A 57671-nucleotide genomic window follows, 5' to 3' on the forward strand; every position below is an offset into this window, starting at 1 on the left:
CCCGAGGTGATGGCTGGCGTGTTGTCGTTGACGTCCACAACGGTCACCGCGATCGCCTGCGACGCCGTCAGGCTGCCGTCGCTGACCTGCACGGTCACGTCGTAGACGTTGTCGGCGCCTGCGTCGGTCGGGGCTTCGTAGTCGGGTGCCGACACGAAACTCAGCGCGCCCGTGCTGGCGTCGATCGTGAACCGGGCTGCATCGGCGCCGCCGGTGATGCTGAACGTCAGCACCTGCGCCGGGAGGTCGGCATCGCTCGCCGTCACGGTGGTCACCGCGGTCGCGTTCTCGGCCACGCTGAACGCGCCGCCCGAGGTGATGGCTGGCGTGTTGTCGTTGACGTCCACAACGGTCACCGCGATGGACTGCGACGCCGTCAGGCTGCCGTCGCTGACTTGCACGGTCACGTCGTAGACGTTGTCGGCGCCTGCGTCGGTCGGGGCTTCGTAGTCGGGCGCTGTTCGGAAGCGCAGCACGCCCGTGGCGCTGTCGATGATGAACCGGGTCGCGTCGGCGCCGCCGGTGATGCTGAACGTCAGCGCCTGCGCGGGCTGGTCAACATCGGTGGCGGTGAGGGTCGTGACCGTGGCGGTGTTTTCGGCCAGGGTGCGTGCGGCGGAAGCACCGCCGCCATCGCTCGTGAGGACGGGCGCCGCGTTGTCGACGACCACCTGGTGCGCCTGCGACGGGTCCTGCGCGTGCGTGCCGTCCTCGTCGACCACAGCAGCCAGCACGCTGAACGCGGAGCCGCTGCGGGTGTAGGTGTGGACAACGCTGGCCGGGTTGCCGGCATAGGCCACGACCGTGCCATCACCCCAGTCGATGCTCCAGGCGGTGATGGTGTCTGCGCCAGCGTCGCTGGCGGACAGGTTCAGCGTGTAGGGCTGGCCCGCCGTGACGCGGCCGGTGCCACCCACGGTCAGGGTGGGCGCGCGGTCGGTGACGAGCAGCGTGGTGGTGGCAACACGGCTGGTGCCCTGCGCATCGGTGACGCGCACCCCGACGGTGTAGCTGCCGCTGTCGTTCAACCCGAGCGCGGCGAGCGTCGCCCAGTCCACCGAGGCAGCGGCCGCAGTCGGCTCGCCGGTTTCGCCATAGACGCCGTTGCCGTTCAGATCCCAGGCGAAGCTCAGCACGGCGTCGTCCGGGTCCGTCGAACGGCTGGCGTCCAGCACCAGGCTGTCGCCCTCGCGGATCGTGTAGGCGGCGCCGGCATCCGGAATGGGTGCGTCGTTGACGGCGATCACGCGGACCGTGCCGGACGCCGTGTTGCTGGTGCCGCCACCGCCATCTTCCAGATGCCCGGCCACCGTGCGGACTGCGCCGGAGGGTTGATCGGAGACGTTCTCGTAGGTGATGTTGCGCAGCAGCGCCTGCGTGGCCGCCTGCGTCGCGGCCGCGTTCAGATCGACGACCAGCGGTGTCGCGCCATCCGTGCCGCCCGAGGCGGTGCCGATCACCACGCCGCCGTAGGTGACGCTGTTCCCCGACAGGCCGATCTGCCCGGCGCCGGTGCCCTGGTCGCGGAGGCCGATGCGGTCGGTGGCGTCGGCGTTGGCGAGGAACTCGACGACCAGCCGGCCGCCCGCGAAGTTCGACGAGTCGGCGTCCGTGACCGTCGCGCCCGGAGCGACAACCACCGGGCCGGCATTTTCGGAATAGTCGAGCGGCCCGGACAGGAAGGACAGCACCGGCGCCGCGCTGGCCGTGACCGCGCGGTTGCCCGAAAACTCCGAGGTGCGGCCGTAGGTGTTCGCACCAGTCCGGACCGTGGCGGTCGCCGTGACGAGATCGCCAACCGGGGTGCTCATGCCGGTCAGCGTCGCCGTGAAGCTGGCGTTGCCGCTGCTGTCGGTGCTGACATCCAGAGCGCCGAGCAGGACCCTGGCCTCGCCGTGGCCGCCCGCGTCGCCGGAGCCTGCCGGCAGCGAGAAGAACTCCAGCCGCAGCGCCGTGTTCGGCGTCGAGCTGACCGTGCCGCGGACCGTGGTGTTGCCCGCGCTGCTGTAGGCTTCGAGCAGGTCCGGATAGTTCTGGAAACCGTCGCGGTCGCCCGGGTCATTGGCATTGACCACGCCGTCCCAGGCGAGGTCGATGCCCAGCCCGCCGTTGCCGAAGATCCGGTTGCCCAGCACGCTGTTGCCGGTGCTGCCGGACCAGACATCGACCCCGGCCGTGGCGTTGTGGGCGATGAGATTGCCCTCCCCCGCGGCCGTGCCGCCGATGCGGGCGCCCGTCGTGCTGCCGAACAGCAGGATGCCGTCGCGGTTGCCCAGCGCGGTCACGCCGTCGCTGCCCACGCCGATGTAGTTGCCGATGACCGTGGCGCCGTTGGTGGCGTTGATGGCGATGCCGCCCTGCCCGGTGTTGGCGCCGATGATGTTGCGGTCCGCGGCCGTGGTGCCGCCGATCACGATGCCGGAGCCGGCCGTGACGACGTCGATGCCCCAGTTGCCATTGCCCTGCGCGACGAGGCCGGTGACATCGGTGCCGATGCGGTTGCCCGCCACCAGCACGCTGGCGGCGCCCGCGTCGATGAACACGCCGCGCGCCGTGAAGCGCGAGATCACCAGCCCGCGCACGGTCGTGTCGGAGGCGGAGACATGCAGGCCGATGTTGGCCACACCAGCCCCATCCAGCACGACGACCGGGCCGCTGCCGGCATCCGGCTCGGTGCTGCCGTCGATCACCACGGCGTCCGTGATGGTGGGCAGATCGGTCGGGCCGATCACGATGGTGTGGGCGCCACCGACCAGCGGATCGGCGATCGAAAACCCGATCTGGTCCGGCGTCGCGCCCCGGTTGGCGGTGTTGTTGGCCGCCAGCAGCGCCTCGCGCAGGCTGATGCGGCCGTCGGCGCCGGCGTTCGCATTGAGCGCCTCGATCGACGAGGTGTCGCCGTCGCTGGCATCCGATGTGGTGGTCACGCGCAGCGTGTTCGACACATCGGTGACCGTCACCACGATCGCCTGCGTGCTGGTCAGCGTACCGTCGCTGACCTGGACGAGCAGGTCGTAGACGTTGTCGGCACCGCTGTCGGTCGGCGCCTCGAAGTCGGGTGCGGCCACGAACCGCAGTGCGCCGGTCGTGCCGTTGACCGTGAAGCACCCCGCATCGGCGCCGCCGACGATGCTGAACGTCAGCGCCTGCGCGGGCTGGTCGGCGTCGCTGGCCGTCAGCGTCGCCACGGCTGTGGTGTTCTCGGCCACGCTGACCGCGTTGCCGGAGGTGATCTGCGGCACGTTGTCGTCGACGCCCGTCACCGTGACCGCGAGGGCTTGGGTATCCGTCCGGCTGCCGTCGCTGACCTGCACGGTCACGTCGTAGACGTTATCGGCGCCGGCATCGGTCGGCGCTTCGTAGTCTGGTGCGGACACGAAGCGCAGCGCGCCGGTGCTGGCGTCGATGGTGAACCGGGCCGCGTCCGCGCCGCCGCTGATGCTGTAGTTCAGCGCCGGCGTGGGCTGGTCGGCATCGGTGGCGGTCACGGTGGTCACGGCGGTCGCGTTCTCGGCCACGCTCACCGCGGCGCTGGCTCCGGCCCCGTTCGAGGTGATCACCGGTGCGGACTCGTTGACACCCGTCACCGTGACCGCAATGGCTTGGGCATCCGTCCGGCTGCCGTCGCTGACCTGCACGGTCACGTCGTAGACGTTGTCCGCGTTGGCGTCGGTCGGCGCTTCGTGGTCGGGCGCGGCCAGGAAGCGCAGCAGGCCGGTATTGACATCGATCGTGAAGCGGGCCGCATCCGCCCCGCCGACGATGCTGAAGCCCAGCGTCTGCGCAGGCGCATCGGCGTCGGTGGCCGCGACCGTCGTCACCGTGGTCGTGTTTTCCGCGACCAGGACCACGGCGCTGGTGCCTGCGCCATTCGAGGTGATCGCCGGCGTGTTGTCGTTCACCGGCGTGACCGTGACCGCGATCGCCTGGGTCCCGGTCTGGCTGCCGTCGCTCGCCTGCACCAGCACGTCGTAGACGTTGTCCGCGCCCACATCGGCGGGGGCCTCGAAGTCCGGCGCCGACACGAAACTCAGCGCCCCGGTGCTGGCGTCGATCGTGAAGCGCGCGGCGTCCGCGCCGCCGCTGATGCTGTAGGTCAGGGTCGGCGCGGGCTGGTCGGCGTCGGAGGCGGTCACCGTGGTCACGGCGCTCGTGTTTTCGGCGACGCTGACGGCCGCGGTGGCCATGGCGCCGTCCGAGGTGATCACCGGCGCGTTGTCGTTGACACCGGTCACCGTGACGGAGATCGCCTGCGTGTCGGTCAGCGTGCCGTCGCTGACCTGCACCGTCACGTCGTAGACGTTGTCCGCACCAGCATCGGCCGGCACCTCATGGTCGGGCGCTGCGGCGAAGGCCAGCGCGCCCGTCGCGCTGTCGATGGTGAACCGCGCCGCATCGGCCCCGCCCACGATGCTGTAGCGCAACACGCCGGGGGCGTCGTCGACGTCCGTCGCGGTGATGGTCGCCACGGCGGTGGTGTTCTCCGCGACGGACTGGGCCGCGCTGGCACCACCGCCCAGGCTGGTGATCACCGGCGCGTCATCGACGGCCGTGAGCGCCACCGTGACATGGCTGCCGGCCGCCAGCGCACCGCCCGCCCCCTGCGCGCCGGCATTGCCGTCGCTGAAGCTCCAGTCGATCTGCACGCTGGCCGGCGGCGTGTCGCTGCGGTTGGCATAGGCAATCTGCCGCATGGCCGCGTTGACCAGCGCGTTCGTGGCGCCGGCGTCAAAGCTCAGCACCAGCGACCCGGCCGAATTCGTGGTGACGGTGCCGATGGCTGTGCCGCCAACGACGAGGCTGCCGCCCTCGGTCAGTGCGGACAGGCTCCCGGTGGCCGAGAACTGGTCCTGGCTGTTGGCGCCGCCATTGCGCGACAGCGTGAGCGTGGCGCCGCTGAAGTTGTCGGCGGCACCCAGTTCAGCGTCGCTGATCTGCACGTTGGCGTCCAGCACGGCGGCCGGACCGCCCTCCGTGTACGCCGGTGTGCCGTCGAGTCCGGCGAACACGGGTGCATCGTTGACGCCGCTCACCACCACGGTCGTGTCGTAGGCATTGCTGGTGCCACCGTCGCCATCGGTGAGCATGAAGCGGATGGTGCGCGCGCCCGGCGTCGGCGCGGCCGTGTCCGTGTTGGCGTAGGTGGTCACGCGCATCAGCGATTCCACGGCGGCCCGGCTGGCACTGGTGTTGAAGCTGACGACCAGATCCGCGCCCGCACTGCCTCCGCTGAAGGTGCCGATGCCGACACCGCCGTAGGTGACCGTGGTGCCCGAGAGGCCGATCTGCGACGGCGCGCTGCCCTGGTCGAAGAAGCCCAGCACGTCCTGGCCCGGCACGCCGCCGGCTGCCAGCGAAACGGTGAGCGAGCCACCGCTGAAATCCGCGGAATCGAGGTCGCTCAGCGCCAGCCCGATGTCGGCCACGAAGGTGGGGCCACTCCCCTCGGCATAGGCGACACCGGCATCCGTGGCCGTGATCACCGGGGCGGAGTTGACGGCGGTGATGGCCACCGTCGTGCTGCCGCTGTCCGACAATGCCCCACCGGTGCCCTGGGCGCCCGTGTTGCCATCGCGGAAGGTCCAGTCGATCCGCACGCTGGCCGGTGGCGCCACACTGCTGTTCGCATAGGCGATCTGCTGCAGCGCGCTGTTCACCAGGGCATTGGTCGCGCTGGCGTTGAAGGTCAGCACCAGCGTGCCGGCCGCATTCGCCGTGACGGTGCCGATGGCCGTGGCGCCCACCACCAGATTGCCGCCCTCCGTCAGCGCACCCAGCGTGCCGGTGGCGCCGAACAGATCCTGCGCACTGGCGCCACCATTGCGCACCAGGGTCAGCGTCGCACCGCCGAAGTTGTTGTTCGCTGTCAGCTCGGCATCACTGACCGTCACGTTCGCGTCGAGCACCACCGCCGCAGCGCCCTCGGTATAGGCAGGCGTGCCATTCAGGCTGCCGAACACCGGCGCGTCGTTCACCGCCAGCAGGTTGACCTGGGCGGTGGCGGTGTTGCTGGTGCCGCCCACACCATCGTTGAGCACGACCGAGACCGTGCGCAGGCCCGAGGTCGGGGTATTCGACGTGGTGCGCAGGCCCATGGCTTCGTAGACGGCCTGCACCCGGGACACCGTGGCGTTGGCATTGAAGCTCACGACCAGCGGCGTCCCACCGGTGCCGCCCGACCGGGTGCCGACGGTCACGCCGTTCACCCGCACATTGCCGTCGGAGGTCGAGACGGTCGAGACATTCGCTACCTGCAGCACATCGGTGGACTCGGCACCGGCGCTGATGGTGACCGTGAGCGTGCCGCCGCTGAAGGTGGCGTTGTCCGGATCGCCCAGCGTGGCCACGCCCGAGAAAGGAAGCCCCACGGCGCCTTCCGACACGCTGATCGCGCCGCCGTTCGCCAGCACCGGCGCATCGTTGACGGCCACCACCGCCACGCTCACCACGGCGGGCGTGCTGGTGCCGCCGCTGCCGTCGCTGACCGTCAGTTCGAGAGTGCGGGTGGCCGTGCTCGGGTTGTCGCTGGTGTCGCGGTAGGTGATGTTGCGCAGCAGTGCCTGCACCGCCGCCGTGGTGGCGTTGCCGTTGAAGGTCACCACCAGCGGCGTGCTGCCATTGCCGAAGCCAGCCGAGGTGCCGATGACCGTTCCGCCATAGGTCACGTTGCTGCCCGACAGGCCGATCTGGCCCACGCCGGTGCCCTGGTTGCGGATGCCCAGTTCGTCGGTGGTGCTGCCGTTGGCGGTGATCTGGGCGATGAACTGGCCGCCGTTCAGCACGGGGTTGTCGGCATCGGTCAGCGTGGCGCCAGCGTCGTAGAGGGCCGCCGCGTTTTCCGTGTAGCTGGAGCTGTAGCCCGACAGGGTGAGCACGGGCGGCTGGTTGGGCACGGCGGCCGGCACGTTCATCGCGAACTCGGAGGTCGCGCTGTAGGTCGCCGCCCCGGTCTTGACCGTGGCCGTGGCGCTGACCCGGGCGTCCGCCGCAGGTGCCATGCCAGCCAGGGTCACATCGATCAGCGCCCGGCCAGCGCTGTCCGTGGTGACCTCGGTGTAGCCGAGCCAGGTGGCGCCTTCGCCATAGCCGGTCGGGTCCTCGGTGCCGAGGGCGCTGGAGAAGAACTCGATGCGCAGCGTGGTGCCGGCGGTGGTGTTGATCTCGCCACGCATCCGTACATCGGCGCCCTGGAGGTCCGCGCTGGTGAGCACGGGGGTGTTCAGCAAGGTGTTGGCGCCCGAGTCGGTGTCGCCCACGTCGTTGGCGGTCAGGCCGTCGTTGCCCAGGTCGATGGCCAGGCCGGTGTTGTCGCGGAAGGTGTTGCCGAGCAGGGTGGTCTGCCCCACCGTGGTCATCACCGCGACACCGGCCCCGGTGTTGCCAGCGATGGCATTGCCCTCGCCCACACCGGTGCCGCCGATGCGCACCCCCGTGCTGCCGTCGTTGACGACGATGCCAGCGGTGATGGCAGGCCCGCCCCCATTGCCCAGCAGCCCGGAACCCGCGGCATCCAGCCCGATCAGGTTGCCCTGGATGGTCACGCCGTAGCCGTAGAGGTAAATGCCGCCGCGGGCAGCGCTCGAGCTGGTGGCCGTGTTGCCGGAGATGACATTCCCGGCGATCGTGGTGGACGCAGCCTGCAGATCGACCACCACGCCGAAGCCGCCATTGGTCAGCGCCCCGGTACCCGCTGCGTTCACGCCGATCCAGTTGGACTGCACCACATTCCCGCTGGTGGCCGCGTCGGTAATGAGGACGCCGTACTGCGCATTGCCGGAGATCAGGTTCCGGTACGCGCTGCCGGAGCCGCCGACCGTGTTGCTGGACGCGCCCGCACCGATGCCGATGCCCACACCCCCATTGCCAATGGCCGCCGTGCCGGCCAGGTTGGTGCCGATGCGGTTGCCCTGGATCTGGTTGCCGGTCGTGCCGGTGCCGCCAAGGTTGATGCCGTCGTTGGCGTTGCCGGAGATCAGGTTGCGTGCCGCTGCCGTGGAGCCACCAATCACGTTGTTGGCCGAGTTTTCGAGCACGATGCCCCAGGCATTGCCGGCCGCGGCCGAACCCGCGGTGTTGGTGCCGATGAAGTTGCCTTCGATGGTGTTGCCGCCGCCCGTGGCGAGGTAGAGGCCGAAATGCCCGAAGTTGCGGATCACGAGGCCGCGCACCGTGCTGTTGCCAGCGGTGATCGACAGACCGTCCGCGGATGCCGCGGCCGCACTGCCGTCGATCACGACCACGGGCGACCCGCCGGCAGCGGCCCAGTCGGTGTCCGTGGTCGCGTCGATCACCACCGCCTCGATCACCGTGGGCAGCGCGTCAGGCCGGGTGGCCGGGTCCGGGCCGTCGTAGGACAGCGTGATGGTGTGGGCGCCGCCGACCAGCGGATCGGCGATGTCGAAGACGATGCGGTCGGTGCCACCCACGGCGTTGGCCGTGTTGTTGGCGGCGGTGATCGCCTCGCGCAGGCTGATGCGGCCGTCAGTGCCCCGGTTGGCGATCAGGGCGGCGATGCTGCTGGTGTCGCCGTCGAAGGTGTCCGAGGCGGTTGTCACCGTCAGGGTGTTGACGGTGTCGTTGTCGGCGTTCTGGATCGAGAGGTCGGCCGGGTTCAGCCCGTTGTAGGCGGCATCCGCACTGACTGCGGGCGCCAGCCTGACGTTGGACCAGACCGCGCCGTCGACGATGGTGTCGTCCACCCCGGTGACGGTGACGGTCTGCACCACGTTCCAGTTGGCGCTGGTGAAGACCAGCGAACTGACCCCCAGCGACAGCTCGGTGGGGTCATCGACCGAGAGCGCGACGCTGACGTCCGCCGTCGGCGCCGTGGCCAGCACGACACTGAAACACGCGTTGGACTGGCCTTCGCTGGTGTGCCCGAGGGGCTGCACGACGATGGCCGGCGCCGTGTCGGTGGCCGTGACGTTGGCGGCGAATTCCGAGGTGCTGCCGTAGTTGCCGCCGCCGAGGTCCACGGTGGCCGTGGCCGAGACGACCTGTCCGGCGCTGACCGTCACGCCGGTCAGCGTGGCGGAGAAGGTGGCGCTGCCGCTGCCGTTCGTCGTGACGGTGGTGGCGCCCAGGTACACGGCGCCCTCGCCGTGGCCGCTGCTGTCCCCCGTCGGCGTGCTGAAGAACTCGATGCGGTAGCTGGTGCCGGCGGTGCTGTCGAGCGTGCCGGTGACCCGGGTGTCCGCGCCGCTGCGGTAGGCGCTGACCAGCACCGGGAAGTTCTGCAGGTTGTTGGCGCCGGTGTCGGCATCGGCCGCATCGTTGAGCGTCACGCCGTCATTGCCCAGGTCGATGCCCAGGCCGACACTGTTGTAGACCGTGTTGCCCAGGAAGGCGTTGTCGGTGCTCGTCGCGCCAAGGATGCCGAGGCCGACCCGGAAGCTGCCGCCCTGCCCGGCATTGGCCACCGTGTTGCCTGCACCCGCCGTGACTCCGCCCACCAGGGTGTGGTTGGCCCCGTTCTCCAGCAGGAGGCTGACCTGCCCCGTGCCCCAGTTGGCGCTGCCGGCCAGATCGGTGCCGATGCGGTTGCCCTGGATCACGGTGCCGCTGGAGTCGCCCTTGACGAAGATGCCCCCGAGGGCCGGCGAGGCGATCCAGTTGCCTTCGCTGGCGCCGGTGCCGCCCACCAGGATGTTGTCGGCGCCACCAAAGAGGTAGATGCCATGTCCACCGTTGCCGAGTGCCCCGGTGCCGGCCGCGTTCACCCCGATCCAGTTGCTGCGAACCACGTTGCTGTCGCTGGTTTCGCCATCGATGTGCACGCCGGTGCCGTCATTGCCGCTGATGACGTTGTGCTGGACCGCGCTGCTGCCGCCGATCGCGTTGGCATTGGCGCCGTTCTGGATCAACACCCCATCGACCCCATTGCCCCGGTCCAGCAAGCCCGTCACATCGGTGCCGATGTAGTTGCCGGCCACCGTGTTGCCGGTGACCTCGGCGTCCAGCAGCGCGACGCCGTTGTAGTTGACCGAGATGACGTTGCGCTCGCCCGCGTCGTCGACGCCGTCGGCATTGGTGCCGATGACATTGCCCGTGACGGCCGTGGCGGACCCGCCGCGCGAGAAGTACACCCCGGCGCCGGTGTTGCCGACCGCGGTGCTGCCGTCCGCACCCAGGCCGATCAGGTTGCCCTGCACCCGGTTGTTGCTGGCGCCGTCGGCGACCTGCACCCCGGTCTCGTTGCCGGAAATGACGTTGCCGGCCCCCGCCAGACCGGACCCGACCTGGTTGCCCGAAGCGCCGTTCCAGAACGAGACCCCGCCCTGCGCATTGCCCAGGGCCACGAGGCCCGTCACGTCGGTGCCGATGTAGTTGCCCTGCACCACGTTGTTCGAGGTGCCGCTTCCGCTCATCTCGACACCAAACCAGTTGTTGCCGGAGATGACGTTGCGCTCGGCGGCATCGCTCGAGCCGTCCGCGTTGGTGCCGATGCGGTTGTTGCTGGCGCCGCTCTGGATCACCACGCCGCTGACGCCGCTGACCTTCGCGGTGCCGTTCAGGTCGGCGGTGCCGGTGCTGTCGGTGCCGATGTAGTTGCCGATCACGACGTTGCCGGTCGCGCCAGACGCGCTGATCAGGACGCCCGCATTGCCGTTACCGGAAATAACGTTGCGCTCGCTGACCGACGTGCCGCCGATCACGTTGTTGCTGGCGGCCGAGACATTGACCCCCACCAGATTGCCGCGGGCCGTGAGCCCATCGGTACCGACGCCGATCCAGTTGCCCGCGACCGTGTTGCCTCCGCTGCCCGAGATGTCGATGCCATCCTGCAGAAAGCGCTGGATGTTCAGGCCGCGCACGGAACTGCCATCCGAGCCGGTGTAAAGGCGCAAGCCGTCCAGCACCACGCCGCCGCCATCCAGCACGATGACAGGCTGGTCGCCCCGCACCGCGAAGCTGTCGTCGCTGGTGCCGTCGATCACCACCGCCTCGCTGATCGTGGGCAGCAGCGAGGTCAGTGCGATCGTGTGCGCATCGAAGCCGTTGATGCCGAAGACGATCTTGTCCGGCGTGGCACCGTTGGCGGTGTTGTTGGCCGCGGTGATGGCTTCGCGCAGCGAGATGTGCTGGTCGCCGCCACGGCTGTTGCCCAGGGCGGTGATCGAGGTCGTGTTGCCGTCGATCGTGTCGGCGGTGGTGTCGACCACCACCACACCGCTCGCCGTCGCCACCACGTTCATCGCGAACTCGGACGTCGCGCCGTACACGCCCGCGCCCAGGATCACCGTGGCGGTGGCCGTCACGCGGTCGCCGTTGTTCACCCAGGCGTCGGTCAGCGTGGTGTTGAAGGCCACCGTGCCCGACACGCCCGACGACACCGTCGTGTAGCCGAGGTAGCGCTCGCCTTCGCCGTAGCCGGTGCCATCCTCGCTGCCCAGGTGGTTGGCGTAGAAATCGATGCGGAAGTTCGTGTTCACCGTCGAATTCAGCGAGCCGACCAGCGTGGTGCCGGCGGCCGTCGAACTGGCCGAAGTCAGGACCGGGAAGTTCTGCAGGCCGTTCGCCCCGGTGTCCCCGTCGCCAGCATCGTTCAGGGTGGTGCCGTTGTCGGCCCCCAGATCGATGCCGGTTTCCCCGTTGGCGGTGATCGTGTTGCCGATGACCGTGTTCACCTTGCCGAGCGCGGTATTGATCAGCACGCCGTCGCCGGTGTTGTTGGCGATCAGGTTGCCAGCGCCGGCCACATCACCGCCGATGACCACAAGATCGGTATTGCCCACCATGCGCACGCCGTCCTGGGCATTGCCACGTGCCAGGGTGCCGCTGGCGTCGGTCCCGATGTAGTTGCCGAGGACCAGCGTGCCCCGTCCGCTCGTGATCAGGATGCCGCTCAGCGAATTGCCGGAAATCACATTCCGACCAGCCGGGTCGGTCGAACCGACGACGGTATCGGTGGACTGGTTGACGCTGACGCCGTTGTCCGTGTTGCCCAGGCTGGTGCTGCCGTTCGCTCCCACACCGATGTAATTGCCGATGACGGTGTTGCCGACAGAGGCCACGCTGTCCACGGCAACACCGGAATTGCTGTTGCCGGCGATGACGTTGCGTTCAGCGGCGCTCAGGCCACCGATGGAATTCCGGCTGGCGCCATTGTCGATCTGGATACCGTCGGAACCGTTGCCGAGCCCGACCAGCCCAGTCGCGGAGGTACCGATGAAATTGCCGACCACGGTGTTGTCGTTGGCGCTGGCACCGGAAATGTTGATGCCCAGCCCGGTATTGCCCGAGACCACATTGCGCGCCGCCGTGACCGTGCCGCCGATGGTGTTGGACGCGCCGAGCACGTAGATGCCGACGCCCGAATTGGCCAGTCCGCCAGTGCCTGACGCGTTCAGGCCGACGATGTTGCCGGCCACGACGTTGTTGCTGGCACCGGTGTCCAGCTTGATGCCCGCAGCACCGGAGCCGGGCCCATTGCCGCTGACCAGATTGCCGGCACCCGCCACGCTGCCGCCAACCGTGACACCGCTGACGGAATTGAGGTAGACGCCTTGCAAGGTATTACCCAGATCGGACATCCCGGTGGCATTGGTGCCGATGTAATTGCCGGCCACCACGCTGCCAGCGGATCCCGCACCAACGATGCTGATGCCGCTGTTCGTGTTGCCGGAAATGACGTTCCGGTCGGCCGTGGCCGTGCCGCCGATGGTGGTGTTGGCGCTGCCGGTGACATCGATGCCGACCGCGTTGCCGACCGCGGCATTACCGCCCGCATTGGTGCCGATGTAGTTGCCGGCGATCGTGACGCCGCTGGCGCCGTTGACGCGGATGCCCGAGCCGGCGAACGCCTGCACAACCAGACCGCGGACGGTGCTGGAGTCGCTTCCGGCCTGCAGGTCGATGCCGGTGGTGATGGTGTTGCCGCCATTGAGCACGATGCCGGGCGCACTGCCGTTGGTGCCGTTGATCGAGACCTGTCCCGTGATCTGCAGCAGCGCGCTGGCCAGATTGATCGTGCCGAAGGTGCTGAAGGTGATCGCGTCCGCGCCACCGTTCGCGTTGGCATTGGTGATGGCCTGGCGCAGCGAGCCGGCGCCAGCGTCGTTCAGGTTGGTGACGGTGTAGGTGGCCAGCGTGCCCTGCCACTCGGCCTGGGTCGCGGTATCGAACGCGGCCGCATGGTCGATCTGGCCCGTCTGGACTTCCAGCGTCCAGTCCCCGCCCGCGCCGGCCGAGCCGGTCAGGTCGGTACTGGCGGCCACGTCGGCGCCGGTCAGGTCGCTCAGCTGGTGCACAAAGGCCGCGCCCGTGAGGCCTTGCGCCACGTCGCAGCCGTAGACCAGCAGGTCGGCGTCCGCGGTGAGCGCCTGCCGCCATCCAGCCACTTCCGCGGCCCGCGCCGCGAGGACTGACGCATCGACCGTGGTCGTGCCCAGGCGCAGCTGCCCGGCGTCGCCGTGGCTGACCAGATGCACCGCAGAAAGGTCCGTCCGCGTCGACAGCAGTTCGGTGATCTGCGCCAGCCCGTCGCGCGATGGGTCGGTCACGACCACCTCGATCTGGCAGGACGCCGTCGCCTGGGTCCACCACATCATCGCCAGCTGCGACGCGCCTTCGACGCCACCGTCAATGACCACCAGTTCGTGCCGGACCTCTGCTTGCCAGCGCTCAGGCTGTCCGGTGTCGGCCACGGCCTGCGACTCGGCGGCTGCAGGCGCGGTGGCCGCTGGCTCAGCGCCAAACGATGTCGCACCGAGCCAGCGCTGGCCCTGCGCATCGGTCCAGGGCATCACCTCGACCGCGCCATTCAGCCCGCTCAGCTTCGCCCGGCCGTCCGCATCGCCGTCGATCAGCAGCACCGAGGGGGCCGCAGCGTCACCGTCCAGTGCCTGCCGGTCGGCCAGCGTCAGGTCCCAGTCCTCGACCCGGCGGTCGATCACCAGCCAATGCGCGGCAGCGGGGGCGGCCGCAGTGGCGTGCGCCGTCGTGTCCATGCTGCGCACATCGGCCACCGGCACGCCGCCCAGCAGCAGCGCCGCGTCGGCGGAATAGAGGATGCGGGCTTCGAGTTCCTCGATGCCGGTGCGGTGGGCGGCCGTCATGGCGCGGACCGGCCTCAGCGCGCGCGCAGGGCAGGCGCCGCGGTCGGCGTGGCGGCGGGCACGGCGGGGCCGGCCGTTGGCGTGGCGGTCGCCCATTCGGGCTGGCAGCGCACACCGGCCAGAACGCCGTGGTCCGGATTCGGCAGCGTCAGCCGCGCGCGGAAGGTGCGGCTGGCGGCGTCGACGATCTTGTCCACCCGCTCGACCGTGGCGGACTTGCGCGTGGCCCCGGGGTAATCGGGCTTGATCTGCACCGTGTCGCCGGCCTTCAGGCGGCCCAGGTCCGACAGCGGCAGCACCAGCTCGACCCGCAGCGGATCGAGCCGGGCGATGCGCAGGATCGGCTTGTCGTCGACCCGCTCGCCGGGGTTGAGAAAGCGGTCGACGATCACGCCGTCGATGGTGGCGACGAGTTCACGCTGCGCGAACTGCGAGCGTGCGGTCTCGGTGTCACCGGCGGCGGCGCGCTGCTGCTCGCGCACGGCGTCGACGCGGCGGTAGGCCACCTCGGCTTCCGAGCGGGCCTGCTCCACCGCCACTTCGGAGATGAAATTCTGCCGGCGCAGGTCCTCGGCGCGCACCAGCTTGCTGCGCGCGAGGTCGGCTGCGGCGCGTGCGGCGCGCAGTTCGGCCTGCACCTCCGAGCGGTTGCTGGCGGCACTCAGGTTGGCGCGCTCGACCTCGCGCCGCAGCGTGGCCACGACCTCGCCGCGGCGCACCACGTCGCCGCGCTCGACCGCCACCGTCGCGATCACGCCGACCACCGGGCTGCCGATGTCCACCACCTGCGACGGCTCGATCAGGCACGCCAGCGGCGCCGCCTGTCCAGCGACTGCCAGCAGCCCGCCCGCCAGCCAGACAGCTGCGCGCAGGACCGATCGGCGCATCCGCGACCGACCGAGACCGTGACCGAGATCCACCACCGCACACTCCAAGCTCATCATTCTTCCCACCCGCTGTAGGCCAGTCGCCCGGACCCGGCACGGTCCTGGCGCAGCAGGGCGCGCCGCTCGCGCGTCTGCGCCCACTCGTCCAGCCACATCGCCACACGCCAGGCCGCCCCCGACGAGCGCGAGGCCGCCGGACGATGCACAAGCGTAGCGAGCAGCCAGTGCGGCAGCCGCTGGAACAACAGCCCTTCTCCGACGCACACCAGTGTTTCGGCAGATCCGGGGTCACCTTGACGGGCGGATCGCCCGACGAGCTGGCGCCACTGCCGCGACGCCAGCGCATCGGCGCAGGCCATGACATGCAGCCCCCCCGCCGCGCGCACGTCGGCGCTCAGGCGGATGTCCGTGCCACGGCCCGCCATCTGGGTGGACACCGTGATGCGGCCGGGCTGGCCGGCGCGGGCGATGACCTCGTGTTCGAGCCGGCTCTGCACGGCGTTGAGCACCATCGGCCGCAGACCGCGGGCGCGCAGCCGCAGCGCGAGCTGCTCCGAGTCGGCGACCGAGGCGGTGCCGATCAGCACCGGGCGGCCCTGCGCGACCAGCGCGGCCGTGCGCTCGACGACAGCCTGCCAGCGCGCCTCGGCGTCACGGTGGATCTGCACGCCCAGGTCCTGCCGCCGCGACGGGTGGTGGCGGGGAATGCGCAGGACCGGCGTGCCGTAGGTGAGCGCCATCTCCAGCGCCACCTCGGCCAGCGTGCCGCTCATGCCGCCGATCTGGTGGTAGCGGCTGAACAGGCGCTGGTAGGTGAGCTGCGCCAGGGTCTGCTGCGCGGCGGGCATCGGCAGCGACTCCTTCAGCGCGAGCAGCTGGTGCAGGCCGCGCGACCACTGCCGTTCGGGTGCTGCCCGGCCGGTGATGGGGTCGATGAAGACGATGGTGTCGTCCTGGACCGCATAGTCGCGGTCGCGGGTCAGGGCGTGCAGCACGGTCAGCGCCCGCAGCACCCAGTCCTCGCGCCAGCGCAGATCGGACCACGGCCGCTGCGCCGCCCAGGGTTGCGCGGCGAGCCAGTCGCGGCCGGCGCGGGTCAGCCGCACGGTGGCCGCGCCGCTGCCGGTGGCGGCCACGACCATGGCATGCCGCCCGGTGTCGAGCGCCCGCGCCCAGCCCAGCAGCGCACGCAAGGCGTCCTCGGACAGGGCCTGCGCGCCATGGCCGGACAGGACCAGCGGCACCCGGGCCTCGTCGCACAGCACGCTGTCGGCCTCGTCGATCAGCGCCAGACAGAGTCCGCGCATCAGCGGCCCGCGTTCCGGGTCTGCCGCATCCGACCAGGCCAGCCGCCCGCCCGCCCGCCCATGCGCCACCCGGTCCCGCAGGTGGTCGAACGCCACTTCGCGCGCGGCGGCGTAGGTCACCTCGGCGCCGTAGGCCTCGCGGCGCTGCGCCGGCGTGGAGGCCGCCGTGACACAGCCCACGCGCAGACCGAGTGCGGCATAGAGCGGCTCCAGTTCGGCGGCGTCGCGCTCGGCGAGGTAGTCATTCGCGGTGAGCACATGGGCCGGCACGCCCGCCAGCCCGGCGCAGGCCGCGGCCAGAAACATCGCCACCGTCTTGCCCTCGCCGGTGGCCATCTCGACCAGACAGCCCTGCAGCATCGTCCAGGCCGCCAGGTACTGCGACTCGTGCGGCACGAAGCCGAGGTGGCTTTGCACCAGACCGGCCAGGCGGAGGAAGACCCGGGCGCAGAGCTTCGGCGTGTAGCCCTCGCTGCGCAGGCGGTAGAGCGTGCGTGTCCACGCCGCAGCGTCCGGGGCGGGGCCGCGCAGGGACGCCAGAAAGGCCGGACGCCCGCAGTGCACCCGCCAGGCGGTCTGCACCGCCAGCGCGAACGGGCGCGGCGCGGACCGCTGCGGATATGCGCCCCAGACCGGCCCCGGCCGCACCAGCGCGATGGCCGACACCCTGGCCGCGACCGGCATCTCAGCGGCCTCCGGGCACGTCGGTGGCGTCGCCGAGGTGGCGCAGCGTGAGTTGCTGCAAGCGGCGCAGCAAGCGGGCGCCCAGTGGCTGCGCGCCATGGTCGAAGCGCACCAGCAGCCGCGCGCCGAGCCGCTGCACCGCCAGATCCGGCACCTGGACGTCGATGACCGCGACAGGCTGCAGCGTGCGCAGGCCGTCCGCATCGGCCGGATCGGTCTCGATGCGCCCGCCGGCCTGCACGCCCAGCGCCGCCGCGGGCAGCACGGAGCCGGTCTCCGGCACCACGCCGTCCCAGCGGCCCGCATGCACCTGCCCGACCGCCTCCGGCCGCATCACCGACACCGCCCGCACGCCGGACAGCAGCCAGGCAATGTCCTCGCCGGGCACCACCGTGCGTGCCACCAGCCGGTCGTCCGCCAGCACATAGCCCAGCACCTCGCCGCGCTGCACATGGCGGCCGAGCAGCGTCTGCGGATCGATCCAGCTGACGCGGCCGGCGCGGCTGCTGCGCATCGCCATCTGCGCGATGCGCGCGGCCAATTCGCTTTCGCGCGCCTGCAGGGCACCTGCTTCGGATTCGGCGCGCTGGGCGGCCGCCGCGTCGCGGGCCTGCAGCCGGTTGACCTGCACCTCCAGCTCCAGACGGCGCGCCCGCAGGTGGGCCAGCTCGACCGCCTGGTCGTCGTTGCCGAGCGTCAGCAGGGGGGTCGCGGGCTGGACCAGCTGCTCGCCCGGTGTCTCGATGGACGTGACAAACCCGTCGGCCGGGGCACGCACCAGCGCCTCCTCCGGCATCCAGGCCTGGGCCTGCGCGACCGTGGCCTGTGGCAAGGGCAGCAGCAGCACGGCCGCGGCCAGCACGGCGGCGCCCCCCAGACCGATCACCGAGGAGCGCAGGCGCCGCCCGTTCAGGGCGGGGGCATGGGCGAGCCAGCGCAGGCCGTTCGCCAGCGGCAGCACGCACTGCATCCACAGTGCGATGGCCCCCGCCATCAGCGCCAGCATCGCCGCCGTCTGCGCCAGCCACAGGCAGGCCGACAGCGCGACCAGCATCCCGAACAGCCACGCCGCCGGCGCATACGCGAGCGTCACACCGCGCTGCAGCCACGTCTGCGGCGGCAGCGGCGATCCGGGCGCGGCACCGAGCAGGCGCTGAACCTGGTCCAGCCACCAGCGGCGGCTGCGCTGCGCCAGATTGGGCAGGTCGAGGGCGTCGGTGAGCACGTGGTAGCCGTCCATGCGGACCAGCGGGTTGGCGTTGGCCAGCAGCGTCGACACGCCGCCCACCAGCGCCACCGACAGCGCCAGATCGCGCACGACCCCCGGCTGCACCGCCGCCCAGACCAGCACGCCGACCGCGGCCAGCACGCACTCGACCAGCACACCAGCGGCGCTGATCAGGATGCGCTGCCGGCGCAAGGCCAGGCCGGTGGCGGCTGACGCATCGACATACGGCGCAGGCACCAGATAGAGAAAACCGATGCCGACGTGGCGCACCTCCGCGCCGCAGTGCCGCACGGCCAGCGCGTGGCCGAGTTCATGCAGCGCCTTGATGAAGGGGTAGATGCCCCAGCTCAGCGCCAGGAAAGCCGGGCTGGTCAGGCGCTCGCGCACGTCCGCCTGCAGCGCCGGCCACTGCAGCGCCACCTGCATCAGGCCGATGCAGACCAGCAGCACGGCCGCCAGTTGCGCCAGCGGATGCGCCAGCGCATGGGCCAGCGGATCGAGCCGGATCAGCCAGCGGGTCGGGTCGCCCAGCGGCACGCGCCAGGACAGGGGATTGAGCGTGGCACGGCGGCGGCGGCGGTCCACCTGCTGCTCGCCGCGCATCAGAGCCTGCAGGTCCGGCAGGCGGTCGCATTGCAGCAGCCCGGCGCTGTCGAGTGTCGCCAGCCACTCCAGCACCTCGTGCTGGGTGGGCGGCTGCGGCACGTGAGTGCTCAGCCAGGTCCAGATCTCGCCGATCGTGCGGCGGCCGTCGAAGCGGCCGATGAAGGACCAGCCGGCCTCGTCGAGCAGGTGGTGGCGCCCGCTCAGCTGGTCGGCCAGCACATGGCGCACGACGCCATCGGCACTGCGGTGGCGCACACGGACGGTCGGGCGCAGCCGCGGCACGATGTTCGCCACCCGGTACCAGAGCGGGCTGTCGAGCGGAACCGGGTCGACCGCCTCGCCGCCCGCGGCCATGGTCAGGTCGGGCGTCATCCGAGCAGGGTCCACCAGCCCATGCGCAGCCAGTCGAACAGGCGTCCGAACAGGTCGGCCACCAGCGGGTGGCGGCCGGTGTCGAGGCGGGTCACGCCCTCGAATCCGGGGCGCAGCGTGGCTTCGGCCGAGACCAGCGCGCCCTCCACCTCGAAACCATTGCGCCCTTCGCGCACACGGGCCACCGGCGTGATGCGGGTCACGGTCATGGGCAGCGCCTGGCCCGGGCGGGCCGCCACGCGCAGCGCGCCGATCGTGCCGACCTGCACGCCGGCAATGTCGCGCTCGTCCACCCACAGCACCAGCCGGAAGCCATCGCCCGGCGCCACCGTCATCATCACCTCGCCACGCTTGACCGGCGCGCCGATGGAGCGGCTCAGGTCGCCCGACACCACCACGCCGGTCAGTGGCGCCAGCACGCGGCCGCGCTCCAGATCGCGCCGGGCCAGGTCCGCACGGGCGCGCGCCTCGTCGACCTTGGCCATCTGGACCACGATCTGCGCCTGGTCGTGGCGGGCCAGCGCCTCGCTGACAGCGCTTTCCGATTGGGACAGCGTGGCCTCGGCGGCCCGCAGTTCGCTGGAGGCCTGTTCCCCGTCGAAGTCGATCAGCGACTGGCCGGCCTGGATCTGCGCTCCAGGGCGGGCGTAGACGACCGAGATGAAGCCGTCGCGCGGCGCCACCAGCTGCCGCTCGTGCAGGCCCTGCACCCGCGTCGGCGCCACCACTTCGCGGTGCACCGGCAGCAGGCCGATCACCAGCGTCGCGCCGAGCGCCAGCGGCCAGACATGGCGGCGCAGTGGCTCCAGCCAGCTCGGCCAGGCGAGCAGCGCCGCCGATCGCCGGGGCGCGGCCCGGGTCAGATAGAGGCGCAGCAAGGGGGTGAAATAGGTCGCGGCCTGTTCCAGTCGCAGGATTTCCTCGGTGCGGAACGGGGCGCCGAGGTCGCGCTGGAAGGTCAGCGCCCCCAGCACCACGCCCTCGCCGCCCAGCGGCACGGTGCAGACGGCGCAGGCGCCCATCGACCGGCTGAGCTGCACATGGGCCAGCCCCGCCTGCATCGGACCGTGTCGGCGGGCGGGATGGGTCAGCGTGCAGGCGCTCACCGCGGCCTCCTGCATCGCGGCGTGGAGATCGCGCACCAGTTCGGCCGCATCGGACAGGCGCGGCAGGTCGGACACCGCCAGCACCTCCAGATCCGCGCGGGTCTGCCGGCGCAGGCCCAGCGCCACGCGGTCGCAGTGCAGGCTGGACGCCAGATGCAGCACCAGCGCGCGCAAGGCGTCGGCATCGCGCGGCGCCTGCAGCAGCACGCCGACCGATTCCATCAGCCACTCGGCCGCCGGGACCGACCGGGTCGGCGCGGGCGGCGCGGCAGCGGACAGGTCCCGGATCGCAGCGCTGAGCCGCGCCTCCACCTGTGCAGGCGGACTGGCGGGCGCGGCCACTGCGCGGTCAGCGGTACGGGGATCGGAGGAGGTGCTCACTGGCAGACGGACCCATGAATGCCCGCCAGTGTGGTGCCACCGCCCGCACGCCCAAGGCGTGATGAACCCGCCAATCACCGCGCAGATTTCCCTGCACGGCAGCGTCTTTTCAGGCGCCCAGGGCGTCCGCCAACGCGAGCAGGTCGTCCAGATGGAGGTGCTGGCCGGGGGGCGCCGCGTCCTCGGCCGGGCTGGCGGGGCCGTGGTGCAGCGCCGCCTCCGGGCGCCGGATCCACGCGGTGTGCAAGCCCGCCTGGCGGGCGCCGACGACGTCGAGCCGCCAGTCGTCGCCGACGTGCATGACCTGCCCCGCCGTGCAGCGCAGCTCCGCGCAGGCCACCTCGAAGATGCGCGGCGCCGGCTTGGCCACCCCGCAGCCGCGCGCGCTCACCGCTCCGACGAAGTAGGCCGACAGCCCGGTCGCCGCCAGTTCGGCGTTGCCGTTGGACAGCGCCAGCAGCGGAAAACGCGCCGCCAGCCGCTCCAGCGCCGGCCGGACATCGGCGTACCACTGCACCCGCTGGCGCTCGGCGAAGAAGACGGTGAAGGCGGGTTCGGCCAGCGCCGGGTCGTCGCCGGACGTGGTCAGGGCCTCGCGCAGCGTGATCAGGCGCAGCGTGGTCATGTCGTGCGCCAGTGCGGGGTGCCGGCGCGCGACTTCGCCGCGCAGGCGCTGCAGGGTCGGCACATCGAAGGCGGTGGCCGTCGCGGGCGCGTGGGTGCGCAGCCAGTCCTGCAGCGCGGCTTCGGCGCGCAGCAAGGTCGGCATCACGGGCCAGAGGGTGTCGTCGAGGTCGAGGGTGAGTGCGGCAATCATGCGTGCAGTGTCCACGAAGCACGGGATTTGCCCGGCTCGGCGAGAATGCACCCGCCATGAAAACCCAACCCGAACCCGAATACCGCCACGGCAGCCCGGCCCGCGTCGGCGTGCTGCTCGTCAACCTCGGCACGCCCGATGCGCCGACCGCTCCGGCGGTGCGGCGCTATCTGGCGCAGTTCCTCAGCGACCAGCGGGTGGTGGAGATTCCCGCCGCGGTGTGGAAGCCGATCCTGCACGGCATCATCCTGCGCACCCGCCCGGCCAAGTCCGCCGCCAAGTACGCCAGCATCTGGACGCCCGAAGGCTCGCCGCTGGCGGTCTGGACGCGCAAGCAGGCCGAGCTGCTGCAGGCCAGCGCCACCGCGCACGGCCTGGCGCTCACCGTGCGCCACGCGATGCGCTACGGCAATCCGTCGATCGCCGGCGAACTCGATGCGCTGAAGGCGGCGGGCTGCGACCGCATCCTGGTCGTGCCGATGTACCCGCAGTATTCGGGCACGACCACCGCCAGCGTGATGGACGACGTGCACCACTGGCAGCTGCGCCAGCGCACGCTGCCCGAGATCCGCTGGATCCGCCAGCACCACGACGACGAGGGCTACATCGACGCCCTCGCCCGCCGCGTGCAGGACCACTGGGCGCGCGAAGGCCGTGGCGACCACCTGCTGCTGAGCTTCCACGGCGTGCCCGAACGCACGCTGACGCTGGGCGACCCCTACCACTGCCACTGCTACAAGACCGGGCGCCTGCTCGGCGAGCGGCTCGGCCTGGGCAAGGATGCGCTCTCGCTCAGCTTCCAGAGCCGCTTCGGCAAGGCCAAGTGGCTGGAGCCCTACACCGAGCCGACGCTGCAGGCGCTGGCGAAGAAGGGCGTGAAGCATCTGCAGATCTTCTGCCCCGGCTTCCCCGCGGACTGCCTGGAAACGCTGGAGGAGATCGCCATCGAGGGCAAGCACGTCTTTCTCAAGGCGGGCGGACAGCGCTACGACCACATCCCCTGCCTGAACGACCACCCGGCATGGATCGACGCGCTGCGCGGTCTGGTGGAGCGCAACACGGCGGGCTGGGCCGTGCACGCCGATGCGCAGCCACGGGCGGCGCTGCTCGAAGGACAGCGCCAGCGCGCGCTGGCGCTGGGCGCCAAGGTCTGAGGCCGGAAATCGCCAGGCGCCAGCGGGAATTGGCCGCCCGCCGGCCGACTGTTCCGCGCCACCCCTGAAGCCCGGGCGGACCAGAATCCCTGGCACCGCGGGCCGTGTCCCCGCGGCGCTGCCAGGGGACTCGCATCATCCAGGAACCCGCGACCGATCGACTCGATTCGATGTCGGCAACATCGCCCCCCGACCGGGAGGCGACGCTGCAGGCGCGCGTCGATCTGGAGTGCGCACGCATCTTTTTCGGGCACGCCAGGGGCAACATGCTGAGCATGCTGGCCGGCGCATCCGCCGTGGCGGTGGTCATGTTCACCGGCGGCGTGTCGCTGCGGGACATCGGGCTCTGGAGCCTGCTGTTCAGCACCGCCTGCGCGGGCGTGCTGTGGCTGGAGCACCGTGTCCAGCGACACGGTCTGTACGGCCACAACTACCGCCGCCTGCTGCGCATCCGCATCGGCATCGGCGCCATCGCGTCCGGGTTCTACGGCGTGTCCAGCTGGTTGCTGCCGGACAGTGCACCCCCGATCCAGGACGCGCTCCTGTTCATCCTGCTGTCGGCCGTGGTGGCGGTGGGCAGCCTGAGCTTTGCGGTGATGCCGGCGCACTACATGGCGATCAGCGTCGCCACGCTGGGGCCGCTGATGGCGCACTTTCTCCAGCGTTACCTGGCGTTCGGGGACCAGATCCACCTCCTGCTGCTGGTCATCGCCCTCGGCTGGCTCGGATTCGTGCTCAACAAGGCCCACGCCGCCTCGCGCACCGCCATCGAGGCCATCCGGCTCAACCAGAACCTGCACGACGAGGTCGAGGAGCACAAGCGCACCCGCGAAGCCATGCGCATCATGGCCATGCACGACGCGCTGACCGGACTGGGCAACCGCCGCTACTTCGACCAGGTCCTGAAGCGCTCGGTCGCCAACGCCCGGCGGAGCGAGTCCCGCTTCGGGCTGGTCGCGCTGGACCTGAACGAATTCAAGCCCGTCAACGACCGCCTCGGCCACGCCGCCGGGGACCAGCTGCTGCAATCGGTGGCGCTGCGGCTGAAGGAATCCACCCGCGAGGGCGATTTCTGCGCCCGGCTGGGCGGCGACGAATTTGCCGTGCTGATGTTCGGCCCGATCGACCAGACCCGCATGGCGCAGGCGACCGAGCAGTTGCGCGCCCGGTTCGAGGCGGTCCATTACCTGGACTGTGTCCAGACCGCATTGCGCGCGACCGCGAGCATCGGCTGGGCGGTCTACCCGGACGACGGGCAGGAATTTGCCAGGCTGATGGGCGTCGCCGATGCGCGCATGTACCGGGACAAGCAGTCGCGCAAGGCCGGGTCCGCTCAGGCCACGGCCGACAGCGACCTCAGCACCGCCCGCACCGGCGACGCATCCGCCAGCACCAGCCGGAGCGGCAGCGCGATCAGCTCGTAGTCACCCGCGGGCACCGCGTCGAGCACCAGGTTCTCCAGCACCCGCAGGTCCAGTTGCAGCAGCCGCTGGTGGCTCTCCAGCGTCTCGCTGGACGCCGGATCGACCGAGGGCGTGTCGATGCCCACCAGCCGCACGCCCTGCCCCGCCAGCCAGTCGATCGTCTCGGGCGCGAACGCGGTGAACTCGGCCGTCCAGACCGTCGCCGCCCGCTGGCAGGTGCGCACCAGCACCCGCGGCGGCAGGCCCGCGGCGGCATGGCGCAGGTGCTCCGGCCGGATGAGCGGGCCGCAGCCGATCGCATGGACCACGCGGCAGTGCCCCAGGAAGGGCGCGAGATCGACCTCGCCGATCGAGGCAGCACCGTCGGCGTAGTGCAGCGGCGCATCGGCATGGGCGCCGAGGTGGGGCGAGAGCGTGATCGCGCTGACATTGGCCGCGCAGCCCGGGCCGAGCTGGGCCGTCCAGTGCTGGGTGTAGGGCTGGTCGCCAGGGAATACCGGGGTTGCCGGGCTGACCGGCGGCGAGATGTCCCACAGGCGCCGCGTGCTCACGGCGCCGGGGTCTCCGAGGGCGTTGGCTCGGACACCAGCAGATCGAAGGCGCTGAAGGCCTGCGCCAGATCGCTGAAGACCCCCTTGTCCAGCGGCGACAGCGGGGCCACGGACGCGAGCGCACCGGCGTCCGGCGCATCCAGCGGCAGGCTGAGCTGCGGCGGCGCACCGAGCGAGCTGAGGTCGCCCATCGACACGAAGACCACCCCGGCCAGCGCGGCCGCCGCATCCAGCCGCGGCGCCTCGCCCACCAGCGAGGCCTGCCGCACGACGGCCAGTGCCACCAGCTGCCGCTGCTCGCGGCTGGCGCGGGACCAGCGGTCGTCGTCGGTCGTGCTGGCGAAGGTGTGCAGGCGGACCAGTTCGCGGGCGGCGCGCTCGTCGAACGTGCTCACCTCGACCGGCCGTGACGAGCGCAGCGCCTTGAACGCCGCATCACCGGCCGGCCCGGTCTCCACCAGCCAGTCGGCCAGCACCGTCGCGGGAATCAGCAGCGTGGCCCGCTGCCGCTGGGCTTCGGCGAGCCAGGCCAGGCGGTGGTCATCGTGGGCCGGGTCGCTGTCCGGGCTCAGCAGCCAGGTCAGCGCATCCCCATCGAGGAGACACCGCAGCATGGATCAACCTTTCTTCCTCAGTTTCATCAGGCGCGGCAAGACTAGCACCATCAGCACCACCACCAGCAGCGTCGCCGACATCGGCCGCTCCAGGAAGACGCCCCACTGGCCTTCGCCGATGGACAGCGCGTTGCGCATCTGCGCTTCCGCGAGCGGGCCGAGGATCATGCCCACGATCACCGGCGCCGTCGGGAAGCTGAAGCGGCGCATCACCACACCCAGCAAGCCGATCGCGACCATCAGCAGCAGGTCGAAGGAACTCTGGCGCATCCCGTAGACACCCACCGTCGCGAAGATCAGGATGCCCGCGTACAGGTAGCTCTTCGGGATCTTCAGCAGCTTGACCCACAGCCCCACCAGCGGCAGGTTCAGGATCAGCAGCATCACGTTGCCGATGTAGAGCGAGGCGATCAGCGCCCAGACCAGCTTGGCGTTGGTGTCGAAGAGCTGCGGTCCTGGTTGAATACCGTAGTTCTGGAACGCACCGAGCAGGATGGCCGTCGTGTTCGAGGTCGGGATGCCCAGCGTCAGCAGCGGGATCAGCGTCGCGGTGATCGCGGCGTTGTTGGCCGCTTCCGGGCCGGCCACGCCTTCGATGGCGCCGGTGGTGCCGAACTCCTCGGGGTGCTTCGAGAGCTTCTTTTCCGTCGCATAGCTCAGGAAGGTCGGGATCTCGCTGCCGCCGGCCGGGATCGTGCCGAAGGGGAAGCCGATCGCTGTCGCGCGCAACCACGCCGGCCACGAGCGACGCCATTCCAGCCGGGTCATGTGGACCGAGGTGAGCTTGTTCTGGGTCTCCTGCGTGCGGCCCTGGAAGAGCACTGCATACAGCGCCTCGGCCACCGCGAACAGGCCGACCGCGACCAGCACGACCTCCATGCCGTCCATGAACTCGGGCACGCCGCCGGTGTAGCGGGCCTGGCCGGAGATCTGGTCGATGCCGATCAGGCCCATCGCCAGACCGATGCCGAGTGCGGTCAGGCCGCGCAGCGTGCTCTGGCCGAGCACGGCGCTGACGGTGCAGAAGGCCAGCAGCATCAGCATGAAGTATTCGGGCGGGCCGAGGCGGATGGCGTAGGTCGCGACCACCGGGGCGAACAGCGTCACCAGCACCGTGGCGATGGTGCCCGCGACGAAGGAGCCGATCGCCGCCGTGGCCAGCGCCGCACCGGCGCGGCCGTTCTTGGCCATCTTGTTGCCTTCGAGCGCGGTGACCATCGAGCCGGCCTCGCCCGGCGTATTCAGCAGGATCGAGGTGGTCGAGCCGCCGTACATCGCGCCGTAGTAGATGCCGGCGAAGAAGATCATCGACGCCGTCGGCTCCACCTTCAGCGTGATCGGCAGCAGCATCGCCACCGCGGTGGCCGGCCCGATGCCGGGCAGCACGCCAACCGCCGTCCCGAGCGTGCAGCCCACGAGCGCCCACAGCAGGTTGATGGGCGTGCCCGCGGTCAGGAAACCCTGCAGCAGGTTGTTCCAGATGTGCAGCGCATCCATGTCAGAGCCAGCCCGTCGCGGTGAGTCCGGGCAGGCTGATGGCCAGCGCCTTCGTGAACATCCAGTAGACCGGCGCCGAGATGGCCATGCCGATCAGGGCGTCGGTGATCCAGGCGCGCAGGCGCAGGTCCAGCCGCCCTTCCGACGACTTGAAGCCGCGCACCGCCAGCACGAAGCACAGCGCGCAACTGAGGATGAAGCCGATCTTGGTGATCAGCACCGCGTTGAGCACGATGCCGGCCGTGACCCAGGCGAAGCCGGGCCAGTGGCCACGGTCGGCGCCGTCCGTCTCTTCCATGTCGCGGAAGCCGCCGGTGCGGGCCTCCCAGATGAGCCAGAGGCCGCACAGGCCGAGCAGGACCGACACCACCCAGGGCAGGAAATTGGGGCCGACACCCGCGTAACCCGCCTCGGAGGAAATGGAGATCGCTCCCCACGCCAGCCCCAGCGCCAGCACCACCACCCCGGCACCCAGCCAGGTCTGGTGCCGCCGGGACTCGGCCAGCAGGGCATCACGCGCAGTGTCGGCCATGGTTCAGATCATCCCGGCCTTGACCATCGTGGCGCGCAGCGCGGCGAACTCGCGGTCGACGAACTCGTCGAAGGCGGGGCCAGCCAGCCAGGCGTCGGTCCAGCCGTTCTTCTCCATCGCCTCCATCCAGCCCTTGGACTTGACGGTCTTCTGCAGCAGGTCGGTCAGGGCCTTGCGCTGGGCCGGGGTGATGCCGGGAGCACCGTAGACGCCGCGCCAGTTGCCGATCTCGACGTTGTAGCCCTGCTCCTTCATGGTCGGCACGGTCGGTGCCAGCTTCAGGCGGGTCGGCGAGGTGACGCCGATCGGGCGCATCTTGCCGGAGTCGATGTACTGCTGGAACTCGCTGTAGCCGCTGCCACCGACCGAGACGTTGCCGCCCAGGATGGCCGCGATCGCCTCGCCACCGCCACGGAAGGGCACGTAGTTGATCCTGGTCGCGTCAACGCCGATCTCGCGCGCCAGCATGGCCGCGGCGATGTGTTCGGTCGATCCGCGCGAGCCACCGCCCCACTTGACGCTGCCGGGGTCCTTCTTCACGGCATCGACCACGTCCTTCATCGTCTTGAACGGCGACTCGGCCGGCACGACGAAGACGTTGTATTCGCTGGTCAGGCGCGCCACCGGGGTCGCGGCGGTCAGCGACACCGGCGGCTTGCCGGTGATGATGCCGCCGATCATCACGGCGCCCATCACCATCAGCGTGTTCGCGTCGCCCTTGCTGCCGTTGACGAACTGCGCCAGGCCGATCGCGCCGGCCGCGCCGCCCTTGTTCTCGTACTGCACGGTGTTGACGGCACCCGCGTCCTGCATGGCCTTGCCCAGCGCGCGGCCGGTGCCGTCCCAGCCACCGCCCGGGTTGGCGGGGATCATCATCTTGAGGTTGACGTCGGCGGCCTGTGCAGGCAGCACGCCCGCAGCAGCCATGGCGGCCAGAGACTTGAGGAAGGTGTCGCGACGCATGGGGGAACTCCTGGGCGGATGGTGGGGGGATGATTCTGAACGGGACAGCAGCGATGGTGGCCGCGCTGTCTGTCAAACGGCTGTCCGAGTACCTAGGGGAAATGCGGGGTTCCAGAGGGACAAGCTTCGGGGGCCGACGCGCTAGGCTCCCGCCCATGAAACTCCTGCTGATCGAAGACAACGCCACGATGCAGACCACGCTGCGCCGCGCCTTCGAGCGGCGCGGCATCCAGGTCGTTGGCTGCGACGACGGCGCCCGCGCGCTCGACCGCTGGGAGGCCAGCCAGCCGGACGTGGTGCTGCTCGACCTGAGCCTGCCCGGGCTGGACGGTCTGGAGGTGCTGAGCCGCGCCCGCAGCGCCGGCTGGACCACGCCGGTGGTGATCCTGACCGCCCGCGGCACGGTCGGCGACCGCATCCTGGGCCTGAACACCGGCGCGGACGACTATCTCGCCAAACCCTTCGATCTGGACGAACTGGAGGCGCGGGTGCGGGCGCTGGTGCGTCGCTCCGGCGCGGCCGGCAGCGGACCGAGCCGGCAGCCCGACACCTTCTGCGGCCTGCACGTGGATGCCGACAGCGGCGCCGTCTACCTGCACGGCGCCCCGATGGAGCTGACCGCGCGCGAACTCGCGCTGATGCGCGCCCTGCTCGCCCGGCCCGGCCATGCGGTGGCGCGCGAGCGGCTGTTCGAGCTGGTCTTTCCGGGTGAAGCCGACGTGCAGGCCGAGGCGATCGAGGTCGTGGTCTACCGCCTGCGCAAGAAGCTGGCCCAGACCGGCGCGCAGCTCGTCACGCTGCGCGGTCTGGGCTATCTGCTCAAGGCCGCGGCCTGAATCCCGATGCCGGAGCCCTTGTCACTCCTCGCCCGCTGGCACCGGCTGCACGAACACCTGTCGCTGCGGGCCTATCTGCTGATCGGCATCCTGGGGCCGGTGGCGGTGCTGGTGCTGATCAACTCGGTCAGCGTCTACCGCGAGGCGCTGGAGTCGGCCGACACCGCCTACGACCGCACGCTGCTGGCCTCGGCCAAGGCGCTCGGCGAACACCTGGACATCGCCCCGGACGGGCAGGGACAAGGCACGGTCGTCACCGCCACGGTGCCCTACTCCGCGCTCGAAGCCTTCGAGGCCGACAACCGCAGCCGCATGTACTTCCGCATCAGCGACATGCAGGGCCGCATGATTTCCGGCTTCGAGGACCTGCCGGTCTGGCGCGGCACGCTGCCCGCACGCAGCGTCTATGCCGCGCTGGTCGATTTCTACGACGCCGAATTCCGCGGCCAGCCGGTGCGGGTGGCGGTGCTGCTGCAGCCGGTGGCGGGACGGGACGGCGTCGGCATGGCCACGATCCAGGTCGCCGAGACGCTGGAGCTGCGCCACTCGCTGGCCCGCGAGCTGCTGCTCGGCACGCTCTGGCGCCAGGCCGCGCTGATCGCGGTGATCGCGGGCGTGGTGGTGTGGGTCGTGCAGCGGGCGACGCGGCCGGTGCGCCAGCTCAGCGCCCAGCTGCAGCAGCGCGGCGACGGCGACCTGACCCCCCTCGTGGCCGACGAGGCGCCGCGCGAGCTGCAGCCGCTGATCGACGCCAACAACGCGATGATGGCGCGGCTGTCTCAGCTGCTCGACCACCAGAAACGCTTCGTGCGTGACGCCTCGCACCAGCTGCGCACGCCGCTGGCGGTGCTCAAGACGCAGGTCCAGTCGGCCCGCCGTGGCGACATCGACGCCGGGCAGGCGCTGGCCGAGATCGAGCACACCGTGGACGGCGCCACCGAACTGGCCAACCAGATGCTGGCCCTCGCCAAGGTCGAGCAATTGCGCCAGCAGGGCCAGGCACCGGTGCTCGACTGGGCCGGTCTGGTCCGTGACGTGGCGATCGACCTTTCTGCCCTGATCGCCGACCACGGGCTGGAGTTCTCGATCGAGACCGACCCGGCCCCCGTGCGCGCCCATGCCTGGGCCTTGCGGGAACTCGTGCGCAACCTGCTGCACAACGCCATCAAGTCCACGCCCGACGGCTCGGCGCTCGCCATCCGGCTGCACAGCGACACACGCCACGCCACGCTGACGATGGCCGACAGCGGCCCCGGCATCCCGGCCGCGCAGCGCGCGCACCTGTTCCGCCCCTTCGCCGCCGGCCGCAGCGCGGACAACCTGCGCACCGGCGCCGGCCTCGGGCTGGCGATCTGCCAGGAGATCGTGCAGTCGCTGGGTGGCGCGCTGGTGCTGGACAATCGCACCGATCCCGACGGGCACACCCTCGGGCTGGACGCCACCGTGCGCCTGCCTCTGGCCGATCCGACGCCCCCTGACCCCAACCCGTCCAACAGCCGATGAGCAGCAAGTCCCGCCCTCCCCCACCGCCTGCGCCGATCCCGGGCCAGCGCCTCGACAAGTGGCTCTGGGCCGCGCGGTTCTTCAAGACCCGCACGCTGGCGGGGGACGAGATCGAGCGCGGCCGCGTCCTGGTCAACGCCCAGCACGCCAAGCCCTCGCGGGAGGTGCGGCCCGGCGACCGCCTGAGCCTGCGCCAGGGCAACAGCCCGGTGGCGCGCGAGGTGCAGGTGCTCGGGCTGTCCGAAGCGCGTGGCCCGGCGCCCCAGGCGCAGCTGCTCTACACCGAAACACCCGAGAGCATCGCCGCCCAGGCCGAGTGGCAGGTCCGCCGGCCGTATGCGGTCGACCCGGCCGTGGCCATGGAACAGGGCCGGCCCACCAAGTCGGACCGCCGCCAGCTGGTCGAGTGGCAGCGCTGGAGCGCCTCGCTAGACGACGAGTCCTGAGCGCGGGGCCGCGGTCAGCGGTCCGCAGAATGCAGCTTGATCTTGCGGGCGGCCATCTGCAGCCAGTCCGCTGACAGCGTGCCCTCGACCTCGATCTCGCTCGACGTGCCGGCCAGTGCCACCAGCGCCGCCACGGTCAGCGGCTCGCCCAGGTAGACCGACTCCGCCCAGGTGACCGTCAGCACCGGGTCGCCCGGCCGGCGGCGCATCGTCAGCCGGCGGGCCGTGGGGTCCACGGTCAGCACCAGCCCGCGGCGCTCCAGCCGGCTCTTGGTGCCCGCCGGCTCGGGTGAACAGACCACCGTGCTGGCCGTCAGGCCCTGTGCGGTGGCCACTCCCTTGACCACGACATACAGGTCATCCGCCAGCGACGGTGCGCGGCAGGCCGCCAGATCGATCTGCGCGGTCGGCGCCAGCGTCACCAGGGTGTCGCGCAGGCTGAACGTGCGCGCCGTGGCGGACCAGTCATCCAGTGTGCCCCGCAGTTCGGCGCCGGCAGTGGCGGAACCCAGGCGCTCGATGCGGGTCGCCAGCCAGCGGCCATTGCTGTTCAGCACCGCCGTCGCCTGCACATAGGCCCCATCGCCCAGCGGCTGCCCTGCGGACACGATCTGCGTGTCGGCATTGACCAGCAGCCCCACGCCGTCCAGTTCGAACGAGGTCCCGGTCCAGACGCCGACCAGTCCGGCGCGGCTCAGGGTGCTGGCCGCGCCGGTGCTGCCGCTGCCGGCCGTGCCAATCGACATCACCTGCACCTTGCTGGCGTCGAGGTGCAGCGTGGCCGGATCAAAGGCCGACTCGGCCGCAAACACGGTCACCGCGCGGCCGTCCAGCAGCTCGATGCCCTGCGGCTGCAGCGCCGACGACGACGGCAGCTGCACCGTCAAGGCCCCCAGCCGGAAACTGCGCGCCCCGCCGCTGCCGGCCGCCGACAGCGCGGCCACCGTCCCGCTGACCCGCACACCCGCCAGCGCACTGCGCCGGGTGATGCGCGTGGCCACCAGCCGCACATCGGTGGGAGCAGCGCCGGTGCGCTGCATCAGTGCGTGCACGTCCACCGCATCGCCGAGCTGGAGGTCGGCCAGGCTGTTCAGCGGCGCCTCGAAGGCCGTCACCGGTCCGCGGGCCGGGTCGGTGTTGACGGCGACCGTCTGGCCCAGCACGCCGACGGTGTCGCCGGTGCGCTCGCTGATGCGGCCCGAGACGCTCGGCACCAGCTCGATGCGCTGCAGCACCTTGGCACCATTGGCATCCGCGCCGAATTCCAGCGACACCCGGTGGCCCAGACGCACATCGCCCACCTCGACGTCGGTGCCATTGCGGCTGACCTCGGTCTTCGCGGCGCTGTCGTCGTAGCGGGCGCCGTCGACGATCACGCTGCCCAGGCCCGACACCGTGCCCACGTTCAGACCCACCAGCACCGGACTGCCGGTGCCATTGGTCCCCACGCTGCCACCGCCACCGCCACAGGCCACCAGCACCGCCAGCAGCCCGGCCACCAGCGCCACCACCAGCCCGATCCGTCGATTCGAAACACGCATCTGTTCATCTCCTGCCAGATCAACCCCAGCCATTCAGTCCTCCCCGGGGTTGTTCGATTTGTTCACTTCAAGATGGTAATAAATCCCGAAGCGCGCCCGGGTATTCCGTTCATCGGAATGATCCGGTGTCGGCTGGCGACCACGCGCCGCATCCTGGGCGATCTGCGCGTGCGCCTCGCGCACCATGCCCTCCAGCGCCACGCCCCAGAGCTGCCGCGCCACCTCGCCCAGGTGATGGGCCGAGGCCGCACTCAGACCGTCGGCAAAGACACTCTGTTCGAGCAGCCGCTCGGACGGCAGCTCGGCCTGCAGGTTGTGCACCGCTGCGGCGATGTGGTCGGCCACGTTGACCGCCATCGTGTGCACCGCAGCGGGATCGTGCAGCGGCAGGACAAAGCGGTCGGAGAGCAGGCGCACCCGCTCGGGCTGCACCTCGACCAGCTGCAGCCGCTCCAGTTCTTCCAGCAGCGTGCGGGGATGGACATCGCGCGAGGCTTCGCGCGCCAGCGCCTCGAAGCTCGGGGCCGGACCATGCCGCGGCAGCTCCCGCCGGATCTCGCCGGCCGGCTCCCGGTAGGCCGGGTCGGTGATCCACTGCGAGAAGAGCGCCGAAGCCGGGGTCGGCGTCAGGCGCGACACGGACGCCGACGCGCCCGTCGGCTCGTGGTGGGCCTCCATGAAGGCGCGCACCTCCTTGCGGTGGATGCCGGTGAGCACGCTCAAGGCCGAATCGGTCACGCGGCGCCCACGCCGGGCCAGATCATCGTGGCCCTCGGTCAGATAGACCCCGCGCAGGGTGCGTACCAGTGCATTCAGCGGGATACCCTGCACCAGCAGCCAGCGCACCAGCGGTGCCAGCATCACGGCGATGTCGTCGAGCGACTGCTCGGCAGGGGTGGGTGAAATCGGTTCGGTCATCATCGGCAAACATGCCCGCACCCCGGCCGAACTCCCCCGGCCGCACAGCGCGCGGACATTCCAGCCTGCAAGTGTGACAGTTATCACAGCCTCGTCCGGGTGTGTTTCGTCAACTTCTGTCACACGCCCCTCTTGAAGTCTGGCGCGACAACCTCATTTCGCTACCCAGTCGCTGCAAAAACAGGCAAGGAAAAGACTCTCCAATGTCCGACAACCAGAACCCCTCCCCTTACCAAGACACCGAGCCCGCGTCGCTGAACACCCCGCCCGCGGACACGGCCGAGACGGCCGCCAGCGAAGCCGCTGCACACATCGCCGAACTCGAAGCCAAGAATGTCGAACTGGCCGACGCCTACCTGCGCTCCAAGGCCGAGGCCGACAACACCCGCCGCCGTGCCGACGAGGAAATCGCCAAGTCGCGCAAGTTCGCGGTCGAAGGGTTCGCCGAGAGCCTGCTGCCGGTGAAGGACAGCCTCGAAGCCGCACTGGCCACCCACGCCAGCGGCCAGGGCTCGCCGGAGCAGGTGCTCGAGGGGGTGAACATCACGCTGCGCCAGCTGGTGCAGGCGCTGGAGCGCAACAAGGTCGTCGAGATCAGCCCGCCGGTCGGCACGAAGTTCGACCCGCACCAGCACCAGGCCATCAGCGTGGTGCCCGCCGACCAGGACGCCAACACCGTCGTGATGGTGCTGCAGAAGGGGTATCTGATCGCCGAGCGGGTGCTGCGCCCGGCCCTCGTCACCGTGGCCGCGCCGAAGTAAGGCCTTGACCCAGCACAAATAACAGGCCTGTCCGTTGTCCCGGGGCATCGATGCCCCTTGAAACCGGCCGGACAAGCCACAGATCACAGACAACCAAACAATTTTCCGGAGCTTCAACACCATGGGCAAGATCATCGGCATCGACCTCGGCACCACCAATTCGTGCGTGGCCGTCATGGAAGGCAACACCGCGAAGGTGATCGAGAACAGTGAAGGCGCGCGCACGACGCCGTCCATCATTGCGTACCAGGAAGACGGCGAGATCCTCGTCGGCGCCTCGGCCAAGCGCCAGGCGGTCACCAACCCGCGCAACACGCTGTACGCGGTCAAGCGCCTGATCGGTCGCAAGTTCACCGAGAAGGAAGTGCAGAAGGACATCGACCTGATGCCCTACACCATCGCTGCCGCCGACAACGGCGACGCGTGGGTGGAAGTGCGTGGCAAGCGCATGGCGCCGCCGCAGGTCTCGGCCGAAGTGCTGCGCAAGATGAAGAAGACCGCCGAGGACTACCTCGGTGAAGAAGTGACCGAAGCCGTCATCACGGTGCCGGCCTACTTCAACGACGCGCAGCGCCAGGCGACCAAGGACGCCGGCCGCATCGCCGGTCTGGACGTCAAGCGCATCATCAACGAGCCGACCGCCGCCGCACTGGCCTTCGGTCTGGACAAGCATGGCAAGGGCGACCGCAAGATCGCGGTGTACGACCTGGGTGGCGGCACCTTCGACGTCTCCATCATCGAGATCGCCGACGTCGACGGTGAAATGCAGTTCGAAGTGCTGTCGACCAACGGCGACACCTTCCTGGGCGGCGAAGACTTCGACCAGCGCATCATCGATTTCATCGTCACCGAGTTCAAGAAAGAGCAAGGCGTCGACCTGACCAAGGACGTGCTGGCCCTGCAGCGCCTGAAGGAAGCCGCCGAGAAGGCCAAGATCGAGCTGTCGAACTCCTCGCAGACCGACGTGAACCTGCCGTACATCACGGCCGACGCCAGCGGCCCGAAGCACCTGAACATCAAGCTGACCCGCGCCAAGCTGGAGTCGCTGGTGGAAGAGCTGATCGAGCGCACGATCGCCCCCTGCCGCACCGCGATAAAGGATGCTGGCGTGGCCGTCAGCGCCATCGACGACGTGATCCTGGTCGGCGGCATGACCCGCATGCCCAAGGTGCAGGACAAGGTCAAGGAGTTCTTCGGCAAGGAGCCGCGCAAGGACGTGAACCCGGATGAAGCCGTGGCCGTCGGTGCCGCCATCCAGGGCCAGGTCCTGGGCGGCGACCGCAAGGACGTGCTGCTGCTCGACGTCACCCCGCTGAGCCTGGGCATCGAGACCCTGGGCGGCGTGATGACCAAGATGATCACCAAGAACACGACCATCCCGACCAAGTTCGCACAGACCTTCTCGACCGCGGACGACAACCAGCCGGCGGTGACGATCAAGGTGTTCCAGGGCGAGCGCGAGCTGGCCACGGGCAACAAGCTGCTGGGCGAGTTCAACCTCGAGGGCATCCCGCCGGCCCAGCGCGGCACGCCGCAGATCGAGGTGAGCTTCGACATCGACGCCAACGGCATCCTGCACGTCGGCGCCAAGGACAAGGCCACCGGCAAGGAAAACAAGATCACCATCAAGGCCAACTCCGGCATCTCGGAAGAAGAGATCCAGAAGATGGTGCGTGACGCCGAGGTCAACGCCGCCGAGGACAAGAAGAAGGTCGAGATCGTGCAGTCGAAGAACCAGGGCGATGCCATGGTCCACTCGGTGCGCAAGTCGCTGACCGACTACGGCGACAAGCTCGAAGCCGGCGAGAAGGACAAGATCGAAGCCGCGATCAAGGCCGTCGAGGAAGCCATCAAGGGCGACGACAAGGAACTGATCGAGGCCAAGACCAACGAGCTGATGACCGCCAGCCAGAAGCTCGGCGAGAAGATGTACGCCGACATGCAGGCCCAGCAGGGTGCTGCAGGCGCCGCCGGTGCGGCTGGTGCGGCTGGCGGCGAGGCCCCGAAGTCGGATCCGTCGAACCCGGACGTCGTCGACGCCGAGTTCAAGGAAGTGAAGAAGTGATCTGCTGATCCACCCGCTGGTGGTCCCCGCCGCGTTCGAGACTGGTGCTGCCTGCAGCACTGTTTGCTCGGCGCGGCGTTCCTGTTTGAAAAGCCTGCCTCCGTCCAATCGGAACGGGCTTGCTGCTGTCGGAACTGTCCATGGCAAAGCGTGACTACTACGAAGTCCTCGGCGTCGCCAAGAACGCGAGCGAAGACGACATCAAGAAGGCCTATCGCAAGATGGCCATGAAGCACCACCCGGACCGCAACCAGGGTGACGGCGCCAAGGCGTCCGAAGAGAAATTCAAGGAGGTCAAGGAGGCCTACGAGATGCTCTCCGACGCCCAGAAGCGCCAGGCCTATGACCAGTTCGGTCATGCGGGCGTCGATCCGAACGCGGGCGGTTTCCGCGGCGGCCCGGAGGGCTTCGGCGGCGGCGGTTTCGCCGAGGCCTTCGGCGACATCTTCGGCGACATCTTCAGCCAGGGCGGCGGTGGCGGTGGCCAGCGGCGCGGCGGCCAGCAGGTCTACCGTGGCGCGGACCTGTCCTACGCGATGGAGATCACGCTCGAGGAGGCAGCACTCGGCAAGGAAGCGCAGATCCGCATCCCCACCTGGGAAGAGTGCGACACCTGCCACGGCAGCGGCGCCAAGCCAGGCACCAGCGCCAAGACCTGCACGACCTGCCACGGCTCGGGTACGGTGCATCTGCGCCAAGGCTTCTTCAGCATCCAGCAGACCTGCCCGCACTGCCACGGCACCGGCAAGATCATTCCCGAGCCCTGCACCACCTGCAACGGCCAGGGCAAGGTCAAGAAGCAGAAGACGCTGGAAGTCAAGATCCCGGCCGGCATCAACGAAGGCCAGCGCATCGCGCTGCGTGGCCACGGCGAACCCGGCACGCAGGGAGGCCCGGCCGGCGATCTCTACGTCGAGATCCGCATCAAGCAGCACGACATCTTCGAGCGCGACGGCGACGACCTGCACTGCACCGTGCCGGTCAGCGTCATCACGGCCGCACTCGGTGGCTCGGTGTCGGTGCCGACGCTGGGCGGCGAGGCCGAGATCGAGTTGCCTGAAGGCACGCAGCACGGCAAGACCTTCCGCCTGCGCGGCAAGGGCATCAAGGGCATCCGCTCGAACTACCCCGGCGACCTGTACTGCCACATCCAGATCGAGATCCCGATCAAGCTCAGCGAGCACCAGCGCAAGCTGCTCAAGGAGCTGGACGAGTCGCTCAAGAAGGGCGGCGACAAGCACTCGCCGACCGCCAAGAGCTGGACCGACCGGATGAAGGACCTGTTCAAGTAAACCCGCCAGCCGCTACCGAAGCCCCCATGTCCGATCGTTTCCTGAACACCGACAAGGTCGATGACCTGCTCGACACGCTCTTCCTGCACGAGGACGTGCGCGTCGATCTCGTCTCCCGGCTGCGGGGGCTGGTGCTGGCGGCCGATCCCGCCATCTGCGAGGAGGTGAAGTACGGCGGGATCCTGTTCTCCGCCGGCTCGCCCTTCTGCGGCATCTTCTCGCACCCCCGGCACGTGATGCTGGAGTTCAGCCGCGGCGCCGAACTGGCAGACCCGGACCACCTGCTGGAAGGTGACGGCAAGAAGCGCCGCCACCTCAAGCTGACGGTGCCGACCGACCTCAAGCGCAAGAAGGTGCGCGAGTTCGTGCTGCAGGCGCTGGCAGCCACGGTCGCCGTTCCGCGCCAGCGCATGGGGAAAAAGACACGGCCCTAAGCGCTGCAAACGGGCAGGTGTCAGGTCACTGGAGTACTGTGTGGTTCTCCACCACACAGGAATCAACCGTGACCACCTCCGCCCAACGATCGCTCGCCGACATCCAGCGGCAGATCCATGCGCTGGGAACCGCCGTCCCCTTCGTGGTGAACCACCGGCTCACCCGACTCGCCGCAGCCGGCGCCCAACCGTCCGCAGTCGACCAGGAAGAGTTCACCGCCATGGGCATGGAAAAGCTCGCCGCGCTGCAGGAATCCCTGCAGGCGATGACGCTGGCCAGCCTGGATGCGTCCCAGAAACTGGCAACGGCCTATGCGCACTGGTCGACCATTCCCTGGTCGATGGTGCATCCGCAGACCGCCTGGTCGCTGATGACGGACACGCCGCTGGCGGTGCTGAGCGCCGGTCTGAGCCCGGTCAGCGAACGCGCCAGCGACAACGCCCGCCGACTCGGTCACACCTCCGGCATCGAGCCGTAAAGACAGGCGCTGTCGCGCCCCGCCCGCTTGGCCTGGTACATGGCCATGTCGGCGTGCCGGAGCAGCGTCGCCGCGTCCGGCCCGTTGTCGGGGTAGAGCGCGATGCCGATGCTCGTGGTCAGCGTGACGGCCCGCCCCTCGATGAGGAAGGGCTGGCGCATCACCTGTCCGATCCGGTGGGCGACGACCAGCGCATCGTCCGGTCCGTCGATGTCCAGGATCAGCGCGGTGAACTCGTCGCCGCCCAGCCGGGCGAACTCGACCTCCAGCCCATCCGGGCTGGCACGCGACACCATGTCGGCCGGACGCAATTCCAGTCGGAAGCGATCGGCCGCGGCCTGCAGGATCAGGTCGCCCGCACTGTGGCCCAGCGTGTCGTTGATGGTCTTGAACCCGTCGAGGTCCAGGAACAGCACCGCCAGCTTGTGCTGCGCATGGTCGGCGCGCCCGATTTCCCGGCTGATGCGCTCCATGAAGGACACGCGGTTCGGCAGACCGGTCAGGCCGTCGAAGTAGGCCGCCCGGGCCACCCGCAGTTCGACCTCCTTGCGCCCCGTGATGTCCCGCGCCAGCGCGATGAAGCGTGGCAGCTGCCCGCCGGCGGTGGCCTTGCGGGCGACAGACAGCTCGAACCAGCGCAGGCCGTGCGGCAGCGCCAGCTCGTACTGCTTGCCGAAGGAGGTGCCATGGGCATAGGCCGCCTGCAGCGCCGACAGGCCGACCGCAGCCACATCCGGCGGCATCACCTCGCTCATCAGGCGGCCGACGAGCCGCTCGGGCGACTGCGACAGCAGGACCGAATTCGGCGAATGGCAGTCGAGGAAGCGCCCCTCCAGGTCCAGCTCGAACAGCAGGTCCGGGATCGCGGCCAGCACGGCCTCGTGGCGGGCCTGGGCCTGCTTCAGTTCGAGCAGGTTCTGGTGGCTGCGCAGCAGGTAGCGCACCCGGTGCCCCACCAGTGCCCAGTTCAGGGGTTTGGGAATGAAGTCGGTGGCCCCGATCTCGTAGGCACGCTCGACCGACTGCACGTCGTCCATGCCGGTGACCATCGCGATGGGCACCAGATCGTCCGACGCGGCCCGCATCCGGGCGCAGACCTCGTAGCCGCTCAGGCCGGGCATCTCGACGTCCAGCAGGACCAGGTCGAAGGCCTCGGCGCTGAACTGGCGCAGCGCATCCTCGCCATCGACCGCGAGCACGACGTCGTAGCCGGCCTTGCGCAGGGCCGCACGCATCATCAGGCGCGCCGTGGCGTCGTCGTCGACGACCAGAATCCGGGGGAGCGCTGTCGTCACGCCGAATCCTTGGTCCAGGCGCGCCAGCTGGCCAGCGTGCGCACCCGCTGGTCCGGGCGGGTCGGTGTCAGGAAGTACAGCGGGCACATGGTGTTTCGATCCCCGGCTCAGTAGCGGTAAGCGAGGCGGATCCGCACGCTGCGCCCGTCCTGGTCCAGCGCGTTCTGCCAGTTGCTGTCGGCATTGGGCTGGGCATGCGGCTTGTCGAACAGGTTGCGGATGCCCAGGGACAGCTCCAGCCCCGGCGCCAGGGTGTCGGTGCGCAGATGCAGGTGGGTGATGGCAGAGCCGCCGAGCCGGGTGCCGTCGGCACTCAGGCGCGGGCGCTCGGCCTGCCACTCGACGCCGGCGTGCAGACCCGCCCAGGGCAGCGGCGCCGATAGATTGAACTTGCCCAGCGCGGCAGGCGCATTGAGCAACGGGGCACCGCTGGCGTAGCTGGCGTTCTGCAGCGACACGCTGCCACGCAGCCGGACGCCGGCCGCCCAGGTCTTGTCGGCCGACAGCTCCACGCCCTTGGCACGCACGGCCTCGCCGGACTGGTATTGCGGCAGTCCGGTGACCGGATCGGTGCCCAGCGTGACCAGGTCGCGCATGGTCCAGCGGTAGAGGGTGCCGCGCAGCGTCAGGTCCCGGCCAACGCGGCGGTCGGCCATCAGTTCGAGGGTGTCGATGCGCTCGCCACCGAGGCGCGGGTTGGCGGTCAGGCTCACGCCGTCGCCAAAGTCGCGCTCGTAGGCGTTCGGGGCGCGGTGGGCGCGGCCGTAGAGCGCCTTGATGGTGGTGTAGGAGGCGGGCCGCCAGACCAGCGCGACACGGGGGCTGGCTTTGGTGCCGGTGCGGTCGTTGCGGTCTTCCCGCAGGCCGAGGGTGCTGACCAGGGTGTCGCAGACGTGCCACTCGTCCTGCACGTACAGGCCCAGCCGGTAGCCCGGAATGCTGACCCGCACGTCGTTGGCCGGGCTGGCCAGATCCCGCACGACCTGTTCGGAACGCCGGTTGTCCTGCCCTTCCAGACCGACCATCAGGCGGTGTCCGGCCCAGGCATCCGACAGCAGGCGCAGCTCCGCACCGCGCCAGCTGCTGGCGGTCGCCCCTTCGAAGGGCGCCCCATAGATGAACCGGCCCCGGAAACGCTGCTCGCCCGTGAACAGCCGGCCGAGCACGTGGAGCGCGCCGTCCGCGAACCGGTCGCTGTACTGCAGGTGCGCGAGATCGAAGCGGTCCGCCTCGAACTGGCCTGCGACGAGCGGGTCGGACTGGCCGGCGCCGGTCGGATCGTCCTTGCGGCGCGCGCCGTGCACCACGTCGAAGGCCCAGGGACCGCTGGCCACGCGGGCGAGGAACTCCTGGTCGCGCTCGCCGTCCAGCCCGGCCGCGACGCCGGACAGGCCACTGGCGCCGAAGGTGTGGAAGCGGTCCTCGCCGCGCGCGTGCAGACCCGAGACGGACAGCAGCACATCCATGCCGCTGTCGAGCCGCCGGCCCCAGCTCACCCGCCCTTCGCGCAGGCGCTGCGGCGACTGGGCGGCGGCCGCCAGCTCGGTGCCGCCCAGGTCGGCGCCGCTGCGGGTGACCACGTTGACCACGCCGAACATGGCGTTCTGCCCATAGACCGCGCCGCCCGGCCCTGGCAGGAACTCGATGCGTTCGACCAGGTCCATGTCGACCGGGAAGTCCCGTCCGATGTAGGCCTGGTCATAGACCACGTCGTTCAGGCGATTGCCGTTGATGGTGACCAGCAGCCGGGTGTTGTAGTCGCCGGGCAAGCCGAAGCCGCGCGTGCCGACGTAGGCGTACTGGCGGTCATAGGTGGTGTGGACGCCGGGCAGGCTGGCCAGCGCCTCGTCGAGCGTGCGCCAGCCGAAGGCGCGGATCTCGGGGCGCGAGATCACGCTGACGGCGGCCGCCACCTCGCTCTGTTTCTGCTCGTACTTGGAGGCACCGGTGATGGTGACTTCGAGCAGCTGCTCCAGGCTGAGCGCCGTGAGGTCTTCGCCCGCCGTGACAGCCCCGCTGCCGAGTCCACCGAGGAAGCCCCCGAACGCGAGACACAGCGGCCGCAGCCGGATGCCATGGCGGAATGCAGGCCGACTGCGAGCGGGTACTTCGGACATGGCGCACAGATAAGCTGGGTTGCGCCGATCCTATGCACGCCGTCGTGGCGACAGCCCCGGGAAAAGCTCGCTGGATCCGGGCCTGTTCAGCCAGCGGGGGGGCGCCTGCGGTCCGGCCACGCTCCTGCCTGCAGCCACTCGGCCAGCACCTCGTCGGTGTGCTGGCCCAACACGGGAGGCGCCGAGCGGTACACCACGGGCGTCGCCGACAGCCGGACCGGATTGGCCACGCCCGGCACCGTCCCCGCCAGCGGATGCGGCAGTTCGACCCGCAGCCCGCGCGCCAGCACCTGCGGATCGGCGAAGACCTCGTCGAGCCGGTTGATCGGCCCGCAAGGCACCGCACGCGACTCCAGTGCGGCGACCCATTCGCGGGTGGTGCGCATCACCGTCGTCTGCCGCAGCAGCGGGATCAGCACGGCCCGGTTTGCCACCCGCGCCGCGTTGGTCGCGAAGCGCGAATCGCCCGCCCACTCGGCACGGCCCGCCACCTCGCAGAAGCGCGCGAACTGCCCGTCGTTGCCGATCGCCAGGATCATGTCGCCGTCCGCGGTCGGGAAGTCCTGGTAGGGCACGATGTTCGGGTGCGCATTGCCCATGCGGCCGGGCACCTTGCCGCTGATCAGGTAATTGCCGGCCTGGTTCGCCAGCGCAGCGACCTGCACGTCGAGCAGCGCCAGGTCGATGTGCTGGCCTTCGCCGGTGCGGTCGCGGTGCTGCAGCGCGGCGAGGATGCCGATGGCGGCGTGCAGCCCGGTCATCACGTCGGTCAGCGCCACGCCCACCTTCTGCGGACCGGCGCCCTCCTCCGCGTCGCCGCGGCCGGTCACGCTCATCAGCCCGCCCATGCCCTGGATCAGGAAATCGTAGCCGGCGCGTGGCGCGTACGGACCCGTCTGGCCGAAGCCGGTGATCGAGCAGTAGATCAGCCGCGGGTGGCGCGCGCAGAGCGTTTCGTGGTCCAGCCCGTACTGCTTCAGCCCGCCGACCTTGAAGTTCTCCAGCACGACATCCGCCTCGGCCGCCAGCCGCTGCAGCAGATGCTGGCCGTCCGGCGTCGCCATGTCGATCGCCACCGAGCGCTTGTTGCGGTTGGTGCAGAAGAAGTAGGCGGCGTCCGCCGTGTCGCGCCCCTCGGCGTCCTGCAGCCACGGCGGGCCCCAGCTGCGCGTGTCGTCGCCGCTGCCGGGGCGCTCGACCTTGACGACGTCCGCGCCCAGGTCCGCCAGCATCTGCGAGGCCCACGGCCCGGCCAGCACGCGGGACAGGTCCAGCACCTTCAGGCCGTTCAGCGCGGTCGGGGTCATCGGCGCGCTCCGCTCAGAACGCCGGGATGCCGGTGATCGCGCGGCCGAGGATCAGCGCGTGGATGTCGTGCGTGCCCTCGTAGGTGTTGACCACTTCGAGGTTGACGAGGTGGCGCGCCACGCCGAACTCGTCCGAGATGCCGTTGCCGCCGAGCATGTCGCGGGCGGTGCGGGCGATGTCGAGCGACTTGCCGCAGGAGTTGCGCTTCATGATCGAGGTCAGGTCGATCGCCGCCGAGCCGTCGTCCTTCATGCGGCCCAGCCGCAGACAGCCCTGCAGGCCCAGCGCAATCTCGGTCAGCATGTCGGCCAGCTTCTTCTGGATCAGCTGGTTCGCGGCCAGCGGCTTGCCGAACTGCTTGCGGTCCATCGTGTACTGGCGCGCCGTCTCGAAACAGAACTCGGCCGCCCCCAGCGCACCCCAGGCGATGCCGTAGCGGGCGCTGTTCAGACAGGTGAACGGCCCCTTCAGCCCGCGCACGTCCGGGAAGGCGTTCTCTTCCGGGCAGAACACGCTGTCCATGACGATCTCGCCGGTGATCGACGCCCGCAGGCCCACCTTGCTGTGGATGGCCGGCGCGCTCAGGCCCTTCCAGCCTTTTTCCAGCACGAAGCCGCGGATCTGGCCGCCGTCGTCCTTGGCCCAGACGACGAACACATCCGCGATCGGCGAGTTGGTGATCCACATCTTGGAACCGGTGAGCGCATAGCCGCCGTCCACCTTGCGGGCGCGGGTCACCATGCTGCCGGGGTCGGAGCCGTGGTCCGGCTCGGTCAGGCCGAAGCAGCCGATCCACTCGCCGGTGGCCAGCTTCGGCAGGTATTTCTGCTTCGTCGCCTCGTTGCCGAATTCATTGATCGGCACCATCACCAGCGAGGACTGCACGCTCATCATCGAGCGGTAGCCCGAATCGACCCGCTCCACCTCGCGCGCCACCAGCCCGTAGCAGACGTAGTTCAGGCCTGCGCCGCCGTACTGCTCGGGGATCGTGGAACCCAGCAGGCCCAGCGCGCCCATTTCGCGGAAGATCGCCACATCGGTGGTCTGGTTCCGGAACGCGTCGGTGACCCGCGGCATCAGCTGGTCCTGGCAGTAGGCGCGTGCGGCATCGCGCACGGCGCGCTCGTCGTCGCTGAGCTGTGCGTCGAGCAGCAGCGGGTCTTGCCATTGGAAGGAAGCGTGCTTTGGGTGGGCCATGTCGGTATCTCCAAGTTCTATGGGTGCATATCCTAGAGGCGCAGAGCCGCAGATTCAAACGAGAATATTGCATGCAGATCTTCCTTGAACGCACTCCGTGAAACGCCGCATCCCCAGCACCGCCGCCCTCACCGCCTTTGATGCCGCAGCCCGCCATGAAAGCTTCACGCGCGCCGCCGAGGAACTGGCGCTGACACAAAGCGCCGTGTGCCGGCAGGTCGCCGGGCTGGAAGCAATGCTGGGCGTGAAGCTGTTCCGGCGCACGCGGCGCGGCGTGAAGCTCACCGACGAGGGCCGCGGCTACGCCGGCCGCGTGGCCGAGCGGCTCGACGCGCTGGAGCGCGACACGCTGGAGCTGATGGCGGGCGCGGGCGGCACGCCGGTGATCGAGCTGGCGGTGGTGCCGACCTTCGGCACGCGCTGGCTGCTGCCGCGGCTGCCGCAGTTCATGCCGGGCGCGGTGCAGATCAACCTGCACACCCGCACCCGCCCCTTCCTGTTCGACGACACGCACTTCGACGCCGCGATCTACGCCGGCGACGGCCACTGGCCCGGCTGCATCACGCGCCAGGTGCTGGCCGAGCGGCTGATCGCCGTCTGCAGCCCGGCCCTGGTGGCCGCGATGGCGCCGCCGCACACGCTGGACGCACTGGCCCGCCTGCCGCTGCTGCAGCAGACCACCCGGCCACACGCCTGGCGCCGCTGGTTCGAGGCCGGCGGCCTGGCCTGCGACGGCGACCTGCGCGGGCCGCGCTACGAGCAGTTCTCGATGAGCGTGCAGGCGGCGGTGCTCGGCCTCGGCGTGGCGCTGGTGCCGGACTTCATGGTCGAGGAGGAACTCGCCCAGGGCCGCCTGCTCCAGCCCATCCCGCAGGCCCACGACAGCGACCGCGCGTACTACTTCGTCGTGCCGGAGGGCCGCGAGCACGACCCCCTGCTCGCCGGCTTCGGCGACTGGCTGGCCCGGACCGCCGCGGAGCCGCCCCGGTGCTGACCCGGCGCACGCCGCAAAGCCCGCAGCACCTGGCCATGCTCGGCGGCCTCTGGCTGTCCTGCGTCGGACAACTGCCGCTGTGGCAGGCGCTGCACGGGCTGCCGGAGCTGGCCGACGGCCGCGCACCGGTCTTCATCGGCTCGACCATGGTGCTGGTGGCCGCCCTCTTCACGCTCGCGCTCAGTGCGCTGGCGTGGCCGCGGGTGATCCGCGGCGCGCTGACGCTGGCCCTGCTCGGCACGGTGTGGAGCACGCCGGCGGCCGACTGGGGCGGCATGCCGGCCGTGACCCAGTTCGTCGTGCTGGCCGGTGGCCCGCTGGCCTGGCTGTGGAGCCGCCCGGTCCGGCACGCGCCAGACGCCTGGGCCCAGCTCTTGAACAACCTCGGTCTGGCCATGGTGGCCGCCGGGGTGGTCGCCGCGGTCCTGATCCTCAGCGTGGCCGACTTTTCGTGGATGTGGCTGCAACACGCCACCCTGCTCGAGCTGCTGTCGCCGATCCGCGTCTGGCGCCTGCTCGGATCCGTCCACATTGCCTGAACTTTGCCGCATCGCCCAATTTGATCAAGTGCATCACCGCGCCGACGGCGAGGCGTCATCATTCACCGGCCATCATGGCGACCTGTGCATGAACAAGAGAGTCCAAATTTCCTGATGCGTCGACGCCTGATTTCGTGGATCGCGCTGGTCGACCGCACGGCCCCCGATGGCCCGTCCTATGGCGGACGGGCGGGTGCCCTGCGGGCTGTGCTGAAGCGGATCGGCCTGCCCGAGCCGATCTGGGTGCACGTGGAGTTCCCGCGGCTTATCCACGAACTGCGCAGCGGCCGGATCGATGTCATCGCCGCCGGCATGTTCATCACCCCCGAACGGGCCGAACAGGTCGATTTCACGCGCCCGACCACGTCGGTGCGACCGGGCCTGCTGGTCATGGCCGGCAATCCGCTGGGATTGCATGCGCTGGGCGACCTGCGGCGCAACCCCAGCGGCAGGCTGGCGGTGCTGGACGGCTCGATCGAATGGGCCCAGGCGCGCGAGGCCAACCTTCCGGACGCGCAATTGCTGCGCGTGCCGGACCCGGGCAGTGCGCTCGCGGCGATGCGCGCCGGACAGCCCGACATCGGCTACCCGGCGTATGCCTTCCGCCGCGGTGACCCGATGCGCGAGCGCGTCGATCTGGCCTTGTCCGGCTATCTCGGCTCGGTCGAACACCTGCAGGGCACCGCAGACTACGGATTCAGTGCGGACGACGTGGCCACGGCCGCCGGAGCCTCTCGATGATCGACGAGTTGCCGCAAGTCCAGCCGCCCGCCCGCGACCGCACCCGCACCCGGCGCGCCGGACGGCTGCTGGGCGTGATCGCCGTGTTCGGTGCGCTCTGTGTGTGCCTGATCGTCTGGAGCGATCTGCGCTGGCGGGACACGCTGGTCGAATCGAGCCAGCCGATCCGGCTGATCGACCAGGTCCGGCTGCATCTGCTGGCGGCGGAGCTGAAGGCCGAGCGCCTGCGTGCCGGCGACCACAGCGCCAGCGTCGCCGCCGTGGAAGCGGAACTCGAGAATGCCGTCCTGAGCAGCACCGCCCTGCAGGCCCTGGTCAGCGTCTCGGACCACCACACGGCGCTGGCCACCCGCTGGCGCCAGGCCGTCGACCAGTATGTGGAGCAGGTCGCCCGCACCCGCCAGGTGCTGCGCGAGCGCCTGGCCGAGCACCCCGGCAGCCCGGCCATCGCCCTGCAGGCGCTGCACCTCGACATCGACCAGACGGCGATGGCGATGGAGCGCCTGGCCCTCGAGATCCGCCAGGAGCGCCTGCAGCAGCAGGGCCACCTGAGCCGGGTGACGCTGGTGCTCATCGCACTCGGCACCGTGGGCCTGATGCTGCTGTTCTACCGCCACACCCGCCAGCGCGATCAGACGCTCGACGAACTCGCACGCCGGGAGGCGCACCTGCAGGCGTTTGCCGCGGCGATCCCGGACGTGTCCTTCGTCCTCGACAAGGATGGCACCTACGTCGAGATCTTCGGACAGCACGACAAGCTGGTCGCGCCCGCCGAGGAGTTGATCGGCCGCCGCTACCAGGAGTTCATGCCGCCCGAGACCTGCCAGCGCATCGACGCCATCATCCGCCGCACGCTGGCGACCCGCGAGGTGACGCACACGGAATACAGCGTCCAGCTCCACGGCGAGACGCGCTGGTTCGAGGCCCGTGCCCACGCCCTGCCGGGCGAAGTCGACCGGGTCGTCGCCATCAGCTGGGACATCAGCGAGCGCAAGCACAGCGAACTGCGCGTCAAGACGCTCAGCCGGCTCTACAGCTTCCTGAGCCAGGTGAACCAGTCGATCGCCTGGACCCGCACGCCGGAGGAGCTGTTTCGGCGCATCTGCGAGGTCGCCATCAGCCACGGCCACTTCCGCATGGCCTGGATCGTTCAGGGCGAGGGCGACCCGCCGCAGACCACCCTGGCGCTGGTCGCCCACAGCGGCGACACCGAACACACCGCCCCGGAACACCAGCCGCGCCACCTGCAACTGAACGCCACCAGCGCCGATGCGGGCCACCCTGCCGTGTCCACTTGGCGCAGCGGGCACCTGCGCTGGGGGGTGCCGGCCGGCGCGCCGAGCCAGGCCGTGGCGATTCCGGTGCGCTGCAGCCACACGATGACGGCCGTGCTGGTGCTGGTGAGGGAGCGCTTCGATCCGCAGGACCAGGAGGAGCAGGCGCTGTTCCGCGAGATCAGCAGCGACATGTCCCACGCGCTGACCCAGTTCGAGCAGCGCGAGCAGTGGCGCGAGGGCCAGGACCGCAACCGGCTGCTCGCGGCCGCGCTCGAAAGCACGCAGGACGGCGTGATCGTGACCGACATGCGCGGCCGCATCGTCTCGGTGAACCGGGCCTTCACCGAGATCACCGGCTACACCGCGCAGGACGCCCTCGGTCAGAACACCGACTTCCTGCGCTCCGAGCGCCAGCCCGCCGATGTCCACGAGGAGATCCGCGACCGCGTGCTGCACGACGGACGCTGGCAAGGCGAACTCTCGAGCCAGCAGAAGGACGGGACCGACCAGACGCTCTTCAGTTCGGTGGCCACGGTCTCGAACGCGCAGGGACTGCCGACCCACCTTGTCACGGTGTTCACCGACGTGACCGCCAAGAAGAAGTTCGAGGCACAGCTGGAGGAACTGGCCCATGTCGACAGCCTGACCGGCTTGCCGAACCGGCCGATGGTGCTGTCGCGGCTGAAGCAGGCGCTGGCGGCTGCGGGGCGCCAGCAGCACCGGCTCGCCGTGCTCTACATCGACCTGGACAACTTCAAGAACGTCAACGACAGCCTCGGCCACAACGCCGGCGACCAGCTGCTGCTCGGCGTCGCGCAGCGCCTGGCGCGGCGCACCCGGCGCGAGGACACGCTCGGCCGGCTCGGCGGCGACGAATTCATCCTCGTGCTGGAAACCCTGCGCGACAGCGAAGACGCCGCCTCGGTCGCACAGGAATTGCTGCACCTGCTGGCCAGCCCCTTCGACGTCGGCGCGAGCGAGGTCTATGTGCAGGCGTCGATCGGCATCAGCCTCTATCCGGACGACGGCACCGAGGTCGAGGAGCTGTTGCGCGACGCCGACACCGCCATGTACCAGGCCAAGCGCGCCGGACGTGGCACCTACCGCTACTACACGGAGGCGCTGACGCAGGCCGCGCAGGTCCGGCTGCAGCTCGACACCCGCCTGCGCCGGGCCCTGGCGCGCCAGGAGTTCGAACTCTGGTACCAGCCGCTCTACCGCCTGCGCGACCGGCGCCTGATCGGCCTGGAGGCGCTGGTCCGGCTGAACCAGCCCGGACTGCCGCCGGTGGGGCCGGCCGAGTTCATCCCGCTCCTGGAGGACACCGGTCACATCGTCGCGCTGGGCGAGTGGGTCACGAACGAAGCCTGCCGCCAGGCCCGGGCCTGGCTGGACGAAGGCCTCGAATTCGGGCGCATCGCGGTGAACATCTCCTCGGTCGAGATGCAGCGCGGCGGCACGGTCGACCGGGTGCAGCGGGCGCTGGAGGCCAATCGCCTGGGAGCGGAGTACCTGGAGCTGGAAATCACCGAATCGGGCCTGATGCAGCAAGGCGACCACAGCGAGGCCTTCCTGCACAGCCTGCGCGCGATGGGCGTGCAGCTCGCCATCGACGACTTCGGCACCGGCTACTCCTCGCTGTCTCAGCTCAAGCGCTTCCCGGTCGGCAAGTTGAAGATCGACCGCAGCTTCATCCGCGACCTGATGACCGACAGCGCCGATGCGCAGCTCGTCCACACCATGGTCACCATGGGCAGCAGCCTGGGCATCTCGGCGCTGGCCGAAGGCGTCGAGACGGAGGACCAGATGCGCCACCTGCGGGACATCGGCTGCGAGGCGGCACAGGGTTACTTCTTCGGCCGGCCGGCGCCGGCGGCCACCGCGCGCCAGTGGCTCAACGTCGCCGGGGCGGCGTCCGACACACAGCAGGAGACTGGCGGCGACACGGTATGGCCCGTGATCTGAGCGGCGGCCATCGACGGGCATCCGGGCACGCTCCTACAATGGCCCGGTGAACATCTTCAACGCCGACCTGCACTGCCACTCCACCGTCTCCGACGGCACGCTGAGTCCCGAAACGCTCGCCGGACGCGCCAGCGCCAATGGCGTCGAGCTGTGGGCCCTCACCGACCACGACGAGATCGGCGGCCAGCAGCGCGCCCGCGACGCCGCGCGCGCGCAGGGTCTGCCGCACCTGACCGGCGTGGAGATCTCCGTGACCTTCGCGGGCGAGACGGTGCACATCGTCGGCCTGGGCTTCGACGACCGCAACGAGGCGCTCTGCCAGGGCCTGGCCGCCACCCGCGGTGGCCGCGAGGAACGCGCCCGCGAGATGGCGGCCGAACTGCTCAAGGTCGGCATCCCTGGCGCCTTCGAGGGCGCGCTGAAGTACGTCGGCAACCCGGACCTGATCTCGCGCACCCATTTCGCGCGCTACTTGGTCGAGACCGGCCGCTGCAGCGACACCAACGACGTCTTCCGCAAGTACCTGGCCGACGGCAAGCCCGGCTATGTGCCCCACCGCTGGGCCGGCTTGGGCGACGCGGTGCGCTGGATCACGCAGGCTGGTGGCGTGGCGGTGATCGCCCACCCGGGCCGCTACCACCGCTTCACGCCGACCACCGAGTTCGCGCTGTTCTCCGAGTTCAAGGAGCACGGCGGCCAGGGCGTCGAGGTCGTCACCGGCAGCCACACCACGGCCGAATATGGCAAGTACGCCGCGATGGCCATCGAATTCGGTCTGGCGGCCTCGCGCGGCAGCGACTTCCACTCGCCGGCCGAAAGCCGCACCGACCTTGGCAAGCTACCGCGCCTGCCCCCCCAGTTGACCCCTGTGTGGGAACTGCTCGCCGAGCGCATCACGCACCCGGCCTGACCCACCTTCCCGCTCTGCCATGGCCGCCCAGCACTTCGAAGTCCACCCCGACAACCCCCAGCCCCGCCTGCTCCGCCAGGCCGTCGCGATCCTCGCCGCCGGCGGTGTCGCGGCCATCCCCACCGACTCCAGCTACGCCCTCGTCTGCCACCTCGACGACAAGGCCGCTGTCGACGCCCTGCGCCGCGCCCGTGGCGTGGACGACAAGCACCACCTGACGCTGCTCTGCCGCGACCTGTCGGAACTGGCGAGCTACGCCAAGGTGGACAACAAGCAGTACCGCCTGCTCAAGAGCGCCACCCCCGGCCCCTACACCTTCATCCTGGAGGCGACCAAGGAAGTGCCGCGCCGCGTCTCGCACCCGTCGCGGCGCACCATCGGCCTGCGCGTGCCGGACCACGTGGTCACGCAGGAACTGCTCAGCCTGCTGGGCCAGCCGCTGCTGTGCACCACGCTGATCCCGCGCGGCGAGACCGAGCCGCTCAACGACGCCGAAGAGATCCGCGAACGCTACGACCACCTGATCCAGGCCGTGGTCGATTCCGGCGCCTGTCCGGCCGAGCCGACTTCGGTGATCGACCTGAGCGGCGGCGACCCGGTGGTGATCCGTGTCGGCCGGGGCGATCTGGCGGCACTCGGTCTGGCCTGAGCGGCTGAGGTCGGCATGGCGAAGAAGTCCGCCCACGTCAGCGAAACCCCCGCGACGCAGTTCCTCAAGACGCACGGTGTCGCCTACACCGAACACCCCTATGACTATGTGGACCACGGCGGCACGTCCGAGTCCGCGCGCCAGCTGGGGGTGGACGAACACGCCGTCGTCAAGACGCTGGTGATGCAGGACCAGGACGCGAAGCCGCTGGTCATCCTGATGCACGGCGACCGCCAGGTCAGCACCAAGAACCTCGCGCGCCAGATCGGTGCGAAGAAGGTCGAACCCTGCAAGCCCGAGGTGGCGCAGCGCCACAGCGGCTTCCTCGTCGGCGGCACCTCGCCGTTCGGCTTTCGCAAGGCGGTGCCGGTGTTTGTGGAATCGACCGTGCTCGGGATCGAGCGCATCTACATCAACGGTGGACGGCGCGGCTACCTCGTCGGCATCGACCCGGCGGTATTGACCACCACACTGGGCGCCATCGCGGTGCAGGCGTCGGAGCCGGTCAGAGGCTGATCCGCCGGTGCTGCCACACGGGCGGCTTACACTGACGGACTGTCTCCCAGCTCTCTCGCGCACAACCCATGACCACGCTCTGGATCGTGGCGGCCATCGTGGCCGCCTACCTCATCGGCTCGCTCTCGTTCGCCGTCATCATCAGCAAGTCCATGGGTCTGGACGACCCCCGCAGCTACGGCTCGGGCAACCCGGGTGCCACCAACGTGCTGCGCTCGGGCAACAAGAAGGCGGCCGTGCTCACGCTGGTGTTCGACGCGGTCAAGGGGCTGGTGCCCGTGCTGCTGGTCCAGCAGTTCGGCGCCCCTTACGGGCTGGGCGAAGGCACCGCGGCGCTGGTCGGACTGGCGGCGTTCCTGGGTCACCTGTGGCCGGTGTTCTTCGGTTTCGTGGGTGGCAAGGGGGTCGCCACGGCTGCTGGCGTGCTGCTGGGATTCAACGTCTGGCTCGGGCTGGCGACGCTGGCGGTGTGGGGGCTGGTGGCCTATGGATCGCGCTATTCCTCGCTCGCGGCGCTGGTCGCGGCGGTGGCGGCGCCCGTGATCCAGACCGTCGTCTGGGGCCCGTCCACCGCGACGCTGGCGATCGTGGTGATGTGCCTGCTGCTGGTGTGGCGCCACGGCGCCAACATCAGCAAGCTGATGAAGGGCACCGAAAACCGCATCGGCCAGAAGGCGGCAGCCGCTCCCGCAAGCGACGTCACCAAGACCGCCACGCCGCGCCCGGCCAAGTCGGCGAGCAAGCCCCCGCGTGGCACGCGGCAACACCGCAAGCAGACCCACTGACCCCGTTTTCCTCCCGAGCCCACCATGACGACCCTGCAACGCTTCGACGTCGGCGACCGCCTCTCCGAGATGGCCGTCCACCACGGCACGGTCTATCTGGCCGGTCAGGTGCCGGACGACGCCAGCCAGGACATCCGAGGCCAGACCGCGCAGGTGCTGGCCATGATCGACCGCCTGCTGGCGCGTGCCGGCAGCGACAAGTCCCGGCTGCTGATGGTGCAGATTTTCCTGCCCGATCTGGCCGACTTCGACGGCATGAACGCGGTCTGGGATGCCTGGGTCGCCCCCGGCCATGCCCCGCCGCGGGCCACCGTGCAGGCCCGCCTCGCCCGCCCGGAGTGGAAGATCGAGATCGTCGCCACCGCCGCCGTGGCATGAGCTGACATGACCACGTCGCCGAACGCCCCCACCCTGTGGCAACGCCTGGGCCGCAGCAGCGCCGTCACCGTGCTGCTCGTCGGCATGGTCGCGTGGGGCCTCGGTCGGGTCGTGCAGACCCAGGTGCGCGACGGCCAGGCCGATGCCCTGCGCGCCGTGGCACGTCCGGGGGACATCCGGATGCTCTCGTCGGTCAGTTGCATCTTCTGCACCAAGGCGCGGCAGTACCTGACCGAACACCGCATCCCGTTCGAGGAATGCCTGATCGAGAAGGACACCGCCTGTCTGGCCGACTACAAGCGCCTCGGCGCCTCCGGCACGCCGACGCTGCTGGTGCGCGGCCAGCGCCAGCTCGGCTTCGACCCGCTGCGGGTCACGGCGGCGCTGGGCGGCTGACCTTCCGGCGTCAGATCGCCGGATCGCCGTAGCGGCGGCGCAGCGCGTCAATCTGCGCCAGCAGCTCGGGGCTGAGTTGCACGTCCCAGGCCGCCACGTCCTCTTCGAGCTGCGCCACGCTGGTCACGCCGATGATGGTGCTGGCCACCGACCAGCGCCGGTAGCAGAAGGCCAGCGCCAGCTGGGTCGGCGTGAGGCCATGCTCGCGGGCCAGCGCGTTGTAGGCGCGGGCTGCTTCGAGCGCTTCGGGACGGGCCCAGCGCTGCTTCTTCATGCTGTCGAAGATCGCCAGCCGGCCCGGCTGGTGCTGCGGATCGTGCAGCCCGTTCGCGTCGTACTTGCCCGTCAGCAGCCCGAAGCCCAGCGGCGAGTAGGCCAGCAGCGACACGTCATGCCGGTGCATCGCCTCGTCCAGGCCGTTGTCGGGCACGCGGTTGACGAGGCAGTAGGCGTTCTGCACCGTGGCGACGCGCGGCAGGCCGGCGCGCTCGGCGGCGTGGATGAACTCGCACACGCCGTAAGGCGTCTCGTTGGACAGGCCGACGGCGCGCACCTTGCCGTCGCGCACCAGGCGCTGCAGCGCTTCGAGTTGCGCCTCGATGCTGCTGCAGGGCTGGTCGCGGCGGGTCGGGTCGTAGTAGGTGCCGCCGAAGGCCGGCACGGCGCGCACCGGCCAGTGGATCTGGTACAGGTCGATGACGTCGGTCTGCAGGCGGCGCAGGCTGCCCTCGCAGGCGGCGACGATGTCGTCCGGTGTCAGGTCTGCACTGCCGCCACGGATCCACGGCATGCCGCGCGACGGGCCGGCGACCTTGGTCGCGAGCACCACCTTCTGACGCGCCTCCGGCCGGCTGGCGAACCAGTTGCCGAGGATGGTTTCGGTCTTGTTGAAGGTCTCGCGCCGCGGCGGCACGGCGTACATCTCGGCGGTGTCGATGAAGTCGATGCCAAGTTCGAGCGCGCGGTCGAGGATGGCGTGCGAGGTCGGCTCGTCGACCTGCTCGCCGAAGGTCATGGTGCCGAGGCAGATCGGGGTGACGCGCAGATCGCTGCGGCCGAGGGTGACGGATTGCATGTGGGTTGTCTCCGGGGGGCGGCTGAATTGTTCGGCTATCTTAGGGGGATGAACCGATCCGCGCTGCGCACCGACCTCCTCATGCTCCTGACCGCCGCCATCTGGGGCTCGACCTTCGTCGCGCAGCAGATGGGCATGGAGACGGTCGGGCCGTTCACCTACACCGCCGCCCGGATGCTGCTGGGCGCGGCGCTGGTCGGACCGTTGTGGTGGTGGCGCGGCGGGCCGTTCGCGGCGGTGCCGCTGCACCCGAGCACGGGCGTGCTGGGCGCGGGGACGCTGCTGGGCGTCGTGCTCTTCATCGCGATCAACCTGCAGCAGGTCGGGCTGCTGGGCACCTCGGTCAGCAATGCCGGCTTCATCACGGGCTTGTATGTCGTGCTGGTGCCGGTGCTGATGCGGCTGGGCGGGGCCACCGTGTCGCGCCAGGCCTGGACCGCCGTCTCCATCGCCACGGCCGGCATGTACCTGCTGAGCGTGAAGGCCGACGCCACCATCGCAGCCGGCGACTGGCTGCAGCTCGGCGGCGCGCTGATGTGGGCGGTGCACATGCTGCTGGTCGGGCACCTGGCGCGGCGGCACGACCCGCTGCGGCTGTCGGTGCTGCAGTACCTCGTGGCGGGCGTGCTGTCGCTGGCCGTGGCGCTCGGGCGCGAGACGATCACCCTGGACGGTCTGCTGCACGCCTGGGGTGCGATCGCCTGGGGCGGCGCGCTGTCGATCGGCGTGGCCTACACGCTGCAGGTCATCGCGCAGCGCGACGCCGTGGCCTCGCACGCGGCGGTGATCTACAGCAGCGAGGGGCTGTTCTCGGCGCTCGGCGGCTGGGTGATGCTGAACGAGCAGCTCGGCCTGCGCGGCTGGCTGGGGGCATTGCTGATCTGCGCGGCCATGGTGCTGGCGCAATGGCAGCCCCCGACGTCCAAGGCAGAATGACCGGATGCTCCCCACCTTCCCCCACCCCGACGCGCTGACCGGCCCCGAGCGCGCCCAGGCCGCCGACCACCTGCGCGCCCAGGGCTTCGTGCGCCTGGCGCCGGACGCGCTGGCATTGACCGCCGGTGTCACGCTCGACGCGCTGCACGGCCTCGACCCGTTCTGGCACGACCTGCCGCCCGACCAGCACCTGAAAGACGGTGGCCGCTACCGCCGCCGCCGCCACGGCAGCTTCGTGCAGGACACCCGCGCCGGCCTGCTTGCCGCCGTGCCGCACCGCCCGCACTGGCAGCCGACCACCTACAACGCCCTGCACGGCGGCATGTTGCGCGACTTCGCGCCGCTCGCCCCGGCCATGGCTGCGTCGCCCGCCTTCCTCGCCGTCGTGCAGCACCTGGGCGAGGTCTTCGCCGCCGCCGCGCACGACACGCCCAGCGAGCCACCCTTCGACGGCCGCTGGTTCATCGAGGCCCACCCCTTCCGCATCGACACGACTGGCGGCGTCGGCCGGCCCACTCCGGAAGGCGCACACCGCGACGGCGTCAACTTCGTCGCCGTGCTGCTGGTGGCACGCGAGGGCGTGCTCGGCGGCGAGACGCGCGTGTTCCAGGCCGACGGCCCGCACGGCGTGCGTTTCACGCTCGACCAGCCCTGGAGTGCGCTGCTGCTCGACGACCCACGCGTGGTCCACGAGAGCACGCCGATCCAGCCGGACGGCGCCGCCGGCTGGCGCGACACGCTGGTGCTGACCTATCGCGCCGGCGACTTCCAGGATCCACCGCGGCCCGTACAGTGAGGGCATGACGCCGCCCGCCACTCCCACGCTGCCCTCGCCCTACATCCCGCGCCGCGCCGCGCGCTCGCTGTTCGTGCCCATCCGTGGTCTGCGCTACCACGTGATGGCCTGGGGCGACCCGTCGATGGTCACGCCCGAGACGCCGCCGCTGGTGCTGGTGCATGGCTGGATGGACGTGGGGGCGTCGTTCCAGTTCGTCGTGGACGCCCTCGACGCGCTGGGCGACGCGGGCGGCCCGCCGCGCTACGTCATCGCCCCGGACTGGCGCGGCTTCGGCCAGACCGCCGCCGCCCCCGGCACCGACACCTACTGGTTCCCCGACTACCTCGGCGACCTCGACGCCCTGCTCGCTTCACCCAGCCTCGGTTTGCAGGCCATGCCGCAGATCGATCTGGTCGGCCACAGCATGGGCGGCAACGTCGTGATGATGTACGCCGGCATCCGCCCGGAGCGCATCCGCCGGCTCGTCAACCTCGAAGGCTTCGGCCTGCCCCAGAGCACGCCCGACCAGGCCCCGCGCTGCTACGCGCAGTGGCTCGACCAGTTGCGCGAACCCGCCGAGATGCGTGACTACGCCAGCCTCGACGCCGTCGCCGCCCGGCTGATGAAGAACAACCCGCTGCTGCGCCCCGACTTCGCCGACTGGCTGGCGCCCCACTGGTCGGCGCGCAACGCGGCCGGTCGCTGGGAGATCCTGGGCGACCCGGCGCACAAGCACGTCAACCCGGCCCTCTACCGCAAGGAAGAGGTGCTGGCCTGCTGGACACGCATCACGGCCCCGGTGCTGTGGGTCGAAGGCGACCAGACCGATGTCAGCAAATGGTGGGGCAACCGCTATCCGCGGGCCGATTTCGAGGAACGCCTGGCGGTGGTGCCGCGGCTCGTGCGCCACCTGCTGAGCCCCTGCGGCCACATGCTGCACCACGACCAGCCGGACGCACTCGCGGCCCTCATCGCGGGCCACCTTGGCAGCGAACCCGGTTACACGCACTGATCAGCGACGCCCCGGCCATGGGGATGGGTCCATGCCAAAATCGCGCCTTTCCGGACATCGAGCGACCATGGACATCGAACGCATCAACGCCATTGGCAACACCCTGGCAGACCTCAGCGAGCGCACGAACGCGCTAAGGGGGTATCTTTGACTACGAACGCAAAGGCCTGAGACTGGAAGAAGTCAACGCCGCGCTGGAAAACCCCGCGGTGTGGAACGACCCGAAGCGCGCCCAGGAACTGGGCAAGGAAAAGCGCACGCTGGAGACCGTCGTCGGCACGATCGACCACCTGACCAGCCAGATTTCCGACAACACCGAACTCTTCGAGATGACGAAGGACGAGGAAG

General features: G+C 70.1%; 42 protein-coding genes (1 of these 42 running past the window's edge). 24 read left to right on the forward strand and 18 right to left on the reverse strand.

The genetic code is table 11. The annotated features are described in order from the left end of the window. The 6 genes from AABN02_RS18220 to AABN02_RS18245 form a co-directional block, all read right to left on the reverse strand. Positions 1-14057: cadherin domain-containing protein (locus AABN02_RS18220; RefSeq protein WP_338416332.1), on the reverse strand; the 14057-nt coding region annotated here is incomplete at its 3' end. A gap of 14 nt (positions 14058-14071) precedes the next feature. After that, positions 14072-14944 carry an efflux RND transporter periplasmic adaptor subunit gene (locus AABN02_RS18225; RefSeq protein ID WP_338416333.1) on the reverse strand — a complete coding sequence of 291 codons (873 nt, stop codon included), beginning with the start codon at positions 14942-14944 and terminating at the stop codon, positions 14072-14074. A gap of 53 nt (positions 14945-14997) precedes the next feature. Further along, positions 14998-16935 (reverse strand): hypothetical protein, encoded by a 1938-nt coding sequence (locus AABN02_RS18230; protein WP_338416334.1) that lies wholly within the window; start codon positions 16933-16935, stop codon positions 14998-15000. Between the two features lies 1 nt (position 16936). Then, positions 16937-19141, reverse strand: coding sequence for a site-2 protease family protein (locus tag AABN02_RS18235; protein ID WP_338416335.1), 2205 nt, complete (start codon positions 19139-19141; stop codon positions 16937-16939). After that, on the reverse strand, positions 19138-20628 hold the full coding sequence (locus AABN02_RS18240) for an HlyD family efflux transporter periplasmic adaptor subunit (RefSeq protein ID WP_338416336.1): 1491 nt from the start codon (positions 20626-20628) through the stop codon (positions 19138-19140). The genes AABN02_RS18235 and AABN02_RS18240 overlap by 4 nt, the downstream gene beginning before the upstream one ends. 109 nt (positions 20629-20737) lie before the next feature. Continuing rightward, positions 20738-21445, reverse strand: coding sequence for an HAD family hydrolase (locus AABN02_RS18245; RefSeq protein WP_338416337.1), 708 nt, complete (start codon positions 21443-21445; stop codon positions 20738-20740). A gap of 56 nt (positions 21446-21501) precedes the next feature. Between AABN02_RS18245 and hemH the strand changes: the two genes are divergently transcribed. After that, a complete protein-coding gene (gene hemH / locus AABN02_RS18250) occupies positions 21502-22599 on the forward strand; it encodes a ferrochelatase (protein WP_338416338.1) in 1098 nt (365 codons plus the stop codon). 170 nt (positions 22600-22769) lie between these two features. Further along, the gene (locus AABN02_RS18255; protein WP_338416339.1) at positions 22770-24023 is read left to right on the forward strand and encodes a diguanylate cyclase; all 1254 of its coding nucleotides are present in this window, start codon (positions 22770-22772) and stop codon (positions 24021-24023) included. Here the strand turns inward: AABN02_RS18255 and kynB are convergent. Genes kynB through AABN02_RS18280 form a run of 5 tightly spaced genes read right to left on the reverse strand, consistent with a single transcriptional unit; the run spans position 23933 to position 28180 of the window. Continuing rightward, the gene (kynB, locus tag AABN02_RS18260; protein WP_338416340.1) at positions 23933-24574 is read right to left on the reverse strand and encodes an arylformamidase; all 642 of its coding nucleotides are present in this window, start codon (positions 24572-24574) and stop codon (positions 23933-23935) included. The genes AABN02_RS18255 and kynB overlap by 91 nt on opposite strands. Beyond that, positions 24571-25188, reverse strand: coding sequence for a hypothetical protein (locus AABN02_RS18265; RefSeq protein WP_338416341.1), 618 nt, complete (start codon positions 25186-25188; stop codon positions 24571-24573). Before AABN02_RS18265 ends, kynB begins: the two co-directional genes overlap by 4 nt. Before the next feature lie 3 nt (positions 25189-25191). Beyond that, entirely contained in the window at positions 25192-26685 is a 1494-nt protein-coding gene (locus tag AABN02_RS18270; RefSeq protein WP_338416342.1) for a tripartite tricarboxylate transporter permease, read from the reverse strand. 1 nt (position 26686) lies between these two features. Next, positions 26687-27217, reverse strand: coding sequence for a tripartite tricarboxylate transporter TctB family protein (locus AABN02_RS18275; RefSeq protein WP_338416343.1), 531 nt, complete (start codon positions 27215-27217; stop codon positions 26687-26689). 3 nt (positions 27218-27220) lie between these two features. Continuing rightward, positions 27221-28180: a tripartite tricarboxylate transporter substrate-binding protein gene (locus AABN02_RS18280; RefSeq protein ID WP_338416344.1), complete on the reverse strand. Its 960-nt coding sequence runs from the start codon at positions 28178-28180 to the stop codon at positions 27221-27223. Positions 28181-28335: 155 nt separating this feature from the next. Between AABN02_RS18280 and AABN02_RS18285 the strand changes: the two genes are divergently transcribed. From AABN02_RS18285 to AABN02_RS18295, 3 genes are read left to right on the forward strand one after another with little or no spacing between them, the layout of a single operon-like run. Next, entirely contained in the window at positions 28336-29016 is a 681-nt protein-coding gene (locus AABN02_RS18285; protein ID WP_338416345.1) for a response regulator transcription factor, read from the forward strand. Positions 29017-29034: 18 nt separating this feature from the next. Next, on the forward strand, positions 29035-30519 hold the full coding sequence (locus tag AABN02_RS18290; protein WP_338416346.1) for a sensor histidine kinase: 1485 nt from the start codon (positions 29035-29037) through the stop codon (positions 30517-30519). Further along, a complete protein-coding gene (locus AABN02_RS18295) occupies positions 30516-30965 on the forward strand; it encodes an RNA-binding S4 domain-containing protein (protein WP_338416347.1) in 450 nt (149 codons plus the stop codon). Before AABN02_RS18290 ends, AABN02_RS18295 begins: the two co-directional genes overlap by 4 nt. Before the next feature lie 14 nt (positions 30966-30979). On the opposite strand, the gene AABN02_RS18300 is transcribed toward AABN02_RS18295, so the two are convergent. Together AABN02_RS18300 and AABN02_RS18305 are read right to left on the reverse strand one after the other, a co-directional pair. Further along, positions 30980-32506 carry a DUF5666 domain-containing protein gene (locus tag AABN02_RS18300; protein ID WP_338416348.1) on the reverse strand — a complete coding sequence of 509 codons (1527 nt, stop codon included), beginning with the start codon at positions 32504-32506 and terminating at the stop codon, positions 30980-30982. 33 nt (positions 32507-32539) lie between these two features. Next, positions 32540-33424, reverse strand: coding sequence for a DUF6502 family protein (locus AABN02_RS18305; protein WP_338416349.1), 885 nt, complete (start codon positions 33422-33424; stop codon positions 32540-32542). A 203-nt stretch (positions 33425-33627) separates the two neighbouring features. Here AABN02_RS18305 and grpE point away from each other — a divergent pair, with 203 nt between their 5' ends. The 5 genes from grpE to AABN02_RS18330 all read left to right on the forward strand — a co-directional run bounded on the left by grpE (position 33628) and on the right by AABN02_RS18330 (position 38455). Beyond that, positions 33628-34185, forward strand: coding sequence for a nucleotide exchange factor GrpE (grpE, locus tag AABN02_RS18310; RefSeq protein WP_338416350.1), 558 nt, complete (start codon positions 33628-33630; stop codon positions 34183-34185). A 121-nt stretch (positions 34186-34306) separates the two neighbouring features. Further along, entirely contained in the window at positions 34307-36250 is a 1944-nt protein-coding gene (gene dnaK / locus AABN02_RS18315; protein ID WP_338416351.1) for a molecular chaperone DnaK, read from the forward strand. 140 nt (positions 36251-36390) lie between these two features. Then, a complete protein-coding gene (dnaJ, locus tag AABN02_RS18320) occupies positions 36391-37542 on the forward strand; it encodes a molecular chaperone DnaJ (RefSeq protein ID WP_338416352.1) in 1152 nt (383 codons plus the stop codon). 26 nt (positions 37543-37568) lie between these two features. Then, positions 37569-37976 carry a DUF1801 domain-containing protein gene (locus AABN02_RS18325; RefSeq protein ID WP_338416353.1) on the forward strand — a complete coding sequence of 136 codons (408 nt, stop codon included), beginning with the start codon at positions 37569-37571 and terminating at the stop codon, positions 37974-37976. A gap of 68 nt (positions 37977-38044) precedes the next feature. Further along, entirely contained in the window at positions 38045-38455 is a 411-nt protein-coding gene (locus tag AABN02_RS18330) for a polyhydroxyalkanoate granule-associated phasin (protein WP_338416354.1), read from the forward strand. Here the strand turns inward: AABN02_RS18330 and AABN02_RS18335 are convergent. The 4 genes from AABN02_RS18335 to AABN02_RS18350 all read right to left on the reverse strand — a co-directional run bounded on the left by AABN02_RS18335 (position 38431) and on the right by AABN02_RS18350 (position 44372). Then, on the reverse strand, positions 38431-39750 hold the full coding sequence (locus AABN02_RS18335; RefSeq protein WP_338416355.1) for a diguanylate cyclase: 1320 nt from the start codon (positions 39748-39750) through the stop codon (positions 38431-38433). The two genes, AABN02_RS18330 and AABN02_RS18335, sit on opposite strands and share 25 nt — an antisense overlap. 107 nt (positions 39751-39857) lie before the next feature. Then, positions 39858-41867 carry a TonB-dependent receptor gene (locus AABN02_RS18340; protein WP_338416356.1) on the reverse strand — a complete coding sequence of 670 codons (2010 nt, stop codon included), beginning with the start codon at positions 41865-41867 and terminating at the stop codon, positions 39858-39860. Between the two features lie 86 nt (positions 41868-41953). Continuing rightward, complete coding sequence (locus AABN02_RS18345; protein ID WP_338416357.1) at positions 41954-43174, reverse strand: CaiB/BaiF CoA-transferase family protein; 1221 nt, start codon at positions 43172-43174, stop codon at positions 41954-41956. Positions 43175-43187: 13 nt separating this feature from the next. After that, positions 43188-44372: an acyl-CoA dehydrogenase gene (locus tag AABN02_RS18350; RefSeq protein WP_338416358.1), complete on the reverse strand. Its 1185-nt coding sequence runs from the start codon at positions 44370-44372 to the stop codon at positions 43188-43190. A gap of 97 nt (positions 44373-44469) precedes the next feature. Between AABN02_RS18350 and AABN02_RS18355 the strand changes: the two genes are divergently transcribed. From AABN02_RS18355 to AABN02_RS18400, 10 genes are all read left to right on the forward strand, one after another. After that, a complete protein-coding gene (locus AABN02_RS18355; RefSeq protein ID WP_338416359.1) occupies positions 44470-45366 on the forward strand; it encodes a LysR substrate-binding domain-containing protein in 897 nt (298 codons plus the stop codon). Beyond that, complete coding sequence (locus AABN02_RS18360; protein ID WP_338416360.1) at positions 45360-45905, forward strand: phosphoethanolamine transferase domain-containing protein; 546 nt, start codon at positions 45360-45362, stop codon at positions 45903-45905. The genes AABN02_RS18355 and AABN02_RS18360 overlap by 7 nt, the downstream gene beginning before the upstream one ends. Positions 45906-46019: 114 nt before the next feature. Then, positions 46020-46646 (forward strand): transporter substrate-binding domain-containing protein, encoded by a 627-nt coding sequence (locus AABN02_RS18365; RefSeq protein WP_338416361.1) that lies wholly within the window; start codon positions 46020-46022, stop codon positions 46644-46646. Continuing rightward, positions 46643-49888, forward strand: a complete 3246-nt coding sequence (locus tag AABN02_RS18370; RefSeq protein ID WP_338416362.1) for an EAL domain-containing protein — start codon at positions 46643-46645, stop codon at positions 49886-49888. Before AABN02_RS18365 ends, AABN02_RS18370 begins: the two co-directional genes overlap by 4 nt. Before the next feature lie 46 nt (positions 49889-49934). Beyond that, the gene (locus AABN02_RS18375; protein WP_338416363.1) at positions 49935-50798 is read left to right on the forward strand and encodes a 3',5'-nucleoside bisphosphate phosphatase; all 864 of its coding nucleotides are present in this window, start codon (positions 49935-49937) and stop codon (positions 50796-50798) included. Between the two features lie 19 nt (positions 50799-50817). Continuing rightward, entirely contained in the window at positions 50818-51447 is a 630-nt protein-coding gene (locus AABN02_RS18380) for an L-threonylcarbamoyladenylate synthase (protein ID WP_338416364.1), read from the forward strand. A 15-nt stretch (positions 51448-51462) separates the two neighbouring features. Beyond that, positions 51463-51963 carry an aminoacyl-tRNA deacylase gene (locus AABN02_RS18385; protein ID WP_338416365.1) on the forward strand — a complete coding sequence of 167 codons (501 nt, stop codon included), beginning with the start codon at positions 51463-51465 and terminating at the stop codon, positions 51961-51963. A 68-nt stretch (positions 51964-52031) separates the two neighbouring features. Then, positions 52032-52748, forward strand: coding sequence for a glycerol-3-phosphate 1-O-acyltransferase PlsY (gene plsY, locus AABN02_RS18390; protein WP_338416366.1), 717 nt, complete (start codon positions 52032-52034; stop codon positions 52746-52748). A 24-nt stretch (positions 52749-52772) separates the two neighbouring features. After that, positions 52773-53126: a RidA family protein gene (locus tag AABN02_RS18395; RefSeq protein ID WP_338416367.1), complete on the forward strand. Its 354-nt coding sequence runs from the start codon at positions 52773-52775 to the stop codon at positions 53124-53126. A gap of 6 nt (positions 53127-53132) precedes the next feature. Next, entirely contained in the window at positions 53133-53522 is a 390-nt protein-coding gene (locus tag AABN02_RS18400; RefSeq protein ID WP_338416368.1) for a glutaredoxin family protein, read from the forward strand. Positions 53523-53532: 10 nt separating this feature from the next. On the opposite strand, the gene AABN02_RS18405 is transcribed toward AABN02_RS18400, so the two are convergent. Next, complete coding sequence (locus AABN02_RS18405) at positions 53533-54597, reverse strand: aldo/keto reductase (RefSeq protein WP_338416369.1); 1065 nt, start codon at positions 54595-54597, stop codon at positions 53533-53535. Between the two features lie 48 nt (positions 54598-54645). On the opposite strand from AABN02_RS18405, the gene AABN02_RS18410 reads away from it, so the two are divergent. From AABN02_RS18410 to prfB, 4 genes are all read left to right on the forward strand, one after another. Next, on the forward strand, positions 54646-55533 hold the full coding sequence (locus AABN02_RS18410; protein ID WP_338416370.1) for a DMT family transporter: 888 nt from the start codon (positions 54646-54648) through the stop codon (positions 55531-55533). A 4-nt stretch (positions 55534-55537) separates the two neighbouring features. Then, complete coding sequence (locus AABN02_RS18415) at positions 55538-56329, forward strand: 2OG-Fe dioxygenase family protein (RefSeq protein WP_338416371.1); 792 nt, start codon at positions 55538-55540, stop codon at positions 56327-56329. A gap of 4 nt (positions 56330-56333) precedes the next feature. Next, the gene (locus AABN02_RS18420) at positions 56334-57323 is read left to right on the forward strand and encodes an alpha/beta hydrolase (RefSeq protein ID WP_338416372.1); all 990 of its coding nucleotides are present in this window, start codon (positions 56334-56336) and stop codon (positions 57321-57323) included. 67 nt (positions 57324-57390) lie between these two features. Further along, positions 57391-57671, forward strand: a protein-coding gene (gene prfB, locus AABN02_RS18425; protein WP_338416373.1) for a peptide chain release factor 2 whose coding sequence is annotated in 2 segments (ribosomal slippage) — positions 57391-57471 and positions 57473-57671 — 1104 coding nt in all (it continues 824 nt past the right edge of the window). Because the reading frame shifts where the segments join, the coding sequence is not laid out codon by codon here.

It is taken from the genome of uncultured Sphaerotilus sp., assembly GCF_963924895.1.
Taxonomy (GTDB): Bacteria; Pseudomonadota; Gammaproteobacteria; order Burkholderiales; family Burkholderiaceae_C; genus Sphaerotilus.

Coding starts and splice junctions, on each gene's coding strand:
- AABN02_RS18225 (WP_338416333.1), bottom strand. CDS start 14,944: ATGCGCCGATCGGTCCTGCGCGCAGCTGTCTGGCTGGCGGGCGGGCTG.
- AABN02_RS18230 (WP_338416334.1), bottom strand. CDS start 16,935: ATGCCGGTCGCGGCCAGGGTGTCGGCCATCGCGCTGGTGCGGCCGGGG.
- AABN02_RS18235 (WP_338416335.1), bottom strand. CDS start 19,141: ATGACGCCCGACCTGACCATGGCCGCGGGCGGCGAGGCGGTCGACCCG.
- AABN02_RS18245 (WP_338416337.1), bottom strand. CDS start 21,445: ATGATTGCCGCACTCACCCTCGACCTCGACGACACCCTCTGGCCCGTG.
- hemH (WP_338416338.1), top strand. CDS start 21,502: ATGAAAACCCAACCCGAACCCGAATACCGCCACGGCAGCCCGGCCCGC.
- AABN02_RS18255 (WP_338416339.1), top strand. CDS start 22,770: ATGTCGGCAACATCGCCCCCCGACCGGGAGGCGACGCTGCAGGCGCGC.
- AABN02_RS18265 (WP_338416341.1), bottom strand. CDS start 25,188: ATGCTGCGGTGTCTCCTCGATGGGGATGCGCTGACCTGGCTGCTGAGC.
- AABN02_RS18270 (WP_338416342.1), bottom strand. CDS start 26,685: ATGGATGCGCTGCACATCTGGAACAACCTGCTGCAGGGTTTCCTGACC.
- AABN02_RS18275 (WP_338416343.1), bottom strand. CDS start 27,217: ATGGCCGACACTGCGCGTGATGCCCTGCTGGCCGAGTCCCGGCGGCAC.
- AABN02_RS18280 (WP_338416344.1), bottom strand. CDS start 28,180: ATGCGTCGCGACACCTTCCTCAAGTCTCTGGCCGCCATGGCTGCTGCG.
- AABN02_RS18285 (WP_338416345.1), top strand. CDS start 28,336: ATGAAACTCCTGCTGATCGAAGACAACGCCACGATGCAGACCACGCTG.
- AABN02_RS18295 (WP_338416347.1), top strand. CDS start 30,516: ATGAGCAGCAAGTCCCGCCCTCCCCCACCGCCTGCGCCGATCCCGGGC.
- AABN02_RS18300 (WP_338416348.1), bottom strand. CDS start 32,506: ATGCGTGTTTCGAATCGACGGATCGGGCTGGTGGTGGCGCTGGTGGCC.
- AABN02_RS18305 (WP_338416349.1), bottom strand. CDS start 33,424: ATGACCGAACCGATTTCACCCACCCCTGCCGAGCAGTCGCTCGACGAC.
- grpE (WP_338416350.1), top strand. CDS start 33,628: ATGTCCGACAACCAGAACCCCTCCCCTTACCAAGACACCGAGCCCGCG.
- dnaK (WP_338416351.1), top strand. CDS start 34,307: ATGGGCAAGATCATCGGCATCGACCTCGGCACCACCAATTCGTGCGTG.
- dnaJ (WP_338416352.1), top strand. CDS start 36,391: ATGGCAAAGCGTGACTACTACGAAGTCCTCGGCGTCGCCAAGAACGCG.
- AABN02_RS18325 (WP_338416353.1), top strand. CDS start 37,569: ATGTCCGATCGTTTCCTGAACACCGACAAGGTCGATGACCTGCTCGAC.
- AABN02_RS18340 (WP_338416356.1), bottom strand. CDS start 41,867: ATGTCCGAAGTACCCGCTCGCAGTCGGCCTGCATTCCGCCATGGCATC.
- AABN02_RS18345 (WP_338416357.1), bottom strand. CDS start 43,174: ATGACCCCGACCGCGCTGAACGGCCTGAAGGTGCTGGACCTGTCCCGC.
- AABN02_RS18350 (WP_338416358.1), bottom strand. CDS start 44,372: ATGGCCCACCCAAAGCACGCTTCCTTCCAATGGCAAGACCCGCTGCTG.
- AABN02_RS18365 (WP_338416361.1), top strand. CDS start 46,020: ATGCGTCGACGCCTGATTTCGTGGATCGCGCTGGTCGACCGCACGGCC.
- AABN02_RS18370 (WP_338416362.1), top strand. CDS start 46,643: ATGATCGACGAGTTGCCGCAAGTCCAGCCGCCCGCCCGCGACCGCACC.
- AABN02_RS18380 (WP_338416364.1), top strand. CDS start 50,818: ATGGCCGCCCAGCACTTCGAAGTCCACCCCGACAACCCCCAGCCCCGC.
- AABN02_RS18385 (WP_338416365.1), top strand. CDS start 51,463: ATGGCGAAGAAGTCCGCCCACGTCAGCGAAACCCCCGCGACGCAGTTC.
- plsY (WP_338416366.1), top strand. CDS start 52,032: ATGACCACGCTCTGGATCGTGGCGGCCATCGTGGCCGCCTACCTCATC.
- AABN02_RS18395 (WP_338416367.1), top strand. CDS start 52,773: ATGACGACCCTGCAACGCTTCGACGTCGGCGACCGCCTCTCCGAGATG.
- AABN02_RS18400 (WP_338416368.1), top strand. CDS start 53,133: ATGACCACGTCGCCGAACGCCCCCACCCTGTGGCAACGCCTGGGCCGC.
- AABN02_RS18405 (WP_338416369.1), bottom strand. CDS start 54,597: ATGCAATCCGTCACCCTCGGCCGCAGCGATCTGCGCGTCACCCCGATC.
- AABN02_RS18410 (WP_338416370.1), top strand. CDS start 54,646: ATGAACCGATCCGCGCTGCGCACCGACCTCCTCATGCTCCTGACCGCC.
- AABN02_RS18415 (WP_338416371.1), top strand. CDS start 55,538: ATGCTCCCCACCTTCCCCCACCCCGACGCGCTGACCGGCCCCGAGCGC.
- AABN02_RS18420 (WP_338416372.1), top strand. CDS start 56,334: ATGACGCCGCCCGCCACTCCCACGCTGCCCTCGCCCTACATCCCGCGC.